This is a genomic window from Aeromonas sp. QDB56 (assembly GCF_027705505.1).
GTDB classification, from domain to species: domain Bacteria; phylum Pseudomonadota; class Gammaproteobacteria; order Enterobacterales; family Aeromonadaceae; genus Aeromonas; species Aeromonas caviae.
This window is the reverse complement of the sequence record NZ_JAPDBZ010000014.1, coordinates 1-47,400: the sequence shown is the minus strand read 5'-3', so window position 1 is coordinate 47,400 and position 47,400 is coordinate 1. Positions and strand designations below refer to the sequence as shown.

The 47,400-nt window shown below is 64.2% G+C and carries 38 protein-coding genes, 1 rRNA gene and 3 pseudogenes; 21 read left to right on the top strand and 21 right to left on the bottom strand.

The window, feature by feature from the left end:
- The first annotated feature begins 157 nt into the window (after positions 1-157).
- Positions 158-850 (top strand): aspartate/glutamate racemase family protein, encoded by a 693-nt coding sequence (locus OKB81_RS04065; RefSeq protein ID WP_042883369.1) that lies wholly within the window; start codon positions 158-160, stop codon positions 848-850.
- Between the two features lie 224 nt (positions 851-1,074).
- Complete coding sequence (locus OKB81_RS04060) at positions 1,075-2,289, top strand: aldose 1-epimerase family protein (protein ID WP_160839169.1); 1,215 nt, start codon at positions 1,075-1,077, stop codon at positions 2,287-2,289.
- A 279-nt stretch (positions 2,290-2,568) separates the two neighbouring features.
- Here OKB81_RS04060 and OKB81_RS04055 read toward each other — a convergent pair whose 3' ends face one another.
- Positions 2,569-4,359 (bottom strand): AMP-dependent synthetase/ligase, encoded by a 1,791-nt coding sequence (locus tag OKB81_RS04055; protein ID WP_160839171.1) that lies wholly within the window; start codon positions 4,357-4,359, stop codon positions 2,569-2,571.
- A 180-nt stretch (positions 4,360-4,539) separates the two neighbouring features.
- Here OKB81_RS04055 and OKB81_RS04050 point away from each other — a divergent pair, with 180 nt between their 5' ends.
- Positions 4,540-5,082: a hypothetical protein gene (locus OKB81_RS04050; RefSeq protein WP_160839173.1), complete on the top strand. Its 543-nt coding sequence runs from the start codon at positions 4,540-4,542 to the stop codon at positions 5,080-5,082.
- A gap of 72 nt (positions 5,083-5,154) precedes the next feature.
- Here the strand turns inward: OKB81_RS04050 and rimI are convergent, their stop codons facing one another.
- Together rimI and OKB81_RS04040 are read right to left on the bottom strand one after the other, a co-directional pair.
- Complete coding sequence (rimI, locus tag OKB81_RS04045; protein ID WP_160839181.1) at positions 5,155-5,604, bottom strand: ribosomal protein S18-alanine N-acetyltransferase; 450 nt, start codon at positions 5,602-5,604, stop codon at positions 5,155-5,157.
- Positions 5,605-5,678: 74 nt separating this feature from the next.
- On the bottom strand, positions 5,679-6,119 hold the full coding sequence (locus OKB81_RS04040; RefSeq protein ID WP_160839175.1) for a DNA polymerase III subunit psi: 441 nt from the start codon (positions 6,117-6,119) through the stop codon (positions 5,679-5,681).
- A 214-nt stretch (positions 6,120-6,333) separates the two neighbouring features.
- Between OKB81_RS04040 and OKB81_RS04035 the strand changes: the two genes are divergently transcribed.
- Together OKB81_RS04035 and viaA are read left to right on the top strand one after the other, a co-directional pair.
- Positions 6,334-7,941, top strand: coding sequence for an ATPase RavA domain-containing protein (locus tag OKB81_RS04035; RefSeq protein WP_160839177.1), 1,608 nt, complete (start codon positions 6,334-6,336; stop codon positions 7,939-7,941).
- 85 nt (positions 7,942-8,026) lie between these two features.
- Positions 8,027-9,481 (top strand): ATPase RavA stimulator ViaA, encoded by a 1,455-nt coding sequence (gene viaA / locus OKB81_RS04030; RefSeq protein WP_160839179.1) that lies wholly within the window; start codon positions 8,027-8,029, stop codon positions 9,479-9,481.
- A gap of 12 nt (positions 9,482-9,493) precedes the next feature.
- Here the strand turns inward: viaA and OKB81_RS04025 are convergent, their stop codons facing one another.
- On the bottom strand, positions 9,494-10,498 hold the full coding sequence (locus OKB81_RS04025; protein WP_201970097.1) for a sensor domain-containing diguanylate cyclase: 1,005 nt from the start codon (positions 10,496-10,498) through the stop codon (positions 9,494-9,496).
- Positions 10,499-10,693: 195 nt separating this feature from the next.
- Between OKB81_RS04025 and OKB81_RS04015 the strand changes: the two are divergent.
- From OKB81_RS04015 to OKB81_RS04000, 4 genes and pseudogenes are all read left to right on the top strand, one after another.
- Positions 10,694-12,562: pseudogene (locus OKB81_RS04015) on the top strand (diguanylate cyclase).
- Positions 12,563-12,810: 248 nt separating this feature from the next.
- The gene (prfC, locus tag OKB81_RS04010; protein ID WP_089503670.1) at positions 12,811-14,400 is read left to right on the top strand and encodes a peptide chain release factor 3; all 1,590 of its coding nucleotides are present in this window, start codon (positions 12,811-12,813) and stop codon (positions 14,398-14,400) included.
- Positions 14,401-14,785: 385 nt separating this feature from the next.
- A pseudogene (locus OKB81_RS20780) lies at positions 14,786-15,123 on the top strand (nuclear transport factor 2 family protein).
- Between the two features lie 103 nt (positions 15,124-15,226).
- Positions 15,227-16,171 carry a bile acid:sodium symporter family protein gene (locus OKB81_RS04000; RefSeq protein ID WP_041211045.1) on the top strand — a complete coding sequence of 315 codons (945 nt, stop codon included), beginning with the start codon at positions 15,227-15,229 and terminating at the stop codon, positions 16,169-16,171.
- 56 nt (positions 16,172-16,227) lie between these two features.
- Here OKB81_RS04000 and OKB81_RS03995 read toward each other — a convergent pair whose 3' ends face one another.
- Both OKB81_RS03995 and OKB81_RS03990 read right to left on the bottom strand, forming a co-directional pair.
- Positions 16,228-17,139, bottom strand: a complete 912-nt coding sequence (locus OKB81_RS03995) for a MarR family transcriptional regulator (protein ID WP_160838844.1) — start codon at positions 17,137-17,139, stop codon at positions 16,228-16,230.
- A gap of 192 nt (positions 17,140-17,331) precedes the next feature.
- Positions 17,332-18,369 carry an alkene reductase gene (locus OKB81_RS03990; protein ID WP_039039415.1) on the bottom strand — a complete coding sequence of 346 codons (1,038 nt, stop codon included), beginning with the start codon at positions 18,367-18,369 and terminating at the stop codon, positions 17,332-17,334.
- A 167-nt stretch (positions 18,370-18,536) separates the two neighbouring features.
- On the opposite strand from OKB81_RS03990, the gene OKB81_RS03985 reads away from it, so the two are divergent.
- Positions 18,537-19,103: a TetR/AcrR family transcriptional regulator gene (locus OKB81_RS03985; RefSeq protein ID WP_160838846.1), complete on the top strand. Its 567-nt coding sequence runs from the start codon at positions 18,537-18,539 to the stop codon at positions 19,101-19,103.
- Positions 19,104-19,431: 328 nt separating this feature from the next.
- Here OKB81_RS03985 and OKB81_RS03980 read toward each other — a convergent pair whose 3' ends face one another.
- Both OKB81_RS03980 and OKB81_RS03975 read right to left on the bottom strand, forming a co-directional pair.
- Positions 19,432-19,767 (bottom strand): endonuclease domain-containing protein, encoded by a 336-nt coding sequence (locus OKB81_RS03980; RefSeq protein ID WP_160838848.1) that lies wholly within the window; start codon positions 19,765-19,767, stop codon positions 19,432-19,434.
- A 461-nt stretch (positions 19,768-20,228) separates the two neighbouring features.
- A complete protein-coding gene (locus OKB81_RS03975; RefSeq protein WP_128345618.1) occupies positions 20,229-21,140 on the bottom strand; it encodes a LysR family transcriptional regulator in 912 nt (303 codons plus the stop codon).
- A 145-nt stretch (positions 21,141-21,285) separates the two neighbouring features.
- Between OKB81_RS03975 and aguA the strand changes: the two genes are divergently transcribed.
- From aguA to OKB81_RS20850, 3 genes and pseudogenes are all read left to right on the top strand, one after another.
- The gene (gene aguA, locus OKB81_RS03970; protein WP_160838850.1) at positions 21,286-22,383 is read left to right on the top strand and encodes an agmatine deiminase; all 1,098 of its coding nucleotides are present in this window, start codon (positions 21,286-21,288) and stop codon (positions 22,381-22,383) included.
- A gap of 136 nt (positions 22,384-22,519) precedes the next feature.
- Positions 22,520-24,223: an amidase gene (locus OKB81_RS03965; RefSeq protein ID WP_160838852.1), complete on the top strand. Its 1,704-nt coding sequence runs from the start codon at positions 22,520-22,522 to the stop codon at positions 24,221-24,223.
- A gap of 246 nt (positions 24,224-24,469) precedes the next feature.
- Positions 24,470-24,550, top strand: a pseudogene (locus tag OKB81_RS20850) (subclass B2 metallo-beta-lactamase); the annotation flags it as partial.
- Between the two features lie 90 nt (positions 24,551-24,640).
- On the opposite strand, the gene OKB81_RS03960 reads toward OKB81_RS20850, so the two are convergent.
- The 7 genes from OKB81_RS03960 to OKB81_RS03930 form a co-directional block, all read right to left on the bottom strand.
- Positions 24,641-25,984, bottom strand: a complete 1,344-nt coding sequence (locus tag OKB81_RS03960) for a ferric reductase-like transmembrane domain-containing protein (protein WP_270805129.1) — start codon at positions 25,982-25,984, stop codon at positions 24,641-24,643.
- 226 nt (positions 25,985-26,210) lie between these two features.
- Positions 26,211-27,473 (bottom strand): DEAD/DEAH box helicase, encoded by a 1,263-nt coding sequence (locus tag OKB81_RS03955; protein ID WP_160838974.1) that lies wholly within the window; start codon positions 27,471-27,473, stop codon positions 26,211-26,213.
- Positions 27,474-27,574: 101 nt separating this feature from the next.
- Positions 27,575-29,050 (bottom strand): GGDEF domain-containing protein, encoded by a 1,476-nt coding sequence (locus OKB81_RS03950; protein ID WP_160838972.1) that lies wholly within the window; start codon positions 29,048-29,050, stop codon positions 27,575-27,577.
- A gap of 221 nt (positions 29,051-29,271) precedes the next feature.
- Positions 29,272-29,925 carry a DUF799 domain-containing protein gene (locus tag OKB81_RS03945; protein ID WP_042864384.1) on the bottom strand — a complete coding sequence of 218 codons (654 nt, stop codon included), beginning with the start codon at positions 29,923-29,925 and terminating at the stop codon, positions 29,272-29,274.
- Positions 29,922-30,281, bottom strand: coding sequence for a DUF4810 domain-containing protein (locus OKB81_RS03940; RefSeq protein ID WP_080989864.1), 360 nt, complete (start codon positions 30,279-30,281; stop codon positions 29,922-29,924). The genes OKB81_RS03945 and OKB81_RS03940 overlap by 4 nt, the downstream gene beginning before the upstream one ends.
- Positions 30,282-30,292: 11 nt before the next feature.
- Positions 30,293-30,964, bottom strand: a complete 672-nt coding sequence (locus OKB81_RS03935) for a CsgG/HfaB family protein (RefSeq protein WP_160838970.1) — start codon at positions 30,962-30,964, stop codon at positions 30,293-30,295.
- Positions 30,965-31,053: 89 nt separating this feature from the next.
- A complete protein-coding gene (locus OKB81_RS03930) occupies positions 31,054-31,962 on the bottom strand; it encodes a LysR family transcriptional regulator (protein ID WP_160838968.1) in 909 nt (302 codons plus the stop codon).
- Positions 31,963-32,207: 245 nt separating this feature from the next.
- Between OKB81_RS03930 and OKB81_RS03925 the strand changes: the two genes are divergently transcribed.
- On the top strand, positions 32,208-33,434 hold the full coding sequence (locus tag OKB81_RS03925) for an MFS transporter (protein WP_160838966.1): 1,227 nt from the start codon (positions 32,208-32,210) through the stop codon (positions 33,432-33,434).
- Between the two features lie 8 nt (positions 33,435-33,442).
- Here the strand turns inward: OKB81_RS03925 and OKB81_RS03920 are convergent, their stop codons facing one another.
- Complete coding sequence (locus OKB81_RS03920) at positions 33,443-33,904, bottom strand: hypothetical protein (RefSeq protein WP_160838964.1); 462 nt, start codon at positions 33,902-33,904, stop codon at positions 33,443-33,445.
- 150 nt (positions 33,905-34,054) lie between these two features.
- On the opposite strand from OKB81_RS03920, the gene OKB81_RS03915 reads away from it, so the two are divergent.
- Both OKB81_RS03915 and OKB81_RS03910 read left to right on the top strand, forming a co-directional pair.
- On the top strand, positions 34,055-34,963 hold the full coding sequence (locus OKB81_RS03915) for an SAM hydrolase/SAM-dependent halogenase family protein (RefSeq protein ID WP_160838962.1): 909 nt from the start codon (positions 34,055-34,057) through the stop codon (positions 34,961-34,963).
- Between the two features lie 385 nt (positions 34,964-35,348).
- Positions 35,349-37,244 carry a PhoX family protein gene (locus OKB81_RS03910; protein WP_160838960.1) on the top strand — a complete coding sequence of 632 codons (1,896 nt, stop codon included), beginning with the start codon at positions 35,349-35,351 and terminating at the stop codon, positions 37,242-37,244.
- A 658-nt stretch (positions 37,245-37,902) separates the two neighbouring features.
- Here the strand turns inward: OKB81_RS03910 and OKB81_RS03905 are convergent.
- Positions 37,903-39,852 (bottom strand): MacB family efflux pump subunit, encoded by a 1,950-nt coding sequence (locus tag OKB81_RS03905; protein ID WP_442865962.1) that lies wholly within the window; start codon positions 39,850-39,852, stop codon positions 37,903-37,905.
- A gap of 2 nt (positions 39,853-39,854) precedes the next feature.
- The gene (locus OKB81_RS03900) at positions 39,855-41,012 is read right to left on the bottom strand and encodes an efflux RND transporter periplasmic adaptor subunit (RefSeq protein WP_109112560.1); all 1,158 of its coding nucleotides are present in this window, start codon (positions 41,010-41,012) and stop codon (positions 39,855-39,857) included.
- A gap of 148 nt (positions 41,013-41,160) precedes the next feature.
- Between OKB81_RS03900 and OKB81_RS03895 the strand changes: the two genes are divergently transcribed.
- Positions 41,161-41,841 carry a response regulator transcription factor gene (locus tag OKB81_RS03895; protein WP_010672948.1) on the top strand — a complete coding sequence of 227 codons (681 nt, stop codon included), beginning with the start codon at positions 41,161-41,163 and terminating at the stop codon, positions 41,839-41,841.
- A 14-nt stretch (positions 41,842-41,855) separates the two neighbouring features.
- Positions 41,856-43,175 carry a HAMP domain-containing sensor histidine kinase gene (locus OKB81_RS03890; protein WP_202395286.1) on the top strand — a complete coding sequence of 440 codons (1,320 nt, stop codon included), beginning with the start codon at positions 41,856-41,858 and terminating at the stop codon, positions 43,173-43,175.
- A gap of 89 nt (positions 43,176-43,264) precedes the next feature.
- On the opposite strand, the gene OKB81_RS03885 is transcribed toward OKB81_RS03890, so the two are convergent.
- The 3 genes from OKB81_RS03885 to OKB81_RS03875 all read right to left on the bottom strand — a co-directional run bounded on the left by OKB81_RS03885 (position 43,265) and on the right by OKB81_RS03875 (position 44,677).
- A complete protein-coding gene (locus tag OKB81_RS03885) occupies positions 43,265-43,675 on the bottom strand; it encodes a DUF6515 family protein (protein ID WP_270663544.1) in 411 nt (136 codons plus the stop codon).
- A gap of 1 nt (position 43,676) precedes the next feature.
- Positions 43,677-43,970, bottom strand: coding sequence for a hypothetical protein (locus tag OKB81_RS03880; protein ID WP_109112557.1), 294 nt, complete (start codon positions 43,968-43,970; stop codon positions 43,677-43,679).
- A gap of 146 nt (positions 43,971-44,116) precedes the next feature.
- Positions 44,117-44,677, bottom strand: a complete 561-nt coding sequence (locus OKB81_RS03875) for a gamma carbonic anhydrase family protein (protein WP_041994991.1) — start codon at positions 44,675-44,677, stop codon at positions 44,117-44,119.
- Positions 44,678-44,898: 221 nt separating this feature from the next.
- Between OKB81_RS03875 and OKB81_RS03870 the strand changes: the two genes are divergently transcribed.
- The 3 genes from OKB81_RS03870 to OKB81_RS03860 all read left to right on the top strand — a co-directional run.
- Positions 44,899-45,540: a ribonuclease T2 family protein gene (locus tag OKB81_RS03870; protein ID WP_109112567.1), complete on the top strand. Its 642-nt coding sequence runs from the start codon at positions 44,899-44,901 to the stop codon at positions 45,538-45,540.
- A 203-nt stretch (positions 45,541-45,743) separates the two neighbouring features.
- Positions 45,744-46,790 (top strand): NAD(P)H-dependent flavin oxidoreductase, encoded by a 1,047-nt coding sequence (locus tag OKB81_RS03865; RefSeq protein ID WP_160839513.1) that lies wholly within the window; start codon positions 45,744-45,746, stop codon positions 46,788-46,790.
- A 546-nt stretch (positions 46,791-47,336) separates the two neighbouring features.
- Positions 47,337-47,400, top strand: a 16S ribosomal RNA gene (locus OKB81_RS03860); the annotation flags it as partial.

Here is a 47,400-nt window from a genome sequence, read left to right as displayed (position 1 = left end):
TTTGGAGACAGCCAGTTTACCAGCACCCTGTCTGTCAACTTCCACTTCCCCAAGATCCCGCGAAGAACCTTTTTTATTGCCGGGGCGGTGCGATCAAACGCGCCCCCTGAGGGATTGCAGCATTGGTTTGCACCATCGGGTTACATAAGGAGATCTCATGAAATGTATCGGTCTGCTGGGTGGCATGAGCTGGGAGTCCACCGTCAGCTATTACCAGGCCCTCAACCGGGGGGTACGCGAGCGGCTCGGCGGTCTGCACTCGGCGCGGGTGCTGCTGAGCAGCGTGGATTTTGCCGGGATAGAGCGGTTGCAGCACGCCGGTGACTGGCCCGCCACCGCCCGTCTGCTGGCGGCCGAGGCCAGGGCCATCCAGGCCGGTGGCGCCGATTTCCTGTTGATCGGGACCAACACCATGCACAAGGTGGCGCCGGAGATCGAGGCCGCCATCGACATTCCCCTGCTCCACATCGCCGATGCCACGGCCCATCGCCTCCAGGCCGACGGGGTGACCCGGGTGGGTTTGCTCGGCACCCGCTTCACCATGGAGCAGGATTTCTACAAGGGGCGGCTCCAGGAGCGCTTCGGGCTGGAGGTGCTGGTGCCTGATGACGTTGCACGGGAGCGGGTGCACCGCATCATCTATGACGAGCTCTGCCTCGGCGATATTCGCGAGTCGTCTCAGGCCGAGTATCTGGCCATCATCGCCGATCTGGCACAGGCCGGTGCCCAGGCGGTGATCCTGGGTTGCACCGAAATCGCCCTGCTGGTGGGGGCGTGCCAGGCCGCCGTGCCCCTCTATGACACCACCGCCATCCACGCCGAAGCCGCGGTGGCGCTGGCCCTTGCCTGATGTGGTGCGGGCGGGGTGAGGGGGCGCCCCTCTCACCCCGCCTGTTTTTTCCTCCTTTCATAACTGTGAGTCAGCCTTCATTTCAGCAGGGCTGAAGCCGTTTTTATTGTCAATCGGCTCACATTTCCTCTTTTTGTCTCTTGAGTCCGGGGCGTCAGACGCCTAGTTTTCGATCACTGAAACGATTCAGCTTTCACAAAAACAAGAGACACGAGGATAAATCCATGTTGAAGAAACTCTCCATTGCCGTGCTGCTCGCCCTGGGCGCCACCGCGGGTCACGCCGCCGAATTTCTGCTGACCGACTCCCAGCAAGGGCTGGATGTGGGCGACTGGAAGATCACCAGCGAGAAGCTCGGCATCAAGAGCCCGGTTCCCTTTACCATCGAGAAGAAACGTCTGCACGGCGGCCGCCAGGAAGGGGTGGATCTGCTCATCGTCGACAACGGCGTCATGAAGATCACCCTGGTGCCGACCCGCGGCATGGGGCTCAAGGAGGTCAAGGCGGCGGATCTGCGCCTCGGCTGGGATTCACCGGTCAAGGAGGTGGTCAACCCCGCCTTCATCGATCTCGAGAGCCGTGGCGGCCTCGGCTGGCTCGACGGCTTCAACGAGATGCTGGTGCGCTGCGGCTACGAGTGGACGGGTCATCCCGGAGTGGATGACGACGGCCGCCTCAAGAGCCTCCATGGCCGGGTGCAGAACATTCCCGCCTCAGTGGTCAGCGTGACCGTGGACGAAGAGCCGCCCTATGCCATCCACGTGCTGGGCCGGGTGGACGAGCGCACCTTCAAGATGAGCGAACTGGTCACCTGGACCCAGCTGAGCGTGGTGCCCGGTCAGGCGGAGTTTGCCCTGCAGGACAAGCTGACCAACCACGCGGATTACGAGAACGAGTACCAGATCATCTATCACGGCAACTTCGGGGCACCCATTCTGGAGGAGGGAGCCAGGGTGAGCACGCCGGTGAAGCAGATCTCCCCGTTCAATGACTACGCCAAGGCCGGACTCAAGGGTTGGCAAACCTATCTGGGGCCCACCAAGGGCTTCGACGAGATGGTGTTCAACCTGGTGCCCTACAGCGACGCCGACGGCAATACCCTGGCAGTGCTGAACAACCGGGCCGGCAACGCCGGAGTGGCGGTGGGCTACAACACCCGACAGCTGCCGGTGCTGACCCTGTGGAAGAACACCGACACCCGGGCCCAGGGCTATGTGACCGGCATCGAACCCGGTACCAGCTATGCCTACAGCACCAAGTACCAGCGCCCGCTCGGGCTGGTCCCCAAGATCCAGCCGGGGGAGACCAAGACCTTCGATCTGACCTATCGCCTGCTGCAAAATGCCGACGAGGTGAAGCAGGCCCTGGCCCAGGTGGAGAAGATCCAGGGCGGTCGGGCCACCGAGCTGCGCGAGCAACCCCTGGTCAAGCTGCCATAAGGGAGAGACGCCCAGCAAAAAGCCGCTCCATGAGCGCAATGCTGTTCAGATAAGCACATTTTTGACTAATTATTCATAAATGCGACTTGAGTTGGGGGAGCAAGGCTGTTTCCAGTCGATGTTCCTTCAGCCTTTATCCAGCGTGGCTTGCAATAGAAAGAGGGAGGCATCATGCCTCCCTCATTTTTTAGCCCTGATACTACGTGGACTGGAACTCAAATTCTCTTAAGTGAACAGCATTGCGCTCCATGAGCGGCTTTTTCATATCAGGCCCGTCGATCAGACGTGGCTGTACATGGCTTCTATCTCACGCTGGTACTTGGCCTCGATGATCTTGCGGCGCAGCTTCATGGTGGGGGTGATCTCCCCGAGCTCCATGGAGAAGGCGCTCGGCAGCAGGGTGAACTTCTTCACCTGCTCGAACTTGGCCAGCTCCTTCTGTAGATCCTGGATGCGGGCCTCGAAGAACTCCATCACCCTGGAGTGGCGCAGCAGCTCGGTCTTGCACTGGTATTGCAGGTTGATGGAGCGGGCGTACTCCTCCAGGGACTCGAAGCAGGGCACGATCAGCGCCGACACGAAGTGGCGGGCATCGGCGACGATGGCGATCTGCTCGATGAAACGATCCTTGCCCAGGGTCCCTTCCACCAGTTGCGGCGCCACGTACTTGCCGTTGGAGGTCTTCATCAGCTCCTTGAGGCGCTCGGTGAAGTAGATGTTGCCCTCGTCATCCAGCTCGCCTGCATCGCCGGTGCGCAGGAAGCCATCCTCGGTCATCACCTCGGCGGTGGCCTGCGGCTTGTTGTAGTAGCCGCGCATCACGGTGGGGGCGCGCACCAGCAGTTCGTTGTTCTCGCCGAGTTTCACCTCGATGCCGCTGAGCGCCGTGCCGATTGAGCCCAGCCTGAACCGGGTGTCTTCATAGCAGCAGACGGTGGCGGTGGTCTCGGTCATGCCGTAGCCGTACTTGAGGTTGAGCCCCATGGCCTGGAAGAAGAGGTTCACCTCGTCCGCGAGGCGAGCGCCCGCCACCGGCAGGAAGCGGGTACGGCCGCCGAACCGGGCGCGCAGCTTGCGAAACACCAGGCGCTCGGCAAGCCAGAGCTGGCCGTAGAGCAGGGGAGAAGCGGATTTGCCCGCCTGGCGGGCGGCGACCATCTGCCTGCCGACCCGGGTGGCCCAGCCGAACAGGGCGCGGCGCAGGTGCGGGGCCTGGGCGACCTTCGCCTGGATCATGGCGTAGGCCTTCTCGTAGAGGCGGGGCACGGCGCACATCACGGTGGGCTTCACCTCGCCGATGACATCCATCACCTTCTGCGGGTCGCGAATGTAGACGTTCTCGGCGCCGCAGTAGAGCACGTAGTAGCTCCAGGCGCGCTCGAACACGTGGCTCAGCGGCAGCATGCAGAGGGACACGTCCTGTTCATTCAGGTCGAGGCGGCGGTCATGCATCTCGAAGCAGGCGGCCATGTTGGCGAAGTCGAGCATGACCCCCTTGGGTTCGCCCGTGGTGCCCGAGGTGTAGATCAGGGTCAGCAGGTCGTCCATGCGGTAGTGGCACTCGCGCTCCCGCAGCTCCAGCTCGCTGGGTGGGTGGTTGCCAGAGACGAGGAAGGTCTGGAAGTGGCTGGCAGCGGCGCAGCCGCGCAGGTCGACGGTGCCGTCCAGGGCGACGATATGGCGGATCTCGCCGCTGTCGATGAGCTGCAGCGCCTGATCGAACTGGGGCTGTTCCCCCACGAACAGCATCCTGATGCCGGCATCCTTGACGATGTAGCGCAGCTGATCGAGGGTGCTGGTGGGGTAGATGGGCACGCTGACGCCGCGGGCGGCCAGGATGCCGAGATCGGCCTGGGTCCACTCCGGCATGTTGCGGGCGTAGATGCCGACCATCTCGCCGGACTGGTGGCCGGCGCGGATCAGCCCCTGGGCGCAATAATCCATGGCCTGACCCAGGGTGCGCCAGCCGATGGCGCGCCACTGGCCATCCTGCTGGACGCGCAGGGCGGCCTTGTTGCCAAGGCGGGCAATACGCTCACGTATCACTCTAACCAGATGAAACTGCGACATCTCACTCATCCTCAAGTAACAGTTGTGCGCCCGCAGGGGCACTGAAAACGGGGCTGGAGTTTAAACTCTAAGATTACGGCTTACAAGTGTTCGCCATTTGTCCTGGATCACAAAGTCGTCAACTTGGGGAGAGTCAGGCATGATAAGCGCAAGGGTCGGATTCATTCAGGGAGTAGAGCCATGAATATCGGGATCAAGAGTCTGTTGACCGGCGCCTTGCTGCTGCTGGCGGGGGCCGGTGCCCTCTGGTTTGCGTTGGGCGGAACTGCGGGGCAGGAGAATCCCTGGCTGAGCGGCGCCGAGGGGTACGAGCAGGCGCAGCGGCTGGCACTGAAGGAGGGATATCCCCTGCTCTATGTGATCGAGCGCGCCAAGTGCCGGCGCTGCAAGGCGCTCGACAACAGGATGTGGCGTGCCCCCGAGATGCAGTCCGCCCTGGCGGGGCTGGCCAAGGTGCGGCTCAACCCGGATGCGGGGGATGGCAGCGAGCATATTCTGCGCCGCTTCCCCAGGGTGGAGACGGCCCCAGGCATCTATGTCCAGCGACCGGGGGAACCCCTGCGCCCCATCAGGGTCGTGCCGGATACCGAGGAGATCTGGATGCCCGGGGTCACCTATGGCCGCGGCTTCTTCATGCCCCTCTCGGGAGCCGCCTTCGAGGCCGTGCTGAGGGTGACCCTGAGCCTGGAAGACCCCTCCATCGACAATGCGCCCCTGCCTTGAGGGGGGAAGCGAAGAGGGGGAGTCTGGGAGGTCAGAGGGGGGCGTCCGCTGACGGCGGTCTGCAGCGGGTTGTCAGCCGAAGTCGAACAGACGGGACATCAGCACGGCATCCTCCCTCTCCTGCCCGGTGCCATAGTAGTCGGCGCGGCGGCAATACTCGGCAAACCCCTCGCTCTCGTAGAGGTTGATGGCGGTGCGGTTGCCGGCCCTGACCTCCAGGAACCAGGCCTCGGCCTTGCCGGCCTTGCTGCGGGCCAGGTACTCCCTGAGCAGCGCCCGCCCCAGCCCCTGGCCCTGAAAATCGGGATGCACGCAGAGATTCATCAGGGAGCTGTCTCCCGCCACCAGATCCGAGATGTAGAAACCGGCCGGTCGTCCGTCCACCAGCATCAGGCCGTTGAGATAGCGCGGCCCGAAGCAGGAGAGCAGGTTGGCCTGGCTCCAGGGCTCCTGGTGTGCGGCCTGCTCGATGGGGTAGATGGCTTCGAAGTCCGATTCGAGCAGGGGGCGAAAGTGGGGCAAGAGGTCAGACATGGTCACTCCGGACGGGATTCAGGCTTGCGATGGACACCATGGCCGTGCCATGGTCGTGAGCATCAAGGGGTGTGGCGCTGCTGCCGACACTGCTGCCAGAGGGCGCGCTTGTGCGCCCCATCGGGCTTGAGCGGGCAGACCAGGGCATCGGGCCAGCGAGGGTCCGGCGCCGTCAGCCAGAGCAGGGGCGAAGTGGCCCCCGCGGGCAGGGAAGGCATCTCGGACAGCAGGGAGACCTCGTCCGTGCCAAGGCCGAGCCAGCGGCAGATGTCCCCGAGCAGGTAGGGCGCGGGCAGCGTCTCTGCCAGCAGCCAGAGCTTGCCGGTCGGCAAAGGGGCGGTCTCCTGCGGGGCCAGCACCTCGTCGGCGGGCGTGTTTGCCGGCTGCGCGGCGCCGTCGGGGCTGGTGCCTCCCGCCAGGAGTCGGCCTCTCTGTTGCCAGAGGGTGATGCCCATCCGGGCCAGAATGCGCTGGCGCAGCGGGTCCAGCAGGGGATCTTGCATGGCGAAGGCTCACTCTTGATCTGCGTTGGGGTAAATTCTGATGCGCAGAGTACACTCTCGCGGGTTTTGCTGCACCCCGGACGTTGCCTTTTCGCCGTGCGGCGATGGCGGATGAACGCCGGTTGGGGACAGAGATGACAGACAATGACGACGGGAGGGGGCCAGAGGCCGGACCCCGAATCCCTATGACAATACCAGCTTCGGAGCTGTGCCTATGCCGCCTTTAGCCCAGAATACTGTTCGTGCCACCCCCATCCATGAGCGCCTGCCACGGCTCCTGGCCGCCCTCGGGGAGGGGCTGTATGAGCGCCAGGACGCCCTGCGGCTCGGCCTGCTGGCGGCCCTGTGCGGCGAGAGCGTCTTCCTGCTGGGCCCCCCGGGCATCGCCAAGAGCCTGATCGCCCGCCGGCTCAAGCTGGCGTTTCACGATGCCCGTCACTTCGAATACCTGATGACCCGCTTCAGTACGCCGGAGGAGGTGTTCGGCCCCCTCTCCATCCAGGCGCTCAAGGAGGACGGCAAGTATCTACGGCTCACCGCCGGCTACCTGCCGGAGGCCGAGGTGGTCTTCCTCGACGAGATCTGGAAGGCGGGCCCGGCCATCCTCAACACCCTGCTCACCGCCATCAACGAGCGGCAGTTTCGCAACGGCGACAGCCAGCACCCCATCCCCATGCGGCTGCTGGTCACCGCCTCCAACGAGCTGCCGGCCCCGGACAGCGGGCTGGAGGCGCTCTACGACCGCATGCTGGTGCGGGTCTGGATGGACAGGGTGCAGGAGAAATCCAACTTCCAGGCCATGCTGGCGAGCGATGGCCAGTCCCACCAGAACCTGACCCCCTCGGTGCAGATCCGGGGGGAGGAGTACGCCGCCTGGCAGGATGCCATCGAGCAGGTGCGCCTGCCCGATGCCTGTTTCGAGCTCATCTACCAGTTGCGCCAGCAGCTCGACAGCCAGCTCGGGCACGGCTGCTATGTCTCGGATCGGCGCTGGAAGAAGGCCGTCAGGCTCATCAAGGCGAGCGCCTTCTTCAACGGCCGCGACGAGGTGGCCCCGCTGGATCTGCTGCTGTTCAAGGATTGCCTCTGGCACGACGAGGCCTCCCGCACCGCGCTGCTGGAGATGATCGGCGAATTTTCCCGCCTCTACGGCTACCAGCAGCTGGCGCTGACCCGGCAACTGCTGGCCCTGCGCGAGCGGTTCAAGCAGTTGAAGGGGGCCGTCGCCCAACGCATCGGCAGCAAGGCGGTCAAGCGCAAGCAGTGGTTCGGTCGCCGCGCCCGCGGCACCGAGCTGCCGCTCGCCAACGCCAGGGCGTTCGGCAAGCAGGTGCACTTCCACCTGCTCACCCCGGCGCCCCTGGACGGCGGCGATCCCGACCGCCTGACCGAGACCCTCACCTTCGATCGCACCCTGCTCTCCCACTGGCACCCCACCGGGGAGGCCCTGGTGGGCTGGCAGCTCGGCAATCCCAAGGAGGGGCACTACGAGCTGGTGCTGGACGAGCAGCTGCGGCTGCACGTGCTGGATATCCAGCGCCAGCCCGTGCCCCTGGTGCTGGTGGAGCGGACCCCCATTCCCGAGGTGGTGATGAGCCCCTGGCTGGCGGAGCTGGAGGAGCTGGCGAGCCAGGTGGTCCGGGTGCAGCAGAGCCTCAAGGGGCAGCGCAACCTGTTCGATCGCCACCAGCCCCATCTGTTCGTGGGGGACAACTGGCTGCGCCAGGTGGAGGACAGCTTCTTCGTGCTGAACCGGGATCTGGAGCGGCTCGGCACCGAGCTGCAACAGTGGCGGGATCGCCTGCCCAGGCTGGATGCCTGATGGTGTCCGACGTGGCGCTGGCCCCTAACACGAGCCGCCTGCCGTTGCGGGATGGCACCCTGCGTCCCCTGCACAGGGAGTGGCCATGCTAGAGATCGGCATGATGGATCTGGGGCTCCTCATCGGCGAGGGGGAGCTGGCGGGGGAGATGGCGCTGCTGCTGGCCTCCACCCCGAAGATCTCCGAGTTCATCAAGCGCTCGCCCCTGCAGGGGAAGCTGCTCAGAAAGCGCATCCAGACCTGGAGCGAACAGCTTGGGGAGGAGATGCGTCACAAGCCGGTGCCGGTGGCCCTCGAGCGGGAATACCTGCTCTATCAGGCCCAACGGCAACTGCCCCTGCCGGAGCTGGTGGGGCGCCTGCCCGCCCTGCTGGAAGCCCTTGAGCAGCACAGCCCCTTCGCGGGGGATGCCCGCAGCCTGGTGCGCCAGATAGTGGCCCAGCCCACCGAGGGGCTGCGCCAGCTCTTCATCGAGAAGTGGCGCGCCAGCCTGGTGGGCAGCCTGTTGCAGTTGCAGCAGCAGATAGCGGAGGCGGAGCGGGAGAAGCAGCGCCAGGAGATAGAGGATCAACTGCTGGCCAACCGGACCCTGGCCGATGCCCTGGATCCGCACCAGATCTCCGCCGGGGGGCTCTGGGATCTGGCCCAGGGGAGCTGGCACAAGCGCAGCCTGGCGCTGGTGAAGCAGTACGCCCGCATGTTGCAGCAGGAGCCTTTGCTCGCGGAGATCGCCGCCCTGCTTGGGCGCAGCGAGCGGGAGCGGCGCAGCGAGGACAGGACGCTGCCTCCGGTGCCTGTGAACGAGCTGGAGGAGGTGCAAAGTGACGATGTGCCCGACGATCTGGTGGGGGTGCACCCGGCCAGCGATCTGATGCGCCTCCTGCCGAGCGAGGCGGTGATGCTGGCGCTGCCGGAGCTGGAGCTGGAGTTCTATCGCCGTTATCTGGAGCGGCGCCTGCTGAGCTACCAGTCGCGGGGCACCCTGCCGCGCCAGCGTCTGATGCTGCGCTCCCCCGAGCAGGGAGGGCAGGAGGTGCAGCCGCGGGGCCCCTTCATCGTCTGCGTCGATACGTCAGGTTCCATGGGGGGCTATCCGGAGGAGTGCGCCAAGGCGCTGTTTCTCGCCCTGCTCAAAGGGGCGATGGAGGAGAAGCGGGGCTGCTATCTGATGCTCTTCTCCACCGAGGTGGCGACCCTGGAGATCACCGCCGACACCGGGCTTGAGAAGGCGGAGCGCTTTCTCTCCATGAGTTTTCACGGAGGGACCGATCTGGTGCCCTGCCTGGAGCAGGCCCTGACCCAGCTCGAACAACCCGCCTTTGCCAAGGCCGACGTGCTGGTGATCTCCGACTTCATCGCCCAGAACCTGCCCCACCCCCTGCTCGAGCGGATGAACCGGCGACGGGCGCAGCAGACACGCTTCCATGCGGTCGCCATGTCCCGTCACGCCAAGGCGGCCATTTTGCGGGTGTTCGACAACAGCTGGCTGCTCGATTGCGGCCTGCGTGGACGCCTGCTGCGGCGCTGGCAGCGCCATTGAGGGCGCTCAGGCTCAGAGAGTGGGCCTGTGGTAGAGGCCCCGTTCGTTGACCTGCTCCTGATCCAGCAGCGGTTGACCGCTTGGCTGGGCAATATAAAAACCCCGCTTGCCGCTGCGCTTGACCCTGTACATGGCCTGATCCGCCCGGGCCAGCGCCGCGCCGAAATCGTCCTGGGGCCGGATGGCCGCAATTCCCATGCTCAGTCCCACCGAGGCGTCCCCGTTGGGCAGCTCGAAGGGGGTGGCGATGGCATCGATGCACTGGCGGGCGAGGTGGCTGGTGCGGGGATCGTCGCACGCCCAGGGCAGCAGCAGCACGAACTCGTCCCCGCCGATGCGCCCCAGCCGTACCTCCTCGCCGCAGCAGTGGCGAAGGCGCTGGGCGAGGGAGACCAGCAGTTCGTCACCTGCCCGGTGGCCCAGGTTGTCGTTCACCAGCTTGAAGTCATCGAGATCGATGAAACAGATGGCCTGGTACTCCCCGGGAAAGTGGCGGTGCAGCGCGGTGCGGTTGAACAGGCCGGTGAGGGGATCCCGGTGGGCAAGCTGGGCGAGCTGCTGCTCGTACTCCTTCTCGTGGGTGATGTCGATGTGGGTGCCCATCACCCGGACGGGGTTGCCCTGCTCATCCCGCTCCACCACCCGGCCCCGGTCCAGCACCCAGGTGGTCTTGCCATCCTTGCCGATCATGCGGTGCATCGCCTGATAAAACGGGCTCTTGCCCTCCAGATGGTCGAAGAAGGCCTGCAGCACCTGCTCCCTGTCCTCCGGGTGCAGGTGGGCGCGCCAGACGTCGAAGTGGGCCGACAGCTCCTTGGGCTGGTAACCGAGCATGGAGCCCCAGCGCCGGTTGAAGATGATGAGTTTGCCGGTGGGCACATGGTTCTGCCAGATGCACAGGCCGGTGCCGTCCATGGCGGCGTCCAGCTTCTCCCGCGCGTCATCCGCGATGCGTTTGAGACGCTCGTTCTCCAGCAACAACCTGTCGTAAGCCTCCCTTAGCTCCTCGTAGGTCATTTCTCATCCCTTCCCCTGTTCGAAAGCATATATAGTCGATGCACTCTCTCCTTCTGTAAAGAAGGAGATAGGGGAGGCTCTCGTTCGATATGAGGCGTTTTCTCAACCTCTGGCGGCTGTGCGCCCAGAGTCTGTGGGGATATGATGACAGTGGTGAGCGCGGCGTCCGGCCAGTGAAGAGGAGAAAATGTCCGCATGAAGATCCTGATGGGAGGTGGTCTGTTGCTGGGGGTTGCCCTGGCCCAGGCGACGCCACTGGCTGGGTACGAGTTGCAACTGGCGTTGCAGCGACTGGAAGAGTCGACGATGCCGGTGCAGGTGTTTCGCGAGCGTGTCGCCGCCCTGACTGCCGGATAGGCACACTATCCGCCCGAGGTGCAGGGCCGCCTTGCCCGGCTGCAGTGCTGGGCCCAGCCGAGTGAACGGGACGAGGAGTTTCGCCGCGCGGTGGCGTTTGCCGAGCAGGAGCAGGAGCTGGCGCAGGCCCGTGCCCGCAAGGACAGGGTCACCGAGGTAGGGTTGCTCGCCTGCCGCGGGTATCACCGGCAACTGCTCGGCAACATGGCCGGGGCCGGGGAGGATTACGACGCCGCCCTGACCCTGGCTCGCCGGCTCGGGGATGAGCGCCAGCGTGCCGACATCCTGAGTCTGCGGGGGGAGATGTACTCCTACCAGGGGGAGCTGGCGGAGGGGCTGATGGATCTCATCGATGCCCACCTGCGCTACGAGGCGCTCGGGCTGGAGGCCAAGGGGCGCGAGGGGCTCGCCAATATTGCCAATGCCTATCGCAGGATGGGGCTCTATGAGCGGGCCGAGAGCTACTTCAACGAGCTGGAACACGACTACCGGCAGCTCGGGGACGAGGAGCACCTGGTGGACATTCACAGCCAGCAGGGGCTCCTCTACATCGACACCGAAGAGTACGACAAGGCGCTGCCCCTGATGGCCGAAGCGGAGCGTTACTATCTGGGGTCAAAGCAGGAAGGAGTACTGGCCTGGAGCCGGATCGAGCTGGCCACCATCCTGCAGAAACAGGGCAAGCCGGACCAGGCCATGATCAAGCTCGATCAGGCGGCAGCCTCCCTTCATCAAGGGGAGGGGGCGGACAGCGTCACCCTGGGCCACTGGCACCTCGTCATGGCCGAGGTCCTCGAGGCCCTGAACCGACCCGGCGAGGCGCTGCGGCACCTGGACGAGGCCGAGCCTATCTTTACCCGGGAGCATAACCTGCGCTTCCTCGCCCGGGTGCATGAGACACGGGCCCGGGTGCTGGAGCGCCAGGGGCACATCCAGGCGGCGCTGGCCAGCCTCAAGAGCTTCGTCCAGACCCGTCATGCCCTCGAGCAGCGGCTGCGGGAGCAACGCACCCTGCAGATGCGCTTCGAGTTCGATCTCTCCCGCAAGGAGCTGGAGAACCAGACCCTGAGAGCGAGCCAGCAGTTGCAGGCCGAGAAGCTCAAGCAGTTGCAGGAGCGGCGCTACTGGCAATACCTGGTGTTGTTCCTGCTGCTGCTGGTGATGGGCATTCTGGTGGTGCACCAGCGTGGACGCACCCGCAAGATGCAGCGCCTCGCTATGACGGACGAGTTGACGGGCATCCACAACCGGCGCCAGATCCAGGCCAAGGGGCGCAAGTGGTTCATCCAGGCGCGGGAGGAGGGCAAGCCCCTGTGCGTGCTGCTGCTGGACATAGATCACTTCAAGCGGGTCAATGACACTCTTGGCCACCACGTCGGGGACAGGGTGTTGACCGTCGTGGCCCAGTGCATCGAGTCTCAGCTGCGCAGCCTGGACCGGGTGGGGCGCAACGGCGGCGAGGAGTTTCTGGTGCTGCTGCCGGACACCCGTCTCGACGAGGCCGCCGAGGTGGCGGAACGGATCCGCCAGGAGGTCGCCCGTCTCGCCATCGAGGAGGTGCCGGCGGATCACCCCATCCGCATCAGCATCGGCTGCGCTGAATACAAGCGCGAGGATGACAACCTGGGCGAACTGATCCGCCGCGCCGACGAGGCCATGTACGAGGCCAAGCTGGCGGGGCGCAACCGGGTGATGAGGGCGTCGTGATCCCGCCCGGACCGGCGCCGTCGATGCCGGGCTGGGTATTTTTCACTCGCGCGGGTATAATGCCGCGCAATTTTGCTTTGGCTCAGGCGAGAAGACCCATGTAACGCAACCCTCTTCCTTGTTTCCACCGGCCGGTCCCTGACCCGCCCGCGTGGCGCTGTTGCCTGCATGGGCGCCCTGATCCCGAGGTGCTGTCCCGCATTTATTCCCACGGTGGCCCATGCCGCCGCTCAATAGAAGAACGTCGAATTATGTCAGCTGAATTTCTGAGTGAAGTCTCCAAGAGACGCACTTTTGCGATCATCTCGCACCCGGATGCGGGTAAAACCACCATCACCGAAAAGGTCCTGCTGTTCGGACAGGCCATTCAGCGCGCCGGTACCGTCAAGGGCCGTGGCTCGGGCCAGCACGCCAAATCCGACTGGATGGAGATGGAGAAGCAGCGCGGTATCTCCATCACCACTTCCGTGATGCAGTTCCCCTACGCCGACTGCCTGGTCAACCTGCTCGATACCCCGGGTCACGAGGACTTCTCCGAAGATACCTACCGTACCCTCACGGCGGTCGACTGCTGCCTGATGGTCATCGACGCCGCCAAGGGTGTTGAAGACCGGACCCGCAAGCTGATGGAAGTGACCCGGCTGCGCGACACCCCCATCCTCACCTTCATGAACAAGCTGGACCGCGAAGTGCGCGATCCGATGGAGGTCATGGACGAGGTGGAGCGCGAGCTCAACATCATGTGCGCCCCCATCACCTGGCCCATCGGCTGTGGCAAATCTTTCAAGGGTGTCTATCACCTCTACAAGGACGAGACCTACCTGTATCAGAGCGGTCAGGGCCACACCATCCAGGAGAAGCGGGTGGTCAAGGGGTTGAACAACCCCGAGCTGGATGCCGCCATCGGCGACGATCTGGCGGCCCAGCTGCGTGGCGAGCTGGAGCTGGTGCAGGGCGCCTCTCCCGAGTTCGATCACGATGCCTTCATCGCCGGCGAGATGACCCCGGTCTTCTTCGGGACCGCCCTTGGCAACTTCGGTGTCGACCACATGCTGGACGGCCTGACCGACTGGGCGCCAGCCCCCATGCCGCGCAAGGCCGAGAGCCGCGAAGTGGTAGCCACCGAGGAGAAGTTCTCCGGTTTCGTGTTCAAGATCCAGGCGAACATGGACCCGAAACACCGCGACCGTATCGCCTTTATGCGTATCGTGTCAGGTACTTACAGCAAGGGCATGAAGATGCGCCACGTGCGCATCGGCAAGGACGTGAACATCTCCGACGCCGTCACCTTCATGGCCGGTGACCGTGAACAGGCGGTCGAGGCCTGTGCCGGCGACATCATCGGTCTGCACAACCACGGCACCATCCAGATCGGCGACACCTTCACCCAGGGTGAAGATCTCAAGTTCACCGGCATCCCGAACTTCGCACCGGAACTGTTCCGCCGCATCCGCCTGCGTGACCCCCTCAAGCAGAAGCAACTGCTCAAGGGGCTGGTGCAGCTCTCCGAAGAGGGGGCGGTGCAGGTGTTCCGTCCGCTCATCAGCAACGATCTCATCGTCGGTGCGGTCGGTGTGCTGCAGTTCGACGTGGTGGTCTCGCGCCTCAAGAGCGAGTACAACGTCGAGGCCATCTACGAGGCGGTCAACGTCGCCACCGCCCGCTGGGTGGAAGGGACCGACGTCAAGAAGTTCGAAGAGTTCAAGCGCAAGAACGAGGTCAACCTGGCCCTCGATGGCGGTGACAACCTCACCTACATCGCGCCGACCATGGTCAACCTGCGCCTGGCCCAGGAGCGTCACCCGGACGTTCACTTCCGCCAGACCCGCGAACACTGATCACCCCGCCCGCACCCAGCGGGTGGCTGATGACCAGAGAGACCCCGCTTCGGCGCAATGCTGTTCAGATAAGCACATTTTTGACTAATTATTCATAAATGCGACTTGAGTTGGGGGAGCAAGGCTGTTTCCAGTCGATGTTCCTTCAGCCTTTATCCAGCGTGGCTTGCAATAGAAAGAGGGAGGCATCATGCCTCCCTCATTTTTTAGCCCTGATACTACGTGGACTGGAACTCAAATTCTCTTAAGTGAACAGCATTGCCGCTTCGGCGGGGTTTTTTGTTATGGGGCGTTTCATTGGAAGGGGCGGCGATCCCCATCCGGGGCTTGATGAGTGAATAAAAATAAATGATAAGTGATTTAAATTTCATTCATGGAGAGAGGCATGTCCGTCACCCAACCCGTAGAGGCGCAGTTTGCCGCCTACAATGCCCACGATCTCGATGCCTTCGTGGCCTGCTTTGCCCCGGATTTCAAAGGCTATCGCATGCCGACCGAGACGCCGAGCACAGTCGGCAAGGGGCGCTGCGGGCCTTCTATGCACAGCACAGATTCAACAACCCGCTGCTCAAGGCCGAGCTGCTGTCACGCACCGTCTTGGGCAACAAGGTGTTCGATCACGAGAAGATCCACGGCCTCTCCCCCGAGCCCATCGAGAGCGTGGCGGTGTTCGAGGTGAAGGAGGGTCTTATCCAGACCGCCTGGTTCTATTTCCCTTCCTGAGCGCCGCTACACGGGCCTGCCGGCGACAAAGCTGGTATAAGAGAAAGTTCCCTGCGGGCATCCTCCGGTCAGCCCGCGTCTGGACAATAACAAGGAGTACATCATGCTTGGACGCATCACCCACCTCTTCCCGCTTTGGGCCCTGCTGTTTTCCCTGCTGGCCTACTGGCAGCCCGAGCCCTTCGTCGGCCTCAAGGGCCAGATAGTGCCGCTGCTGACCATCATCATGCTGGCCATGGGGCTGACCCTCAAACCCCAGAACTTCCTCGACGTGGTGCGCAACAAGAAGGCCATCGGCCTCGGGCTGGTATTGCAGTTCAGCGTGATGCCGCTGGCCGCCCTGCTGGTCAGCCTGTTGCTGGGCTTTGATGCCGAGCTGACCGTGGGCATGGTGCTGGTGGGCAGCGTCGCCGGTGGCACCTCTTCCAACGTGATGTGCTATCTGGCCAAGGGCGATGTCGCTCTCTCCATCACCATGACAGCTCTCTCCACCCTGCTCGGGGTGCTCGTCACCCCCCTGCTGGTGCAGTTGCTGGCTGGCAAGAGCGTCGACGTGCCGGTGCTGGACATGCTGCTGAGCCTGGTGAAGATAGTGCTGATCCCCGTGGTGTTCGGGGTGGTTGCCAATGTCTTCCTCCACTCCCTGACGGCACGTATCGAGCCCGTGCTGCCGCTCGTCTCCATGGCTGCCATCGTCATGATCATCGCCATCGTGGTCGCCCTCAACGCAGGGCAGTTCGCCAGCATCGGCCCCATCGTGGCGCTGGCGGTGATTCTGCACAACGGCATCGGCATTGCGGCGGGCTACTGGGTCAGTCGCTGGCTGGGCTTTGAGGAGCGGATCTGCCGCACCGTGGCCTTCGAAGTGGGGTTGCAGAATTCTGGCCTCGCCACGGCGCTGGCCATGAAATTCTTCACTCCCGCCTCGGCCATGGCTGGCACCCTCTTCTCGGTCTGGCACAACCTGTCCGGCTCTCTGCTGGCCGGGGTCTGGGCCAAGCGGCCGCTTTCCCGGCCTGCTGGGACCCTGGAGCAGCGCGCTGGCTGATCAGGGGGCGAAAGATGAAACAACAAGGGGCCATGGGCCCCTTGTTGTTGTTTGAGCTAGTCGAGCGCCAGCACCATGCAGATCTCGCAGGCATCGTGGCCCGTGCAGCCAAGGGGCCCCGGCAGGTGTTCGAAGCCCAGGGATTCATAGAGGGCGGTGGCTTCCCGCAGCACGGCGGTGGTCTCCAGATAGCAGCGCTGGTAACCCAGGGCGCGAGCCTCGGCCAGCGCCTGCAACACCAGCCGCCGTCCCAGCCCCAGCCCTCGCAGGGCGGGCAGGAAGTACATCTTCTGCAGCTCGCACACATCCGCTGCCCCCGCCAGCGGCGCTATGCCACCCCCGCCGAGAATGGCGCCGTCCGGTCCCTCAATCACCCAGTAGCGGCTGTGCTCCCCCTGATAGGTCTCGTGGAGAAAATCGAGGTTGGGATCCGCCACCCCGTACCCCTTGTCGGCGGTGAGGCCGTATTCGGCGGAGACGGCGCGCACCACGGCGGCGATCCGGGGATTGTCGGCCGGGGTGATGGGGCGGATGACGAATCCCTGCTGGCGGCGGGCGCGGGAGAGGGCGCTGCGATAGAGCCGCATGCCCTCCCAGATCTGCTCGCACTCGGCGGGGGAGAGCTGGGCCAGGGCCCCCGCCATGGTCTCGTCCATCTGCCGGTGCAGCTCCTCAAGCTGTGCCTTGCCCGGCTCGGTGAGGCTCGCCTCCTTGCTGCGCCCGTCCGAGGGGTGGGGTTGCCAGGCGATCAGCTCCCGCTCGGCGAGGCGGGCCAGGGGGCGGCTGGCGTTGGATTTGTCGATGCGAAGGCGCTCGGCAAGCTGCTGGTTGGTGGCGGGACCGTTCTCCAGCTCGATGAGCAGGTGGGCCTCCAGGGGGCTCAGGGCCAGCGAGCCGCACTGCTGGGAGAGCATACCGAGTTCGCGTACCAGTTCCCTCGACAGGGCACGCAGGGGGCGGGGATCCATGGGGTTGTCTCCTAGTGATGGTGTTTGGTTGTTGTACGCAACCAATAGCATCATTTGGTTGTTGGTGACAACCATTTGCGTGAAAAAGGGTGAAAGGCAGGCAGAAAAAAGGGCCCGGGAGGGGGCCCAAACATTGGAAACCCGCGCGGGGGCGCGGATCCCATCCTTGGTCAGGCAAGGCGCCGGCGAGGGTTAGACCAGCTCGGCCAGCATGGTGTCGGCATAGGGGGTCAGCGCCTCTCCCTGCTTCACCTTGGCGAGGTAGTCCGGGTTGGCGATGAGGGGGCGACCGATGGCGACGAGGTCGAAGCGGTCCGCCTCAATGGCCTCGAGCGCGGTCTCTGCGCTGTAGTTGCCCACTCCCACCAGGTGGCCGTCGTAGCGGGCACGCAGGTAGTCGGAGGCGCGGCCGTCCAGGTAGTCGAAGGTGAGGCTGTCATCGAAGATACCCAGGTGCAGATAGGCCAGAGTACGCTGGTTCAGCTCGGCCAGCAGGTGGTCGAACACGGCGCGATCCCGGGCATCCCCTTCCAGGTGCACATAGGCGCCGGGGGAGAGACGAAGGCCGGTGCGATCCCCGCCGATGCGGGCGGCGATGGCATCCACCACCTCGAGGGCGAAGCGGCTCATGTTCTCGGGGCTGCCGCCGTAGTTGTCGGTGCGCAGGTTGCTGGCGTGGTGCAGGAACTGATCGATGAGGTAGCCGTTGGCACCGTGGATCTCCACCCCGTCAAAGCCCGCCTCGATGGCGTTGGCGGCGGCCTGGGCGTAATCCTCGACCAGCTGGGCGATTTCGCTCCCGGTCAGGGCGCGGGGCACCTGATAGACCAGCTCGCGCATGCGCGGCACCGTGCCCTCATGGGCGACGGCGGAGGGGGCCAGCACTTCGGCGTGGTGGAAGAAGGGGTGGGAGAGACGGCCCACGTGCCACAGCTGGGCGAAGATCTTGCCGCCGTTGGCATGCACGGCGCTGGTCACTTTCTTCCAGCCGGCGATCTGTTCGGCGCTGTAGAGCCCAGGGGTATTGGGGTAGCCCTGCCCGTCCGGACGGATGATGGTGGCTTCGGAGATGATGAGGCCGATGTCGGCGCGGCGGCCGTAGTAGGCGGCCATCTGTTCGGTGGGCACCAGACCCGGGCCCGCCATGCAGCGGGTGAGGGGGGCCATCATGAAACGGTTCGCGAGGGTGAGGGTGTCGTTGAGGCGATAGGGCTGAAACAGGGTATTCATGATCGTCTGTCCTGAGGGAGTGGTTCTTGAACGGGCATTCAAGACGTTTTTTGGTTTGTGTGCAAGTATTTTTTGAGCAAGCATTCAACATGGATTGACGGGGGAGGCTGGGGTAAACTTGCCGCCCTGTTTTTTCCGTCCCGCGGGACCTTGCCACCGGAGACCCCATGCGCAGCGCCGAATACGATCGGGATGCCGTCTTGCGAAACGCCATGGAAGCCTTTCGCGCCAAAGGCTATGCCAAGACCACCATGCAGGAGCTGGTGGCCGCAACCGGCCTGCACCCGGGCAGCCTCTATGCCGCCTTTGGCAACAAGCGTGGCCTGCTGCTGGCGGCGGTCGATCACTATGTGGCAGAGAAGGGGGCCCTGCGCCGCCGCTGCCTGGCACAGCCCAGCCCGCTGGCGGGGCTGCACGCCTACCTCGAGCAGGTGGTGGACGATGCCCTGCAGGGCTCCTGCCTGCTGGTCCGCACCCTGATGGAGCTGGCAGAGCAGGACGAGGAGCTGCACCTTCGCTTCAAGGCCATCTATGGCGAGCTGGAACAGGATCTGGCCGGGCAGCTGGCCCTGGCAAAGGCGCAGGGAGAGCTGGCAAAAGAGGGGGACATCCCCACCCTGACCGCCTTCTTGCAGGTCCATATCCAGGGACTGGTCACCTTCGCCCAGTGCCACCCCGACCGCCCTCTGCTGGCCGGTGTCGTCGCCCGGATGATGAGCGCCCTGCGGGCGTGATGGCGAGGATGGAAACAACAAAGGCTCCCGCGGGAGCCTTTGTTGTTGCTGGGAATGCCCCTCGCAGCAGGGGTTTTGCCCCCTTCTCCCCTTGCGGGAGCCATGGTTGTTTCTGGGGGAGGTCGCACGCCGCTTGGTTGTTTGTTCCCTTCTCCCCTTGCGGGAGCCATGGCTGTTTCTGGGTGAGGCCACACGCCGCTGGGTTGTTTGTTCCCTTCTCCCCTTGCGGGAGCCATGGTTGTTGCTGGGGATGCCACACGCCGCTGGGTTGTTTGCTCCCTTCTCCCCTTGCGGGAGAAGGGTTGGGGATGAGGGGGAGGGCTCGTGCTCAGCGCAAAGAGAGCAAAAGAAGTTCCAGTACGGCCTCCATCCGACTCAATACATCGTTATTCCACACCCGGATCACCCGAAAGCCCTGCTGATTGAGGTAGGCCGTTCTTGCGCCATCATGTTGCCGTCCGGCCGGTTCGTTGTGCTGTGACCCGTCTACCTCGATGATCAACTTCTGCTCAAGCGAGATGAAATCGACAATGTAGGGCCCGATGGGCATCTGGCGACGGAATTTCACCCCGGCCAGACGGCAGTCGCGCAATTGCAGCCACAGTTTCTGTTCGGCAAGGGTGGCTTCTCGCCTCATGCGCCTGGCAAATGGGTGGGTTCTCATGGTGCCTATCCAGAGCTGTTTGACCCTATTAGATATAGCCATTCCCCGGTCTGGTGACTGAGTGGGTGGCGTCCCCTCACCCTGGCCCTCTCCCAGAGGGAGAGGGGACAGATCGAGTGACAGTTGTCATTTTGTTGGTCATCTCGGGGCCATCGTGGTGTGACATTGAACTGATGAACTGATGAACTGATGAACTGATGAACTGATGAACTGATGAACTGATGAATCGATAGGTCGATGTGCTGGTGGGATGTATTTCGCCCTAGCAGATAGGTTGTTTGCGATGCTGCCAGTGGCGCAGATCCGCTCCCTTCTCCCCTTGCGGGAGAAGGGTTGGGGATGAGGGGGGGAGTCACACGCCGTCGGGTTATTCAGGAGTCACCAGCTCTTTCATCAGATGCTTGAGCCACACCTGGGCCGGCTGCTGCGCATGCTGCTTTGGTATGCCAGATGCTGCGGGTTTACGCGGGGCTGACCAGATCCTTCATCAAGGCCTTCAACCAGATCAACGCCGGTTGCTGGGCGTGGACCGGGTGCCAGACGCAGTTGAGGTGATAGTCCGGCACGTCGTCCGGCAGGGGCAGGCTTTTCAGCGGCCAGTGGCTGGCGAGCAGCTCCGCCACCATGCTGGGCAGCACCAGCAGGTGATCGCTCTGGCTCACGATGGCGGCGGCGGACATATAGCTCTGGCTGTTGACCGAGATGGTGCGGCTATGGCCCAGGCTCTGCAAATAGCGGTCGAGGCTCGCTTCCGAGGTGCCGAGCGGTGAGTGGAACACATGGGGCATCTCGATTAGCTGGTCGAGGGTGATGCGCTCCTCCTCCAGCTCCAGGGTGGCGCGCACCAGCCCGGCCAGGGGTTCGGTGAGCCAGGTCTCCTTGCCCAGATACCCCGGCACCTGCATGTACTCGTCAAACCCCAGCACCAGGTCGATTTCGCCGCTCGCCAGCTCGGCTTCGGGCAGGGTATCGCGCAGGATGCGGATCTCGATGGTGACGCCCGGCGCCAGCTTCCTGAGGCGCTGGATAAGGGGCGGGATCAGCACGCACTCCACGTAATCCGTGGTGCAGAGCACGAAGCGGCGCTTCGACTGGCGCGGCGCGAACTCGTCCTCCTCCCAGAGCTGCTGCTCCAGCAGCCGCAGCGCCTGCTGCACCCCCAGATGCAGGCGCTGGGCCCGGGGAGTCGGCAACATCCCCTGGGGCGTGCGCACCAGCAGCGGGTCGCCGAGAAAGGCCCGCAACCGGCCGAGGGAGTGGCTCATGGCGGGCTGGCTGATAAAGAGTGACTCGGCGGCGCGGGTCACGCTCCCTTGCGTCATCAGAGCGTCAAAGGCGAGCAGCAGATTGAGGTCGAGCTGGTGCAGTTTCATGGGGGGATTATTCGCCGTGTTTATGGGACAATTAATCCTATTCATTTGATGGATGGGCGCGCAACTTCTTACACTGCGACCCACTCTTATTTTTTCAGGGTTCCCAGGCAAATCGGGGGCCTCAATCCATGCAAGGAGCCTTGCGATGAGCATCAAGACCATGAATTCCACGCCGGCCGCCGACGGCTTCACCATGCCCGCCGAGTGGGCTCACCAGCAGGCCGTCTGGATGATCTGGCCGTTCCGCCCGGACAACTGGCGGGAAGCCGGTCGCTTCGCCCAGGCCACCTTCGCCAAGGTGGCGGATGCCATCGGTGGCGCGACGCCGGTCTTTATGGGGGTGCCGGCCCAGTTTATGGAGCAGGCCCGTGGCATCATGCCCGCCCACGTTACCCTGGTGGAGATGGCCAGCGATGACTGCTGGGCCCGCGACACAGGCCCCACCGTGGTCACCAACGCCGCAGGCGAGTGCCGCGGGGTGGACTGGGGCTTCAACGCCTGGGGCGGCCACAAGGGTGGTCTCTACTACCCGTGGAACCAGGATGAAGAGGTCGCTGCCCGGATGCTGGAACAGCACGGCATGGATCGTTACGACGCACCGCTCATTCTGGAAGGGGGCTCCATCCATGTGGATGGCGAAGGCACCTGCCTGACCACCGCCGAGTGCCTGCTCAACGAAAACCGCAACCCGCACCTGACCAAAGAGCAGATCGAAGCTTACCTGCGCGACTATCTGGGCGTCACCAGCTTTATCTGGCTGGACGAAGGCGTCTACATGGATGAAACCGACGGCCACATCGACAACATGTGCTGCTTCGTGCGCCCGGGTGAAGTGGCCCTGCACTGGACCGACGACGAGAACGATCCCCAGTACGCCCGCTCCCTGGCTGCCCTCAAGGTGCTGGAAGCGGCGGTGGATGCCAAGGGTCGCAAGCTGAAAGTGTGGAAGCTGCCCCAGCCGGGCCCGCTCTACTGCACAGAGGAGGAGTCCGCCGGCGTCGAGAGCGGCAGCGGTGTGCCGCGCGAGGCAGAAGGCCGTCTGGCCGGTTCCTACGTGAACTTCCTCATCACCAACGATCGCATCGTCTACCCGCTGCTGGATGCCGCCACCGACGGCGAAGCCCAGCGCATTCTGGAAGAGATCTTCCCGGAGCATAAGGTCGTCGGCGTGCCGGCCCGGGAGATCCTGCTGGGGGGTGGCAATATCCACTGCATTACTCAGCAGATCCCCTCCGGCAAATAAGAACCTGTTCCAAGCCAGCCGAGGTTGGTATTCAAAACCCCACTCAGTGGGGTTTTATCCCTTGATGACGTGATGGTCGCAGGCGCCGATGCGGCGATCATCATGACAAACAGTCACCCTTTTACAGGAGATCCCCATGATCGAAGTGACCGAGGTTTCCATTGCCGAGCTGCGCGATGCGCTCGAATCAGGCCGCACCACCGCGGTCGAACTGGTCGAGGCCTATCAGGCCCGGATCGCCGCCTATGACGGCCCCGAGACAGCAACCCGCCTCAATGCCGTCGTGGTGCCCAACCCCGATGCCCTGAAAGAGGCCGAGGCTTCCGATGCGCGCCGCGCCCGTGGGGAAACCCTGGGGCCGCTCGACGGCATCCCCTACACCGCCAAGGACAGCTATCTGGTCAAGGGGCTGACCGCCGCCTCCGGCAGCCCGGCCTTCAAGGATCTGGTGGCCCAGCGCGATGCCTTTACCGTCGAGCGCCTGCGCGCCGCCGGCGCCATCTGCCTTGGCAAGACCAATATGCCGCCGATGGCCAATGGCGGCATGCAGCGCGGCGTCTATGGCCGTGCCGAGAGCCCCTACAACGCCGACTACCTGACCGCGCCCTTTGCCTCGGGCTCCTCCAACGGGGCCGGTACTGCCACCGCCGCGAGCTTCGCCGCCTTCGGCCTTGCCGAAGAGACCTGGTCGAGCGGCCGTGGCCCTGCGTCCAACAACGGCCTGTGTGCCTATACCCCGTCCCGGGGCGTGATTTCGGTGCGCGGCAACTGGCCCCTGACCCCGACCATGGACGTCGTCGTGCCCTATGCCCGCACCATGGCCGATCTGCTGGAAGTGCTGGATGTGGTGGTCGCCGACGATGCCGAGACTCGTGGTGATCTCTGGCGTATGCAGCCCTGGGTCAAGCTGCCCAAAGCCTCCGAAGTGCGTCCGGCTTCCTATCTGGAACTGGCTGCCAAGGCCGATGCCCTCAAGGGCAAGCGCCTCGGCGTGCCGCGCATGTTTATCAACAAGGATGAACTGGCGGGCACCAGCGACAATCCCGGCATCGGCGGCCCGACCGGTCAGCGCATCCATACCCGTCCGTCCGTGATTGCCCTCTGGGAAGAGGCGCGCAAGGCGCTGGAAGCCGCGGGCGCCGAGGTCATCGAAGTGGACTTCCCGCTGGTCTCCAACTGCGAAGGGGACAGACCCGGCGCGCCGACCGTGTTCAATCGCGGTATCGTGAGCCCGGAGTTTCTCAACGACGAGCTGTGGGAGCTCTCCGGCTGGGCGTTCGACGACTTCCTGCGCGCCAATGGCGATCCCAAGCTCAATAAGCTCGCCGATGTGGATGGCCCCCAGATCTTCCCCCACGATCCGGGTACCTTGCCGAACCGCGAGGGCGATCTGGCTGCGGGCATGGACGAGTACGTCAAGATGGCCAAGCGCGGTCTCAAGCGTTTCGACGAGATTGCCTCTGTGCCAGACGGCCTGCGTGGGCTGGAGCAGACCCGCAAGCTGGACCTGGAAGACTGGATGGACGGGCTCAAGCTCGACGCCGTGCTGTTCCCCACCGTCGCCGACGTCGCCCCGGCTGATGCGGATGTGAATCCGGCCTCCGCCGATATCGCCTGGAGCAACGGCATCTGGGTTGCCAACGGCAACCTCGCCATTCGCCATCTTGGCGTACCGACCGTCACCGTCCCCATGGGCGTCATGGCCGATATCGGCATGCCGGTGGGGCTGACCTTCGCCGGCCGCGCCTATGACGACAACAACCTGCTGCGCGTCGCCTCGGCCTTCGAGTCCACCGGCAGCAAGCGCCAGGTGCCGCCGCGGACGCCGCCGTTGGGGTGATTGCGGTTTGGTATAAATAATCTCGTCTTGCTCTGAGATAAAATTAAAAACCACCTGTCTTGGCAGGTGGTTTTATTTAAGGAAAGTGCGAACAAGTATCCCACGAACAAAAAATGAAAATTTTAGTCATTTAATATCAATGGGTTACCAGTAAATGCTCTTGTGCCATATGACTTATTCGCACCTTCCATAAATGGGCCCGGCTTGCCACAGGGTGGCGAGGGCCAACGAGAGGGGAGCAAGACGATGAAATCCTGGATCAAATACGGGTTGGCCGGGGCCTTGATACTGGTGGCGAGCTTCTGGGGCGGCAGCGTGCGGGCGGCGGGGGCGTGGCCCGCTCAAGGGGGCCCGTGCCCGCCTGTCTCCCAGTTTCCCTAATATCAGGCCAATGACTGAACGCGCCGGGCTGATCTGTCAACGGAAGCGGAACAGCTCCCGGTGCAGCGGGGCGGCCAGATGGGCATCCAGGGTCTGGGCCATGGGTTCGGGGCCGCAGAACCACACCGGGGTGTGCTGGCGTTTGCCCAGGGCGGCGAGATCCAGTCGGCCGCGCTCGGATTCCAGGTGCAATTGGTACTCGACCCCGGCCCGGCGGCACAGCTCGGCCAGCCGACTGTGATAGGGGGCGGCCTCGGCGGTGGGGGCGCATTGCAGCAAGGTGGTGCCCGGGCGAGTCTCGCCACGGCGTACCAGGGCCTCCAGCCAGGCGACGAAGGGGGTGATGCCGATACCGGCGCCCACCCAGAGCGCGGGGGCCGGATCCGGCAGGGCGAAGGCGCCATAGGGGCCGGTCACGATCACCGCATTCCCCACCTTGAGGTGGCGGTGCAGCCAGCGGGTGTGATCCCCGAGGGCGCGTACCGCCAGGGTGAGGGTGCGGCAGTCTGCCGAGACATCGACCAGGGTGTAGGGGTGGGGCTCGCCGCGCCCGGCAAAGTCGAAGAAGGCGAACTGCCCCGGGCGGTAGCCAGTAATGGGAGAGGCCAGGGTGACCCTGATCTCCAGGGTGCACTCGTCCAGAGGGGTGAGGGCGCTGACTGCCCCTTGGCGGCGTGCGTCCCGTCCCACCCGGCCAAACAGGGAGTAGAGCGCCCCCAGAGCCCCCAGCCCGCCGCCGATAAGCAGGGTCAGGCCGACCGGGGTCAGGGCGCCGATGCGCGGCAGCAGGCAGAGCCCGTGCAGCCAGCCCATCAGATAGATGACCGGAGCCAGCCGGTGAACCACCTTGAAGCGCTCGTAGCGCACCACCGCCAGCAGGCTTACCACCACCAGCGCCAGCAGCAGATAGAAACTCCATTCCCCCAGGGTATTGCCGAGTTCGTGCCACAGGGCATCGTTACCAGCACCAGCACCAGCACCAGCACCAGCACCAGCACCAGCACCAGCACCAGCACCAGCACCAGCACCGCGGCGCGCCGGCCGGGTCAGCCAGTCGGCGGCGACAGCCCACTTGGGGGCTTCCACCAGCAGCCAGTGGGCCACCAGGGTGCCGGTGGCCCAGAGGGCGCTGCTGCGGTGCAGGTGCAACATGCGATCCAGCCCGCCGCACCAGGCTTCGAGCCTGGGCAGGCGCAGGGCGAGCAGCAAAGAGAGGGTCATGGCGCCAAGGCCAATCAGACCGGTCAGGATCAGCAGTTCGTGGCGCCAGGGCCAGAGACCGGCGGGCCACTGGGTGAGGCCAGCGAGCCAGAGCAGGGTGAGGGTCAGGGGCAGGGCCCAGACGAGGGATGCGGGTTTCATGATGTCCTCCTTGTCCATGCCTCCATTGCACGCCTGCTTTGTGGCGAAAGTGTGCCCCCTGACTACCTCTTTTGTAGCAGAGTGTGGCAAAGGGTCGCCGGGTCAGGGCAAGCGGACTGAGGAGGAGGGCGTTGAGAAAAACAAGGGGGAGAGGCAGGAAAGCGGTTGGCGTCACCCCACAGGCCAGGGTCTGGAGAGTGGTGATGCTGGGGCAGGCGCATGGCTGTCCCAGCAAACAGTCGTGTCAGGATGTTCGTCCCTTGCCGCCCTTGCCGCCCTTGTTGCCCGCGAGGGCCTGCTTTCTGGCCTTCTGCTTCTGGGCGCCCTTGCTGGCGCGGCGCGGCTCGGGGTCGAAGCGGGTGAGATCCGGTTCAAAGCCCGGGAACCACTGCTGGGGCAAGCGGGTATCGAGCACAGCTTCGACTTTTTCCAGCAGGGGGGCGTCTTCCGGGCTGAACAGGGTGATAGCGAGCCCCTTGTTGCCGGCGCGGCCGGTGCGCCCGATGCGGTGGACGTAATCCTCGGGCTGATGGGGGAACTCCAGATTGATCACATGGTTGAGATCGCTGATATCGAGGCCGCGAGCCGCCACGTCGGTGGCCACCAGCGCCTGCAAGGTGCCGGCGCGAAACGCCAGCAGCACGTTTTCCCGCGCGCTCTGTGACAGATCTCCGTGGAAGGCCAGCGCATTGATGCCCCCCTTGCCAAGCTGCTGGGCCAATTTGTCGGCCCCCTGGCGAGTGCGGCTGAAGATCAGCGCCGGTGCCCAGCCCTTCACGGTCAGCATGTGTTGGACCAGTGCCACCTTGCGATCGCTGTCCACCGCATAGACCCGCTGCTCCACCTCGGCCGCCGTGGTGTTGCGCGGTGCCATTTCCACCAGCGCCGGGTCGCGCAGCAGCACCTTGCAGAGGGCAAAGAGGTTGTCGTCGCAGGTGGCCGAAAACAGCAGGGTCTGGCGATCCGCCGGGATTTGCTTCAGTAGCGCCTTGATCTCGTCCATAAAGCCCATGTCGAGCATCCGGTCCGCCTCGTCAAACACCAGATGACGCAGTTCGGCCAGCGTGAGCGCCCCCTGGCGCAGGTGATCGAGCAGGCGGCCCGGGGTGGCGATGAGGATATCCACCCCGGCGTTCAGCGCCTCCACCTGTGCGGCGATGCTCACCCCGCCGTAGACCAGCGTGCTGGTGAGGTCGGTGCCTCTGGCGTAGCGTGTGACGCTCTCGGCAACCTGCACCGCCAGCTCGCGGGTCGGCACCAGCACCAGGGCGCGAATGGGGCGAGGGCCATCGCTCGTCGGGTGTTGCAGCAACTGCTCCAGCAGCGGCAGCACGAAGGCGGCGGTCTTGCCGGTGCCGGTCTGGGCACCCGCCATCAGATCCCGCCCCGCGAGGATCAGGGGGATGGCGCTGGCCTGCACCGGGGTGGGGGCGGCGTAGCCGAGCTCGGTCAGGGTTTGCTGCAAGCGGGGGGAGAGGGCCAGTTCGGCGAAGGAGGCAATGGACATAGGGCACCAGTATGGGGTTATCCCGCCCCGTGGCCGGGACGGAAACAATCAGCGTGGCGGGATGGTAACAGATAGCAGGGGAGCGGCAGAAGCCGGGGCGCTCAGGGGGATGAATCGGCGCCCGGATCGCGGACAAGGCGGATGGTCTGCCCCTGGTAATAGGCGATATTGCGCTTGCCGTGCTGCTTGACGTGATAGAGCAGGTCGTCGGCCAGTTGCACCGCCTCGGCCACCGTCAGGTAATCGCGAATGCGGGTCACTCCGGCGGAGAAGGTGATGGGGGCGGGCAGCTCGGGGATGCGCAATGGCCGCTCCAGCAGGCGGGCGGCGGAGTGATGCATCATGTTGTCATCGTCCATCCCCTTGAACAGCACGATGAACTCTTCCCCGCCCCAGCGAATGGCGACATCGCCCTTGCGGATATTGGTCTTGAGGTGATTGGCGAAGGCGACGAGCGCCAGGTCACCCACCCCGTGACCATGGGTGTCGTTGACGGACTTGAAGTTGTCGATGTCGAGGATCATCAGGTAGTCGTGCTCCTGCAGCAGCGCCTCGTTCAGGATGTCACGGCGCGGCAGTCGGGTCAGGTGGTCGGTCTGGGCCAGGGTGCGCAGGCGGGTAACCAGGCTGCGCCCCGTCAGCATGATCAGCAGCAGGATGATGAGATAGAGCTTGAAGGCCGCCCCGTAGAGCACGGACCGGATGAAATCGCCGTAACTGTATGACCACTTGAGGTAGAGGTCGCTACCCGCCTTGGTGCGCATCAGCGGCGTACTCAGGCAGAGGTGGAACGGACGGCAGGGCTCGACCTCTTCGAAGGAGAGGACGGTCCGGGTCGGATTGAGGCTCTCGAAGGGGTGTAGCACCTCCTTGAACGCCCGGTCGACGGCGATGTCGATGCCCTTGAGTCCATAGCGGTAGTCCTTGATGGCGGGCTCGTAATAGACGAAGGGGAAGTAGAGGGTGATGGTATTCAGTCCGGTGAAGGTGTCGGTGTAGATCTCGGATACCCAGGTTTCATCCGTGCTGCAGGGGACATGGGTGGCCGCGAAAAAGGCGCAGCCGAAATAGTGGGTCCAGGGCTCGATGTCATTGAGGTCGGTGTTGATGGGCAACAACTGGCTCGGCAGCATCCCCTTGCTGGCGACCATGCCAAGCATGCGGCGATCATCATAGAAGGCGTAGAGGTTGAGGACCTCGGGGTTGGAGATGACGTACTGGTAGGCGAGGAGCATCTGGTTGGCCGGGGGCAACACGGGAATGACCGCCAGGCGCTTCAGGGTGGGGAGATCATAGCCATAGGCATAGGCCGTCGCATCCCCGTTCTCGCTGAAGATGGGCATCTTGATGCTGCTGTTGTCGATGAAGGCGGCCAGTTTCTCTGGCGCCAGGATGCGAGCCCGCTGATAGAACACCTCGAACAGGTTGGGCTGCTTGGCGGTGATGAGCGCCATGTCGTGCCTGATGACGAAGTAGGTGTAGTTGCACACCAATCCGAGCCCCATCAGGGCCAGGCAGAGCCAGCCAAGCCGGGTGAGCCATCGACGGGGGAGGAAACGCAGCAGTGAGGCGGCCATGGCGTGAACGCTCCCGTGGTGACAGAGGCCTTTTTTGTAACTGATTTTGCCGGGCATCACCAGATGAAGTTGGTGGGGCGCCATGGGGTGTGCACAAAAATGAGCCAGCAATATCAAAAAGATAGACGATAAGATCGCATTCGATGGTGGGCGGGGAAAAGGGGGGGGGGGCTGAAACAAGAGGGCATGGCGCCCTCTTGTGTGGAGTGAGACGACGCGCCTTAGCGAGCCTGGTATTTCGGCGAGCGGGGGCCAGGGAGGATGCCGTTGGGCATGTCGGCACTGAGCAGCCTGACGCTGGTGATGCCGGCGATTTCATGGCCCTTGTCGGTCAGGGTGTTGGCAATCTGATTGACCACCGCCACCACCAGCATGCCGATGAGGCCGCCCCCCGAATTGCCCTGCTGCTCGGCACTGCTGGCGCTGGCACTGCCTTCCCACAGCAGCTTGCCGGTGCGCAGATCCACCAGGCGGGCACTGGCGGTGACCACTGTCTCGCTGGAGATGACCAGATAGCTGGTGCCGTACTCCTTGATGTCGAGGTAGAGGGCGGTATCGGCACCGTAGATCTCGTGGAGCTTCTTGATGGGCAGCGCCTGGATGTCGGCGGGCTCGGTCACGCCGTTCTGCCGGAACGTCTCGTTGGTGACCGCCACCGGCAGCACGTAATAGCCGGACTCGGCGAGCGGATAGGTGATCTGGGATTGCAGGCTGGGGCCCGCCTTGATGTCCGGCGAGTGATTCACCGGCGGCAGCACCAGAATGGAGGTCGGTTTGCTCTCCTTGAAGTTGCTGTAGTCGTAGCCGGGGCCCTGTGCACAGCCGCCCAGGAGGAGGGCGCCCAGCGTGAGGGCAAGGAGGGTGCGCAGGGTCATTGGGTCTCTCCCTTCTTGCTGGACATCAGGAAGTTCATGAAGGGGGCCGATTCGGGGAAGAGGCGCTTCTCGGTTTCGAACTGCTCGCGAGTCTGGGCATCCTTGCCGAGCTGGGCGTACAGCATGCCGAGGTGAGCGTGAAAGCCCGGTGGCACAGCCTGCCCCTTGGCGCTCGCTTCTTGCTGGTTTTTCTCCAGCGCATCGATCTGCGCTTCGACCCCGGTGTCGTCACCCTGCATGTGCTGGTAAACCACTCCCTGATATTGATCCCAGTTGTAGAGCGTCTGCGGCCCCTGGGCGCAGGCGCTCAGCAGCAGGCCGCTGACCAGCAGTAGAGAAGGACGGAACAGCGTCATCTCGTCTCTCCTCATTGGGCCGGGCGCCAGGCACCGGTCTCGATGCCGTTCACCAGATTGTTGACGGCCTCGCGGATGGCGAGATCCAGCACCTTGCCGTTCAGGGTGGAGTCGTAGCTGGCGGTGCCGCCGAAGCCGACGATCTCGCGGTTGGAGAGTTCGTACTCCCCGGCACCCTGGGAAGAGAAGACCACTTCCGAGGTGGTGACGTTGACGATGTTCAGGTTGACCTTGGCATAGGCGATCTGTGACTTGCCGCGACCCAGGATGCCAAACAGCTGATGATCGCCGACTTCCTTGCGACCAAACTCGGTGACGTCGCCGGTGACCACGTAGTCGGCGCCCTTGAGTTGCTGGGCCTGTTGCTTGATCCCGGCTTCGGCCTGGATCTCCGCCATGTTGTCGCGATCCAGTACGCTGAAGCGGCCGGTCTGTTGCAGGTGGGTGATCAGCACGGTTTTCGCCTGGCTGCCCAGCCGGTCCACGCCGTCGGAGAAGATGCCACGCATGTAGCTGGAACGGTTGTCGAACTTGCCGACGGCGATGGGGCTGCGTGCGCCCTGATAGTGGCTCTGATAGGAGGCAACCTTGGGTACCTCCAGGGTGTGCGACGACTCGCTCGCACAGGCTGTCAGCAAGCCCGCCATCAGGATGACACTGGATGAAACAACAAACTTCTTCATGTAAGGCCCCGTTATCAAAGGAAAAAACAGCGGCGGACTCTAACATGGTTCGTTGCGAAGAAAGTGCCCCGTATGGGGGGCATACCCGCTCAATCCCTGTGCGTTTGACAGGGGGTGGCGGGTGACCGGGTCTGTTGCAGGGGCTGGAACACCTCCTCCAGGGCTGCCACCAGGGCGCGCATTCGGCCCGTCTTCTGCACATCCGGGTGCAGCACCATCCAGATGTCGATGGGATCGTGCTGGTCAGGCAGCAGGCGCACCAGGGCGGGGTCTTCTTCGGCGAGGAAGGTGGAGAGCAGGACAATGCCGAGCCCCTGCCGGGCGGCGGCCATCAGGACTAGCTGGGCATTGCTCTGCAGGACCACGTTGGGCTCGTGGAGCGGTTCGCCGCATAGACTCAGCCAGTGACGGGCTACCAGCTCTTTGGGAAAGAGCAGCAGGTCGTGCTCTTGCAGTGCCTGACCCGAGCGGGGCGTGCCCCGCCTGGCCAGGTAGTCGGGAGAGGCGTAGAGCCCCATCTTGATGGTGGCGAGCCGTTTGACCACGAGATCTCCCTGCTCGGGGCGCACGCTGCGAATGGCGAGATCCGCCTCCTGATTGGGGATGTCGCTCACGCTGACGGCGGTCAGCAACTTGAGGCGGATGCCGGGGTGGCGCTGGCGCAGCAGGCTGAAGGCCGGCAGCACGAAGCCCTGGGCCAGGGTATCCGTGGTGGCGATGCAAAGCTCCCCTTCCAGCTCCCCCAGGCTCGCGGTGCGCATCATGGCCAGGGCCGCCTGCGCCATGGCCTCGGCCTGGGGCAGCAGCGCTTCCCCCAGGGGGCTGGGGCGATAGTGTCTGGGGGTGCGGATAAACAGCTTGGCCCCCAGCTGCTGCTCGAGCAGGGTGATCCGTCGCCCGACGGTGGCCTGATCCACCCCGAGCTCGAGTCCGGCCTGCCGCAGGCTGCCCCGCCGTGCCAGGGCCAGGAAGAAGCGGGCATCGTCCCAGTTGATCATGCTTGCTCCTCACTCAAGCAGAACGCCCGATTGGCGCCGCAATATTAGATGCCAGCGGGGATGGCAGCACAAGGGGATAGACCGGGTCCGGTGCGTGCCTGCGGCTCCCCGGCCAAGGGCGCGTGCCACCCGACGTGATGCAGGATTGAGTCGGCGTGATGCAGAACTGCCGCAGTCCGGGGTGGGCGGGATCGCTATGATGTCGCTCCCGATTGCGGTTTCATTCGTCTGCCACTGGAGTGTCCATGTCTGTCTCAAGCGTCCCGGCTTGCGAGCCAGGTCAGGTTGTCCATTCTCGTCTGCGCTGGTTTCTCTCCCTCGCCCTGATGTCGGCCCTGCTCAACAGCAGCGTGCCTACCCCGCTCTATCCCCATTACCAGGCGGCGCTGGCTCTGAGCGATCTCGGCCTCAGCCTCATCTATGGCGGCTATGCGGGGGGCGTGCTCATCGCCTTGTTCGGGGTGGGCAACCTGGCAGGACGCGTGGCGGATCTGCGCACCCTGATCCTGCCTGCCCTGGTGGCGGTCGGGGGCGGGGCCCTGCTCTTCTCCCTGGCCGACAGCTTCTGGACCCTTTTGCTGGCGCGGGTCCTGGCCGGGATTGGCACGGGCACCCTGACCGGCGCCGCCAATGTGGCGCTGCTGCGTTTTGGCCCCAGGGATGGGGGCAAGCGGGCGGCGCTGAGCGCCACATTATCGTTCACCGCCGGGCTGGCCCTTGGCCCCGTGTTCAGCGGGCTGGCGCTGCAGCAGGATCTCTACCCGACCACGCTGCCGTTTTTGCTGATCCTGGGGATGGCGGCCTGCGCCATCGGGGGGCTGGTGTTGAGCTGGCCCAAAGGGGTGAGGGCGACGGAGGCCGCCCCGAGCGGGCAGGGGGGCGGATCCCTGGGGGAGGGGCTCAGGGCCACGGGGGCCGGGTTCTTCCTTTGCGCCCTGGCGCTCTTCACCGCCTGGGCGGTGGCGGCCAGTTTGCTGGCCATGGGTCCCAAGGTGGTGAGCGAGATGCTGGGCATGACGGATCTGGGGCTGTTCGGCTACCTCGTCGCGGCCTATTTGGTCTTCTCTGGGCTTTGCCAGCTCTGGGCCCGTCGCCTCGATGCCCGCCATACCCTGCAAAGCGGCGTGCTGGCCCTGGCGCTGTGCGTGCTGCTCTTTGCCGGGGCCGTTCACGGCCTGCCCAGCTGGCTGGCGGGACTCGGGCTGCTGGTGGCGGGCTATGCCCAGGGGGCCGTGTTCGTGGGCAGTGCGACCCTGATCAATCGCATCGCGCCCCCGGCCAGCCACGCGCGGCTGCTCTCCCTCTTCTATGTGATCGCCTATGTGGCGAACTGGGTACCCGTGTTGCTGGGCTGGGTGAGCGACGGGGCCGGCCTTGGGGTCGCGCTGGATCTGCTCTTCGTCGGCAGCACCCTGACAAGCCTCTGGTTGGCGTGGGCGGTGTCTCGGCGGCGCTTCGAACCCGCTGTGTGACAGGGGGATCACCCATCGACCAGGACGACGCTCCCGGCATCCAGGTGGTGCATCCACTCCCGCAGGATCAGCAGGGCGGCGGCGATGCGCTTCTCCCTCGGCAACTGGGCCGAGGCCAGGGGATCCCCCTCCACCATGGCGGCAAGCTGGCCGAACAACCGCTCAATGTTTTCCCGGCTCTGCACCCGGTTGCCGAGCACCTCGGTCAGGGGCTCCGGGCTTTGCAGGTGCAGCACGGGGTGGGGCGGGATCCGTGCCGCGAGGGGCATCAGTACATCCTCCACTACCATGATGGCCTGCTCAAGCTCCAGGGGTGTCGGCGGATCCCGGCGAAAGGGTCCCGGGGTCAGGGCATCGAGCCCCAGTGTCAATGCAAATGTCTGGCTGGTGCCATCGGCCGCGGTGAGCGCGACCTGGCTTCGGGTATTGCCCAGGCTCAGCAAAATGGTGTCGTGATGCTCTCTGGTCATCTGATGTGCTCCCGGCGTTGGATGCCCCATGGATACACCCGCACAGGGCGGATTAGCGAGTCATTTCGCCCCCCATTCGGGCATCAGGGGTTGCAAAGATTCCCATGAGTGGCAATCTGGACGTCCAAACGTCTTTGAAGGAGCCCTGACATGGATATTCGTATCGTCCCCCGCGCCCTCGTGCTCGCCCTCTCTCTGGTGGGGGCGAGTGCCCTTGCCAACGAGGCTCTGGTGTTCCAGACCGACTTCGGTCTCAAGGATGGCGCCGTCTCGGCCATGAAGGGGGTCGCCTTCGGGGTGGACCGCACCCTGCCGCTCCATGACCTGACCCACGAGATCCCGGCCTACAACATCTGGGAAGCCTCCTACCGCCTCTATCAGACCCTGCAATACTGGCCCGCGGGTACCGTCTTCGTCAGCGTGGTGGACCCCGGTGTCGGCACCGAACGCAAGTCGGTGGTACTCAAGACCAGGAGCGGCCACTACATCGTCAGCCCGGACAACGGCACCCTGACCCTGGTGGCGGAGCACTTCGGCATTGAGGCGGTGCGCCAGATCGACGAGAAGACCAACCGCCTCAAGGGCTCCGAGAAGTCCTATACCTTCCACGGCCGCGACGTCTACGCCTACACCGGCGCGCGCCTTGCCTCCAGTGCCATCAGCTTCGAGCAGGTGGGGCCTCTGCTGCCCGCCGAGGTGGTGACCATCCCCTATCAGCCTGCGGTGGCCGAGCAAGACGGTACCCTCAAGGGCACCATTCCGATCCTGGACGTGCAGTACGGCAACGTCTGGACCAATATCGACGACAGCCTGCTGACCAAGGCGGGTATCCACAAAGGCGACAACGCCTGCATCAGGATCAGCGAAGGGGATGCGCTGAAATACGAGGGCAAGGCCCCCTACGTCAGCAGCTTTGGCGATGTGCCGGAGGGCCAGCCCCTGGTCTACCTCAACAGCCTGTTGCAGGTGTCGGTGGCCCTGAACATGGACAGCTTCGCCGCCAAACATCAGGTGCAATCCGGCGCCAACTGGCATATCAGCCTGAAGAAGTGCAATTAGACGCTGCCATCGGGCGCTATCCGGTACAAACGGGCATAGCAGTCTGAAGAAGTGCAACTAGACGCTGCCATCGGGCGCTATCCGGTACAAACGGGCATAGCAGTCTGAAGAAGTGCAACTAGACGTTGCCATCGGGCGCTATCCGGTACAAACGGGCATAGCAGTCTGAAGACGTGCGGCTAGATAGAGGGGAGAGCTTCTGTCGGCGATGTGTCTCTTGGGGCGGTGGGACTGGTGTCCACCGCCCCTTGTCGTTGGCGGTGGCGTCTTGCCGGGCCAGCCGGTTATCTCATCATTTGTCATCCTCGTTTAATAAAGCGCTGCCATGCTGTGGCCGGACGCTGTGATGACGCAATGATTGCGCCGAGATAACAAGGAAAAGCCGATGAGCCGTTTTGACGAGAAAGACAGTGCCAACCACCCCCGCGAGCAGGAGCCGGCATTCAACCGCCTCATCGAGGCGGGTCTCAGCCGCCGTGGCTTCCTCAAAGGGGTGGGCGCCGCCAGCATGGTGGCCTTCTTTGCCGCGAGCCCCGTGGCCCAGGCCGTGGCTGCCGCCACCCGGCCGCTGCTTGGCTTCCAGGCCGTGCCCGCCTCGGTGGCCGACACCATAGTGGTGCCGCCCGGCTACAAGGCCGAGGTGCTGATCGCCTGGGGAGATGCCCTCTTCCCCGATGCCCCCGCCTTTGCCCAGCGCAATGATGCCAAGGCCCAGGCCCGCCAGTTTGGCGACAACAACGACGGCATGAGCTTCTTCCCCCTGGGCCCGGATCGCGCCCTGCTCGCCGTCAACAACGAATACACCAACTACGAATATCTGTTCGCGGATGGCGGCAAGACCCTCAGTGCAGAGGCGGTCGCCAAGGCCCAGGCGGCCCACGGGGTCTCCCTGGTGGAGCTGGCGCGCATCGATGACAAGTGGCAGGCCAACCCCAAGGGGGCCCTCAACCGCCGCATCACCGCCACCACCCCCATGACATTGAGCGGCCCGGCGGCGGGCCATGCCCTGCTCAAGACCCAGGCCGACCCCGAGGGGCGCACCGCCCTTGGCACCTTCAACAACTGCGCCAACGGCCAGACCCCCTGGGGCACCTACCTCACCTGCGAGGAGAACTTCAACGGCTACTTCGGCAGTGCGGGCAAGCCGGTGCTGGACCAGCGCGCCGCCCGCTACGGCCTGGCCGCCGAGGATGCAGGCTTTGGCTGGCACAAATTTGACGAGCGGTTCGATCTCGCGAAGCATCCCCAGGAGCCGCACCGCTTCGGCTGGGTGGTGGAAATCGATCCCCGCGATCCCGCCTCCACCCCGAAGAAGCGTACCGCCCTTGGCCGCTTCAAGCATGAGAATGCGGCCTTCACCGTCAACCAGGATGGCCGCGCCGTGGTCTACCTCGGCGACGACGAGCGGGGCGAGCACATCTACCGCTTCGTCTCGAAGAACAAGGTGGCGCCGGGCAACGATCCTGCGAACCGGGATCTGTTGGACGAGGGCACCCTCTATGTGGCCCGCTTCGAGGCCAAGGAGGGGGAGCTCAAGGGCACCGGCCAGTGGCTGCCCCTGGTACACGGCCAGCACGGCCTGACCCGGAAGAACGGCTTCGCCGATCAGGGGGAGGTGCTCATCTTCGCCCGGGAGGCGGCGACCCGGCTCGGCGCCACCACCATGGACAGGCCCGAGTGGGTGGCCGTGCATCCCCACAGGGCCGAGGTCTACTGCACCCTGACCAACAACAAGAACCGCGGCATCAAGGAGAACCAACCTCTCGATGGCGCCAACCCCAGGGCCGAGAACCCCTATGGCCAGATCATCCGCTGGCGCCCGATGGGGGACGATCACGGGAGCGACAGCTTCGAGTGGGATCTCTTCCTGCTGGCGGGCAACCCCGGCGTGCACAAGGAGGGGCTGATGGCGGGCAGTGCCAACATCCATCCGGACAACATGTTCAACAGCCCGGACGGCATCGGCTTCGACGAGGCGGGGCGGCTCTGGATCCAGACCGACGGCGACTACTCCAACGAGAAGCAGTTTGCCGGCATGGGCAACAACCAGATGCTGTGCGCCGATCCCGCGAGCGGCGAGGTGCGCCGCTTCCTGACCGGCCCCGTGGCCTGCGAAATAACGGGCCTCACCTTCACGCCTGACTGGCGCACCCTGTTCGTCGGGGTGCAGCACCCGGGTGAGGAGGGGGCGCCCTCCCATTTCCCGGACGGCGGCACCGCCATTCCCCGCTCCGCCGTGTTGCGGATCACCCGGGACGATGGCGGCATCATCGGCGCCTGATGGCCCGGATAACCGCCTGGCCCGTGATGACAAGAGCCGCCTTCGGGCGCAATGCTGTTCACTTAAGAGAATTTGAGTTCCAGTCCACGTAGTATCAGGGCTAAAAAATGAGGGAGGCATGATGCCTCCCTCTTTCTATTGCAAGCCACGCTGGATAAAGGCTGAAGGAACATCGACTGGAAACAGCCTTGCTCCCCCAACTCAAGTCGCATTTATGAATAATTAGTCAAAAATGTGCTTATCTGAACAGCATTGCGCCTTCGGGCGGCTTTTTTTGTGGGTGTGGCGGGCGGGAGACAAAAAAAGACCGGGTACGGGACCCGGTCAAAGAACCCGCGCAGTCTGGGAAGAAGTACGGGCGTTCAGGCTTGGTGGCGGGGCCGCGCATCGGCCCCCGATCCGGTGTCGGGGTGAGTGGCGTCACCCCGGCGTCAAGGCGCAATGCTGTTCACTTAAGAGAATTTGAGTTCCAGTCCACGTAGTATCAGGGCTAAAAATGAGGGAGGCATGATGCCTCCCTCTTTCTATTGCAAGCCACGCTGGATAAAGGCTGAAGGAACATCGACTGGAAACAGCCTTGCTCCCCCAACTCAAGTCGCATTTATGAATAATTAGTCAAAAATGTGCTTATCTGAACAGCATTGGGCGTCAAGGCGGGCTATTCGCGCTCCAGTGCGTGGATGGGATCCAGCCTGGCGGCCCGGCGGGCCGGGGCGAAGCCGAAGATCACCCCGATCAGGCTGGCGCAGAGGCAGGCCACCCCCATGGCGGCAAGGGAGTAGCTCATCCAGACGCCGCTGCTGAAGTGGTCGAACAGTTGGCCCAGCACCAGGGAGAGGACGATGCCGAGCACGCCCCCCAGCAGGCAGATCAGCACGGCTTCAATGAGGAACTGCTGCTGGATGTCCCGGGTCCGGGCGCCGACCGCCATCCGCACCCCTATCTCCCGGGTGCGCTCGGTGACCGAGACCAGCATGATGTTCATCACCCCTATGCCCCCGACGATCAGGGAAATGAGGGCGATGAGGGCGATCAGCGTGGTCAGGGTGGCGCTGGTCTGGCTGATGGTCTGGCGGATGCTGTCGGTGTTGAGCAGGAAGAAGTCCTGGCTGCCGTGGCGCAGGGTGAGCAGGCGGCTGATGCCATCCTGGGCGGCGTCCAGGCTCACCTCGTCCCGCACCCGCACGCTGATGCTGCGCAGATGGCTCTGCCCCAGCAGGCGGCTCATGGCGGTGGTATGAGGGATCCAGACGTTGAGGGTCTCGTCGCTGCCAAAGCCGCTCTGGTTCTTGATGGCGACCCCGATCACCCGGCAGGGCAGATCCCCCAGCAGGATCACCTGGCCCAGGGGGGACTGGGTCGGGGCGAACAGCTTGTCCCGGGTGTGCTCGTCGATCACCACCTCCTGGGCCAGGCTCTCCTCGCTCTGGCGATCGAAGCCCATGCCCTGGGCCAGTCGATAGCCCCGGACCTGGAAGAACTGGGCGCCGACCCCGTTGATGGTGCCGGAGACGGCGGTACTGCCAAGGCGCAGGGGGGCGCTGGTGCTGAGGCTGGGGGTGACGCTGTGCACGTAGTCCAGCCCGGCGATGGCCTCGGCGTCCCCGATCCTCAGGGTCTGTATGGTGGCGGAGCGCATGTCCCCGAAGCCGCGACCGGGGAACACCTCCAGAGTGCTGGTGCCCATGGCGTTGATGTTCTCCAGCACCCGCTCCCGGGAGCCCTGGCCGAGGGCCACCACGGTCACGACCGAGGCGATACCTATGATGATGCCGAGCATGGTGAGAAAGGTGCGCAGAGGCTGGGCAACCATGGCCCGCAGCGCCATTCGCAGGGCATTGCCGAGCCCCGCCATCAGCGGGATCTGCCCCCTGGCGGACGTCTTGGTGGCGGCCTGGGTCGCCTGGGGAAGGGCCTGTGGCTCGCGCGTGCGGCGATCGGCGATCACTCGGCCATCTTTCAGTTCGATGATCCGCTCGGCGTGGCGGGCGATGTCCATGTCGTGGGTGACGATCACCAGGGTGTGGCCCTGGCGATGCAGAGCTTGAAGGCTCGCCATCACCTCGGCGCAGCTCTGGCTGTCGAGGGCCCCGGTCGGCTCGTCGGCCAGGATCACCTCGCCGCCGTTGATGAGGGCCCGGGCGATGCTGACCCGCTGCTGCTGGCCGCCGGAGAGCTGGCTTGGCTTGTGTTCGAGCCGGCTGGCGAGGCCGAAGCGGGTCAGCAGGGCCTCGGCCCGCTGGCGTCGCTCGGCCGGATCCAGACCGGCGTAGAGGGCGGGCACTTCCACATTGGTGCGGGCATCGAGATCCGCCAGCAGGTGATAACGCTGGAAAATGAAGCCGAAGTGCTCCCGGCGCAGGGCGGCGAGCTCGTCCCGGCTGAGGGTGGCAGTATCGCGCCCGGCCACCAGATAGGCCCCCTCGCTCGGCTGATCCAGGCAGCCCAGCAGGTTCATCAGGGTGGATTTGCCGGAGCCCGAAGCGCCGACGATGGCCACCATCTCTCCACGGGCGATCGCCAGCTCGATGCCATCGAGCACGGTGACGGTGCGCTCACCCTCTTTGAAGTGGCGGCGGATGCCCCGCAGTTGCAACAAGGCGCCCATGGTCACATCCCCATGGGGGGCGGCATGCCCCCGGCGGCGTTGCTCTGGCCTGCGTTCACTTCGCTGACGATGACCCGCTCACCGGTGCTCAGGCCCGACAGGATCTGGGCATCCACCTTGTTGTTCAGGCCGACCTTGACCCGGCGCAGGCTGATCCGGCCTCCGTCGTCGATCACCCTGACCTGATCCCCCTGCAGGGCGATGGCCGGGATCACCAGCGCATCTTTGAGCCGGGCGACCACCAGATAGACCTGGGCCGTCATGCTGATCCTGAGCTGACCGTCCTGGTTGGGCACCTCGAACAGGCCGTGATAATAGATGGCGCTGCTGTCGCTGCTGCTGGTGGTGTCGTCGTCATTGATGGTGTCGGGGGCGGGCTCGATGGCCCGCAGGGATCCCTCGAAGCGGCGCTGGCTGTTGCCAAGAATGGTGAAATAGACCGGCATGCCGACCCGGACGTTGATGACGTCGGCCTCGGAGATCCTGGCCTCCACCGTCATGGTGTCGAGCTGGGCAATCTTGAGCAGGGTAGGGGTGCTCTGGCTGGCGTTGAGGGTCTGCCCCTCCTCCACCGGCATGGCCACCACGGTACCGGAGAGGGGGGCCAGGATCCGGGTATACCCCAGGTTGACCCGGGCTGTGTCCACCGCGATCTCGGCCTGCACCCGCTGGGCGTTGAGGGCCCGGATATCGGCCAGGGTCTCGTCCAGGGTCGCCTTGGCGCTGTCATGGTCGGCCGTGCTGCCAAGACCTCTTGCGACGATCTGCCGCTGGCGCTGGTATGCCAGGCGGGCATTGCGAAGGGTGGCCTCTTTGGAATCCAGCTGGGCCTGGAGGTTGTCGCGCTGGGCCAGGGCATCCTTGAGGGCGTTCTGCTGGGGCAGATCGTCGATCTCGACCAGCAGCTCCCCCTGTTTGACCTCCTGCCCCAGAGTCACGTGCAGTTTCTTGATCTGGCCCGACACCTGGGCGCCCACGCTCACCTGCTTGCGCGCCTTCAGGGTGCCGTCCGCCATGATGAGCTGCTCCAGATCCCGGATCTTTGCGCTGGCGGTGATGTAGTCGCTGGCGGGTGCCTTGGCCTGGGGGCGCCAGGCCAGCAACAGGGCGAGGGCGCACAGGGGCAGCAGCCAGAAGAGACGAGGGGAGAACGTGGGCATGACAACCTGTATCCTGAATGACGATCACGGCGGCACTCTACCCCAGAGCCGGGTTAAGGCTCTTTGCGCCAAGCGTAAGGGTTTCGTAAAAATGGCTGCCAAGTGCGTGGCAAGCGGCGAAAATGGCCGCCGACAAGGGAGACCGCATATGAAGATCCTGCTGGTGGATGACGATGCCGAACTGGGCGCCATGTTGAGTGAATACCTGGGGGGAGAAGGGTTTGATACCACCCAGGTGCTGACCGGAGGGGAAGGTGTGCACCATGCCCTCTCCGGCCGTTACAGCGCCCTGCTGCTGGATGTGATGCTGCCCGACTTGAGCGGCACCGAGGTGCTGCGCCAGGTGCGCCAGCGCAGCCGCCTGCCGATCATCATGCTGACCGCCAAGGGGGACAACGTGGATCGAGTGGTGGGACTGGAGATGGGGGCCGATGACTATGTGCCCAAACCCTGCTACCCCAGGGAGCTGGTGGCCCGGCTGCGGGCCGTTCTGCGGCGGGTCAACGAGGGGGGGAGCGCAACCCCCTCGCCGGATGCCCTCATCCTGGGGGATCTGACGGTCACCCCGGCCAACCGGGTCTGTCTCTGGCAGGGGGAGCCACTGGAGCTGACCGCCACCGAGTTCAACATGCTGGTGTTGCTGGTGCGAGCACCGGAGCAGGTGGTCACCAAGGACACCCTCTCCCTGCAAGGGGTAGGGCGCCCGAGGGAGGCCTATGATCGCAGCGTCGATGTGCACATCTGCAACCTGAGGCAGAAACTGCAGCAAAAAGCGGGGGAGGCCGTCACCATAGAGACGGTGCGCAGCATAGGGTACAAGATACGGTGATCCTCAAGGGACGTTTGTTCTGGAAGATTCTGCTGGGGTTCTGGCTGGCCATCGTGCTGGTCAGCCAACTGCTCTGGCTCGGTTTTCGTGCCGAGCGTGACCCCCCGGAAGAGCACCTGGCCCAGCAGTTGGCGAGCCAGCATCTGGAGATGGCGGCAGCCGTGCTGGCAAAGGGGGGAATCGAGGCTGCGACGGCATTGAGCCAGGCCATGTCGCCGCCGTTGCTGCAGATAACACTCCTTGATGTCTCCGATGCGCCTCCCCGGCCAGCGCCCCGGGCATCCAGGCTGCCAGCCTCCGGGGAACCTGGCCCGGGCAGCGTGCTGACACGCACCGTGATTGCCAGCGACGGGCAGACCTATCTGCTGCAGACCAGAGCGGACCCGCGCGTCCTCCCCGGCGGGCTTGCTCCCGGCCCCCTCTCCTGGCTCAACATTCCTCCGCCCATGCTCTGGATTGGCGGCCTGGGGGGACTCTTGTTCAGCATTCTGTTCGCCTGGCACCTGACCCGGCCCATGAACGCCCTGCGGCGCAGCTTCGATCGGGTAGCCAGAGGGGATCTGGAGGTCAGACTCTGGCCCGCTCTGCGCTGGCGCCGGGACGAGCTGACGGAGGTGGCGAAGGAGTTCGATCTCATGGTGGAGCGGTTGCAGCAACTGGTCGAGGGGCGCGAGCAGCTGCTTCACGACGTCTCCCACGAGCTGCGATCCCCCCTGGCCCGCATCCAGATGGCCATCGGCCTGGCGGAGCAGCGCCCGGAGAAGGCGAGCGACGCCCTGGCGCGGATCCGGCTCGAGACGGAGCGGATGGACAGGATGATAGGGGAGCTGCTGACCCTCTCCCGTGCCGAGCAGGGCCACGGGCTTGAGCAGAGCCACTACGACCTGCTGGCGCTGGTGGAGACCGTCGTCCAGGATGCCAGGTTCGAAGCCCAGCAATCCGGAGTCGAGATAGCGCTCGAGGCGGCGCTGGGGGAGGGTTGCCTCCTGCTGGGGCATGCCGAGCTGGTGCGCCGCGCCGTGGATAATGTGGTGCGCAACGCCCTGCGTTTCTCGCAGTCGGGCCAGATGGTGAATGTTCGCGTGCTGCGCCTGGGCCAGGAGATGCAGCTCTCCATCGCCGATCGGGGGCCCGGGGTGGAGGAGGGGAAGCTGGCGGGGATCTTCGACCCCTTCGTGCGCATCGGCTCACCCCGCATGGGCAAGGGCTACGGGCTCGGGCTCGCCATCGCCCGCAAGGCGGTGATTCTGCAGGGCGGTACCATCCAGGCGCGCAATCGCGCACAGGGGGGGCTGAGAGTGACCATGACGCTGCCAGTGCATGACCCGTCCTGAGGTACGCGGCTCAGACCCGAGTGGGGTAAAACCCCTGTAATGAAAGAGGGGGCCAAGGCCCCCTGCTCGTATCTGTTCCTCCGTGCGATTCAGCGCAGCGCCGCTGGCGGCGGCACCTCGGTGTAGCGCCCGTCTATTTCTCGCAGGTAGTAGTGACCCTCCCTGACGTAATAGCGGCGGCCATCCAGATCAAGAGGGATGAGCCCTGTCTCTGCCACCACCAGGACCTGAGGAGGCGGGGAGACCACCACATAGTGGTTCTCCTGCCGGCGGTAGAAAATGCCGTCGAGCACATAGTAGGTGAGCCCGGCCAGCAGCAGTGTTTCCACCCCTCCCGGCAGCCTGTCGACGCGGTGGCCGAAGCCAGGGCCAGCCCCATGGCCGTACTGCGGGGCAGGGCTCTCCCATCCGCCCGGTCTGCCAATGTTCCCCGGACCCGCCATGGCGGGCAGGGCGATGGCCATGGCAAGCAGCCAGAGTGAAGGGCGGTGCAGACTCATCTCACTGCCCCTTGAGCGGCGCACCGGCGGGCTGGGGTTTGAGTGGCTGGGGCGGCAGTTCGCGCACGCTGACCGTGACCTCGTAGCGGGTATCCGGCTTGGCGGCATCAATGTTTTTGGACAGCGCCTGGACCAGGGCCTGGGGATCCGCCCCCTGCTTGCTGGCGTGATAGAGCACGGAGGAGGACGGTGTCATGGGGCCTCCTTGGCGGGCGCCCATCGGGGGCGGCATCTCGCCTGCATGAAGGAGCGTGGTGCCCAGCAGCAGGGCAAGGGCGACAGGATAGCGTGACATGATGATGACTCCATTGATGGGAACGCCCCCATCAAACGCGACGCGTGCGCCCGGCTCAACCACCTTTACACCCTCTTTTCGCCCTCTTTACAGTTGTGACAACGGGCGCCGTGGCGCTCGTTGTGTGTCGTGAACCGCTCGCCGGATCAAAACTCGTTGGAGAGCGCCTTGTAACCCTTGACGAGGTCGATGTTGGTGTGAGCCACATCCTCGGAGAACTCGGTGGCGTCCACGGTGACGCGCGGGATCTGCGCCAGATCGCTCTGCTGGTTGATGCGGGTGGTGGAGGGGACATAGAAGCCGGGGGGAATATCGCAGCCATCGACCACGGAGTTGTGGCGCACCACGGACCCTTCGCCGATGTGGCAGTTGAACAGCACGCTGTTGAAGCCGATGAAGACCCGGTTACCCACTTCGCAGGGGCCGTGGACGATGCTGCGGTGGGCGATGGAGCTGAACTCGCCGATGGTGACGGCAGCGCCGGATTTGGAGTGGATGACGACGCCATCCTGAATGTTGGAGTTGGCGCCGATGACGATGGGTTCCATGTCACCGCTCTCGTCCACTTCGTCTGCGCGGATCACGGCATAGGGGCCGACAAACACGTTCTCCTTGATGATCACCTTGCCACAGATGATGGCGGTCTTGTCGATATAGGCGGATTCGTCGATAACGGGCAGGTGACCTGAGGGATTCTTGCGGATCATGTTACGTCCTGTTGCTGATGAAATCGGGGAAACGTGGCGCGTCATGAAGGCCCGCCGGAGAGCCAGCTTACGCCTCTGATCCGGCAGGGGAAACCTTTTATTGGTCTGACCCATAGTGAGTAAGGCCATTTTGAGCGATTGTTCTTTGACTCCCTGTTATGGGAGCATGAGGGCGCAAAATGGGGCGCAACCGGGTGCAAAGAGATGAGGGGGAACGAGAGATGAAGCAGGTCATGGTATGGCTGGTGGGGTCGCTGTTGTGGATCTCCGCCGCCCAGGGCAAAGGCTATGCGGGGGAGTTTGACTATTACGCCATGGCACTCTCCTGGTCGCCCGAGCATTGCGCCATCAAGCCAGGGGATCGGGAGCAGTGCGCCCGCAAGCTGGGGTTCGTGCTGCATGGGCTCTGGCCCCAGTATCAGCGCGGCTACCCCGCCAGCTGCACCCGCGAGCGGCTGGATGCGGATATGGAGCAACAGTTTGCCGGGCTCTACCCCAGCCGCTTCCTCTATCGCCATGAATGGGAGAAGCACGGCACCTGTTCCGGGCTGAGCCAGGAGGCATTTCACCAATTGGCCAGCGATCTGCGCCAGAAGGTGAAGATCCCGGCCGCCTATCAATCGCCGGAAGAGCCGCTGCGCAAAACCAGCTTCCAGCTCAAGGCCGATCTGGCGAGCGCCAACCCGTGGCTGGCCCCCGACAACATCACGGTGGCTTGCGCTGATGGGGGCCGTTTCCTGCGGGAGATCTACATCTGCATCAACAAGCAGGGAACGGATGCCGTCCCCTGCTCCGACGAGATGCAGAAGCGGGAGCGCCGCTCCTGTGGCCAGCCGGACTTCCTGCTGCGCAGCGTGCGTTGACACTTCACGTTCGGGCCCTTCGCGGGCCCGATGTGCAATGAACCTCAAGGAGCCTGATGGATGAAAGCCAAGACAGGATGTCTGGCCGGGAACTGGACAGGCGATATCGCCAGACGACGTGTCAGCACGTCAGGTGCGATCTGCCGACTCAACCCGCCTCTGGCGCACAATCAGACTGACCATCAGAAACAGGAAACCATCATATGACGCTCTTTGCCGAACTGGGGATGCGCTATCCCGTCATTCAGGCCCCCATGGCGGGCGTGCAGAACAGCGCCCTGGCGATGGCGGCGACCAGTGCGGGGGCACTGGGCTCCCTGCCTGCCGCCATGCTGAGTGGTGCCGAGCTGCACCAGGAGCTGAGCCGCCTCGCCGCCAGCGGGCCAGGCCCATACAACATCAACTTCTTTTGCCATCGGCAGCACGAGCCGGAACCGGCAGCGGAGCAGCGCTGGCGCCAGGTACTGTTACCCTATTACGCCGAGTTCGGGGTGGATGCCGCGGCGCCGTCGCGAGCCCCCTCTCGGGCCCCCTTCAATGACGAGCATGCGGCCCTGCTTGCAGAGTTCAGACCTGCCGTGGTCAGTTTCCACTTCGGCTTGCCCGAGCCCGAATTGCTTGCCCAGGTAAAAGCCACAGGCGCAAAAGTGTTTGCCAGCGCCACCACGGTGGCAGAAGCGCAGTGGCTTGCTGACCACGGAGCCGATGCCGTCATCGCCCAGGGGCTGGAGGCGGGTGGCCATCGCGGTCACTTCCTGAGTGAGGATCTCAGCTTGCAGCAGGGCACCTTTACCCTTCTGCCACAGGTAGTGGCGGCAGTAGCGATCCCGGTCATCGCCGCCGGGGGCATAGTCGACGGCAAGGGGATCAAGGCTGCCTTGGCACTGGGGGCCAGCGCAGTCCAGGTGGGAACGGCGTTCCTCTGCTGCCACGAGGCGACGACCTCGCCCCTGCACCGTGCGGCGCTGCAGGGGAGGCATGGCCAACACACCGCACTGACCAATCTGTTCAGCGGCCGTCCGGCGCGGGGCATAGTCAACCGCTTGATGCGGGAACTCGGCCCTCTTTCGGTGCTGCCGCCAGACTTCCCGTATGCCAGCGGCGCATTGGCTCCGTTGCGTGCCGCAGCCGAAAAGGCGGGTGACCGCGGTTTCTCGCCACTCTGGGCCGGGCAGAATATATCGGGCTGCCGCTCCATGGCGGCAGCCGAGCTGATCGCTGCCTGGGTTGCTGAGGCAGGACTGGTCTGAGCGTCACTTTGCGATTCTCTTCCTTTAAATACGGATTGATATGGTCAGCAACCCTTCGAACAGGAGACGGGCAGAGAGGAACGGGAGGTAATAGGGTGCAGAATGAGCCCTTCTGGGGCTTGCCCTGTGGGTAAGTCTGTATAAAAACTGTGTTTTGATATGAATAACTAAGAATTGGCATTTTTTCGCAATTTTATTGCGATGAGAGCTTGCCAATGTGATCTATGTCTCTATAATGCGCCTCCATCGACAGGGCAAGCGGCAACGCAAACAAGCCGGTCGGTAGCCTCGAAAAGCCTTTGAAAATAAGGCTTGACTCGAGAAGGCGGTTGAGTAGAATGCCACTCCCGCAGCAGCCAAAAGCTGCGTCGCTCTTTAACAATTTGAATCAAGCAATCTGTGTGGGCACTCGCAGCATCGAGCATCAAAAACAATTTTTGATATCAATGTCTGATGAAGTGACCAAAGCAACGAAAGTTGCAGCAGTTAATTCAGCAATTCATTGAGCCGCCAACTCCTTGGTAACAAAGAGTGGCAACCAAACTTAAATTGAAGAGTTTGATCATGGCTCAGATTGAACGCTGGCGGCAGGCCTAACACATGCAAGTCG

Bases quoted from the DNA above. Each gene is read 5' to 3' on its own strand.
- OKB81_RS04065 (WP_042883369.1), top strand. From the start codon at position 158: ATGAAATGTATCGGTCTGCTGGGTGGCATGAGCTGGGAGTCCACCGTC.
- OKB81_RS04060 (WP_160839169.1), top strand. From the start codon at position 1,075: ATGTTGAAGAAACTCTCCATTGCCGTGCTGCTCGCCCTGGGCGCCACC.
- OKB81_RS04055 (WP_160839171.1), bottom strand. From the start codon at position 4,359: ATGTCGCAGTTTCATCTGGTTAGAGTGATACGTGAGCGTATTGCCCGC.
- OKB81_RS04050 (WP_160839173.1), top strand. From the start codon at position 4,540: ATGAATATCGGGATCAAGAGTCTGTTGACCGGCGCCTTGCTGCTGCTG.
- OKB81_RS04040 (WP_160839175.1), bottom strand. From the start codon at position 6,119: ATGCAAGATCCCCTGCTGGACCCGCTGCGCCAGCGCATTCTGGCCCGG.
- OKB81_RS04035 (WP_160839177.1), top strand. From the start codon at position 6,334: ATGCCGCCTTTAGCCCAGAATACTGTTCGTGCCACCCCCATCCATGAG.
- viaA (WP_160839179.1), top strand. From the start codon at position 8,027: ATGCTAGAGATCGGCATGATGGATCTGGGGCTCCTCATCGGCGAGGGG.
- OKB81_RS04025 (WP_201970097.1), bottom strand. From the start codon at position 10,498: ATGACCTACGAGGAGCTAAGGGAGGCTTACGACAGGTTGTTGCTGGAG.
- OKB81_RS04000 (WP_041211045.1), top strand. From the start codon at position 15,227: ATGCTTGGACGCATCACCCACCTCTTCCCGCTTTGGGCCCTGCTGTTT.
- OKB81_RS03995 (WP_160838844.1), bottom strand. From the start codon at position 17,139: ATGGATCCCCGCCCCCTGCGTGCCCTGTCGAGGGAACTGGTACGCGAA.
- OKB81_RS03990 (WP_039039415.1), bottom strand. From the start codon at position 18,369: ATGAATACCCTGTTTCAGCCCTATCGCCTCAACGACACCCTCACCCTC.
- OKB81_RS03985 (WP_160838846.1), top strand. From the start codon at position 18,537: ATGCGCAGCGCCGAATACGATCGGGATGCCGTCTTGCGAAACGCCATG.
- OKB81_RS03980 (WP_160838848.1), bottom strand. From the start codon at position 19,767: ATGAGAACCCACCCATTTGCCAGGCGCATGAGGCGAGAAGCCACCCTT.
- OKB81_RS03975 (WP_128345618.1), bottom strand. From the start codon at position 21,140: ATGAAACTGCACCAGCTCGACCTCAATCTGCTGCTCGCCTTTGACGCT.
- aguA (WP_160838850.1), top strand. From the start codon at position 21,286: ATGAGCATCAAGACCATGAATTCCACGCCGGCCGCCGACGGCTTCACC.
- OKB81_RS03965 (WP_160838852.1), top strand. From the start codon at position 22,520: ATGATCGAAGTGACCGAGGTTTCCATTGCCGAGCTGCGCGATGCGCTC.
- OKB81_RS03960 (WP_270805129.1), bottom strand. From the start codon at position 25,984: ATGGACAAGGAGGACATCATGAAACCCGCATCCCTCGTCTGGGCCCTG.
- OKB81_RS03955 (WP_160838974.1), bottom strand. From the start codon at position 27,473: ATGTCCATTGCCTCCTTCGCCGAACTGGCCCTCTCCCCCCGCTTGCAG.
- OKB81_RS03950 (WP_160838972.1), bottom strand. From the start codon at position 29,050: ATGGCCGCCTCACTGCTGCGTTTCCTCCCCCGTCGATGGCTCACCCGG.
- OKB81_RS03945 (WP_042864384.1), bottom strand. From the start codon at position 29,925: ATGACCCTGCGCACCCTCCTTGCCCTCACGCTGGGCGCCCTCCTCCTG.
- OKB81_RS03940 (WP_080989864.1), bottom strand. From the start codon at position 30,281: ATGACGCTGTTCCGTCCTTCTCTACTGCTGGTCAGCGGCCTGCTGCTG.
- OKB81_RS03935 (WP_160838970.1), bottom strand. From the start codon at position 30,964: ATGAAGAAGTTTGTTGTTTCATCCAGTGTCATCCTGATGGCGGGCTTG.
- OKB81_RS03930 (WP_160838968.1), bottom strand. From the start codon at position 31,962: ATGATCAACTGGGACGATGCCCGCTTCTTCCTGGCCCTGGCACGGCGG.
- OKB81_RS03925 (WP_160838966.1), top strand. From the start codon at position 32,208: ATGTCTGTCTCAAGCGTCCCGGCTTGCGAGCCAGGTCAGGTTGTCCAT.
- OKB81_RS03920 (WP_160838964.1), bottom strand. From the start codon at position 33,904: ATGACCAGAGAGCATCACGACACCATTTTGCTGAGCCTGGGCAATACC.
- OKB81_RS03915 (WP_160838962.1), top strand. From the start codon at position 34,055: ATGGATATTCGTATCGTCCCCCGCGCCCTCGTGCTCGCCCTCTCTCTG.
- OKB81_RS03910 (WP_160838960.1), top strand. From the start codon at position 35,349: ATGAGCCGTTTTGACGAGAAAGACAGTGCCAACCACCCCCGCGAGCAG.
- OKB81_RS03905 (WP_442865962.1), bottom strand. From the start codon at position 39,852: ATGGGCGCCTTGTTGCAACTGCGGGGCATCCGCCGCCACTTCAAAGAG.
- OKB81_RS03900 (WP_109112560.1), bottom strand. From the start codon at position 41,012: ATGCCCACGTTCTCCCCTCGTCTCTTCTGGCTGCTGCCCCTGTGCGCC.
- OKB81_RS03895 (WP_010672948.1), top strand. From the start codon at position 41,161: ATGAAGATCCTGCTGGTGGATGACGATGCCGAACTGGGCGCCATGTTG.
- OKB81_RS03885 (WP_270663544.1), bottom strand. From the start codon at position 43,675: ATGAGTCTGCACCGCCCTTCACTCTGGCTGCTTGCCATGGCCATCGCC.
- OKB81_RS03880 (WP_109112557.1), bottom strand. From the start codon at position 43,970: ATGTCACGCTATCCTGTCGCCCTTGCCCTGCTGCTGGGCACCACGCTC.
- OKB81_RS03875 (WP_041994991.1), bottom strand. From the start codon at position 44,677: ATGATCCGCAAGAATCCCTCAGGTCACCTGCCCGTTATCGACGAATCC.
- OKB81_RS03870 (WP_109112567.1), top strand. From the start codon at position 44,899: ATGAAGCAGGTCATGGTATGGCTGGTGGGGTCGCTGTTGTGGATCTCC.
- OKB81_RS03865 (WP_160839513.1), top strand. From the start codon at position 45,744: ATGACGCTCTTTGCCGAACTGGGGATGCGCTATCCCGTCATTCAGGCC.